Source organism: Caballeronia sp. KNU42 (assembly GCF_053760385.1).
Genome location: NZ_CM132388.1, coordinates 2,296,278 through 2,351,935 on the forward strand (window position 1 = coordinate 2,296,278; position 55,658 = coordinate 2,351,935).

Annotated in this window: 58 protein-coding genes and 1 tRNA gene (2 of these 59 cut by a window edge); 26 read left to right on the forward strand and 33 right to left on the reverse strand. The window is 60.4% G+C overall.

What is annotated here, in order from left to right; genetic code table 11:
* From ACSOSP_RS10205 to mpl, 12 genes are all read right to left on the reverse strand, one after another.
* Positions 1-104: the 5' end (the start) of an arabinose ABC transporter substrate-binding protein gene (locus tag ACSOSP_RS10205; protein WP_455306223.1), read on the reverse strand. It extends 904 nt beyond the left edge of the window; the window shows 104 of its 1,008 coding nt (coding positions 1-104); the start codon lies at positions 102-104; its stop codon lies beyond the left edge, outside the window.
* 113 nt (positions 105-217) lie between these two features.
* A complete protein-coding gene (locus ACSOSP_RS10210) occupies positions 218-988 on the reverse strand; it encodes an SDR family oxidoreductase (protein WP_455306225.1) in 771 nt (256 codons plus the stop codon).
* The gene (locus ACSOSP_RS10215; RefSeq protein ID WP_455306227.1) at positions 985-1,662 is read right to left on the reverse strand and encodes a 2-dehydro-3-deoxy-6-phosphogalactonate aldolase; all 678 of its coding nucleotides are present in this window, start codon (positions 1,660-1,662) and stop codon (positions 985-987) included. The genes ACSOSP_RS10210 and ACSOSP_RS10215 overlap by 4 nt, the downstream gene beginning before the upstream one ends.
* A 10-nt stretch (positions 1,663-1,672) precedes the next feature.
* Positions 1,673-2,707 carry a 2-dehydro-3-deoxygalactonokinase gene (locus ACSOSP_RS10220; protein ID WP_455306229.1) on the reverse strand — a complete coding sequence of 345 codons (1,035 nt, stop codon included), beginning with the start codon at positions 2,705-2,707 and terminating at the stop codon, positions 1,673-1,675.
* Positions 2,704-3,648: an IclR family transcriptional regulator gene (locus ACSOSP_RS10225; protein WP_455306231.1), complete on the reverse strand. Its 945-nt coding sequence runs from the start codon at positions 3,646-3,648 to the stop codon at positions 2,704-2,706. The genes ACSOSP_RS10220 and ACSOSP_RS10225 overlap by 4 nt, the downstream gene beginning before the upstream one ends.
* A 432-nt stretch (positions 3,649-4,080) precedes the next feature.
* Positions 4,081-4,638, reverse strand: a complete 558-nt coding sequence (locus ACSOSP_RS10230; RefSeq protein ID WP_455306233.1) for a hypothetical protein — start codon at positions 4,636-4,638, stop codon at positions 4,081-4,083.
* Positions 4,639-4,642: 4 nt separating this feature from the next.
* Complete coding sequence (locus ACSOSP_RS10235; protein ID WP_455306235.1) at positions 4,643-5,224, reverse strand: ComF family protein; 582 nt, start codon at positions 5,222-5,224, stop codon at positions 4,643-4,645.
* A gap of 150 nt (positions 5,225-5,374) precedes the next feature.
* On the reverse strand, positions 5,375-6,097 hold the full coding sequence (gene mtgA, locus ACSOSP_RS10240; RefSeq protein ID WP_455306237.1) for a monofunctional biosynthetic peptidoglycan transglycosylase: 723 nt from the start codon (positions 6,095-6,097) through the stop codon (positions 5,375-5,377).
* 49 nt (positions 6,098-6,146) lie between these two features.
* Complete coding sequence (gene aroE / locus ACSOSP_RS10245; RefSeq protein WP_455306239.1) at positions 6,147-7,007, reverse strand: shikimate dehydrogenase; 861 nt, start codon at positions 7,005-7,007, stop codon at positions 6,147-6,149.
* The gene (locus tag ACSOSP_RS10250; protein ID WP_455306241.1) at positions 7,004-9,103 is read right to left on the reverse strand and encodes a ribonuclease catalytic domain-containing protein; all 2,100 of its coding nucleotides are present in this window, start codon (positions 9,101-9,103) and stop codon (positions 7,004-7,006) included. The genes aroE and ACSOSP_RS10250 overlap by 4 nt, the downstream gene beginning before the upstream one ends.
* Before the next feature lie 99 nt (positions 9,104-9,202).
* The gene (locus ACSOSP_RS10255; protein WP_455306243.1) at positions 9,203-9,790 is read right to left on the reverse strand and encodes a YqiA/YcfP family alpha/beta fold hydrolase; all 588 of its coding nucleotides are present in this window, start codon (positions 9,788-9,790) and stop codon (positions 9,203-9,205) included.
* Positions 9,787-11,187: a UDP-N-acetylmuramate:L-alanyl-gamma-D-glutamyl-meso-diaminopimelate ligase gene (gene mpl, locus ACSOSP_RS10260; RefSeq protein ID WP_455306245.1), complete on the reverse strand. Its 1,401-nt coding sequence runs from the start codon at positions 11,185-11,187 to the stop codon at positions 9,787-9,789. Before mpl ends, ACSOSP_RS10255 begins: the two co-directional genes overlap by 4 nt.
* 191 nt (positions 11,188-11,378) lie before the next feature.
* On the opposite strand from mpl, the gene ACSOSP_RS10265 reads away from it, so the two are divergent.
* From ACSOSP_RS10265 to ACSOSP_RS10310, 10 genes are all read left to right on the forward strand, one after another.
* Positions 11,379-12,029 (forward strand): UDP-N-acetylmuramate--alanine ligase, encoded by a 651-nt coding sequence (locus tag ACSOSP_RS10265; RefSeq protein ID WP_455306247.1) that lies wholly within the window; start codon positions 11,379-11,381, stop codon positions 12,027-12,029.
* The gene (locus ACSOSP_RS10270; RefSeq protein ID WP_455306248.1) at positions 12,026-12,577 is read left to right on the forward strand and encodes a TlpA family protein disulfide reductase; all 552 of its coding nucleotides are present in this window, start codon (positions 12,026-12,028) and stop codon (positions 12,575-12,577) included. Before ACSOSP_RS10265 ends, ACSOSP_RS10270 begins: the two co-directional genes overlap by 4 nt.
* A 203-nt stretch (positions 12,578-12,780) precedes the next feature.
* Positions 12,781-13,269, forward strand: a complete 489-nt coding sequence (aroQ, locus tag ACSOSP_RS10275) for a type II 3-dehydroquinate dehydratase (RefSeq protein WP_455306250.1) — start codon at positions 12,781-12,783, stop codon at positions 13,267-13,269.
* Between the two features lie 155 nt (positions 13,270-13,424).
* Positions 13,425-13,910, forward strand: a complete 486-nt coding sequence (gene accB / locus ACSOSP_RS10280; protein WP_455306252.1) for an acetyl-CoA carboxylase biotin carboxyl carrier protein — start codon at positions 13,425-13,427, stop codon at positions 13,908-13,910.
* A 195-nt stretch (positions 13,911-14,105) separates the two neighbouring features.
* Positions 14,106-15,488: an acetyl-CoA carboxylase biotin carboxylase subunit gene (gene accC / locus ACSOSP_RS10285; protein ID WP_455306254.1), complete on the forward strand. Its 1,383-nt coding sequence runs from the start codon at positions 14,106-14,108 to the stop codon at positions 15,486-15,488.
* Positions 15,489-15,497: 9 nt separating this feature from the next.
* The gene (gene prmA / locus ACSOSP_RS10290) at positions 15,498-16,400 is read left to right on the forward strand and encodes a 50S ribosomal protein L11 methyltransferase (RefSeq protein WP_455306256.1); all 903 of its coding nucleotides are present in this window, start codon (positions 15,498-15,500) and stop codon (positions 16,398-16,400) included.
* A gap of 45 nt (positions 16,401-16,445) precedes the next feature.
* Positions 16,446-17,786 carry a DUF3426 domain-containing protein gene (locus ACSOSP_RS10295; RefSeq protein ID WP_455306258.1) on the forward strand — a complete coding sequence of 447 codons (1,341 nt, stop codon included), beginning with the start codon at positions 16,446-16,448 and terminating at the stop codon, positions 17,784-17,786.
* Between the two features lie 173 nt (positions 17,787-17,959).
* Positions 17,960-18,460 carry a thiol peroxidase gene (tpx, locus tag ACSOSP_RS10300; protein WP_031360755.1) on the forward strand — a complete coding sequence of 167 codons (501 nt, stop codon included), beginning with the start codon at positions 17,960-17,962 and terminating at the stop codon, positions 18,458-18,460.
* Between the two features lie 312 nt (positions 18,461-18,772).
* Positions 18,773-19,708 (forward strand): carbohydrate kinase family protein, encoded by a 936-nt coding sequence (locus ACSOSP_RS10305; protein ID WP_455306260.1) that lies wholly within the window; start codon positions 18,773-18,775, stop codon positions 19,706-19,708.
* A 135-nt stretch (positions 19,709-19,843) separates the two neighbouring features.
* Positions 19,844-20,320: a glycine zipper 2TM domain-containing protein gene (locus tag ACSOSP_RS10310; RefSeq protein WP_455306262.1), complete on the forward strand. Its 477-nt coding sequence runs from the start codon at positions 19,844-19,846 to the stop codon at positions 20,318-20,320.
* 266 nt (positions 20,321-20,586) lie between these two features.
* Here ACSOSP_RS10310 and ACSOSP_RS10315 read toward each other — a convergent pair whose 3' ends face one another.
* The 4 genes from ACSOSP_RS10315 to ACSOSP_RS10330 form a co-directional block, all read right to left on the reverse strand.
* Complete coding sequence (locus ACSOSP_RS10315; RefSeq protein WP_455310918.1) at positions 20,587-21,282, reverse strand: histone H1-like repetitive region-containing protein; 696 nt, start codon at positions 21,280-21,282, stop codon at positions 20,587-20,589.
* Between the two features lie 30 nt (positions 21,283-21,312).
* Positions 21,313-21,627, reverse strand: coding sequence for a hypothetical protein (locus tag ACSOSP_RS10320; protein ID WP_075643847.1), 315 nt, complete (start codon positions 21,625-21,627; stop codon positions 21,313-21,315).
* A gap of 210 nt (positions 21,628-21,837) precedes the next feature.
* Positions 21,838-23,133 carry a ribonucleotide-diphosphate reductase subunit beta gene (locus ACSOSP_RS10325; protein ID WP_455306265.1) on the reverse strand — a complete coding sequence of 432 codons (1,296 nt, stop codon included), beginning with the start codon at positions 23,131-23,133 and terminating at the stop codon, positions 21,838-21,840.
* 769 nt (positions 23,134-23,902) lie between these two features.
* The gene (locus ACSOSP_RS10330; RefSeq protein WP_062081548.1) at positions 23,903-24,121 is read right to left on the reverse strand and encodes a DUF3820 family protein; all 219 of its coding nucleotides are present in this window, start codon (positions 24,119-24,121) and stop codon (positions 23,903-23,905) included.
* Between the two features lie 136 nt (positions 24,122-24,257).
* Between ACSOSP_RS10330 and ACSOSP_RS10335 the strand changes: the two genes are divergently transcribed.
* On the forward strand, positions 24,258-25,655 hold the full coding sequence (locus ACSOSP_RS10335) for an MFS transporter (protein ID WP_455306267.1): 1,398 nt from the start codon (positions 24,258-24,260) through the stop codon (positions 25,653-25,655).
* A gap of 198 nt (positions 25,656-25,853) precedes the next feature.
* Here ACSOSP_RS10335 and ACSOSP_RS10340 read toward each other — a convergent pair whose 3' ends face one another.
* The 4 genes from ACSOSP_RS10340 to ACSOSP_RS10355 all read right to left on the reverse strand — a co-directional run bounded on the left by ACSOSP_RS10340 (position 25,854) and on the right by ACSOSP_RS10355 (position 31,437).
* Entirely contained in the window at positions 25,854-28,865 is a 3,012-nt protein-coding gene (locus tag ACSOSP_RS10340) for a ribonucleoside-diphosphate reductase subunit alpha (protein WP_455306269.1), read from the reverse strand.
* Positions 28,866-29,551: 686 nt separating this feature from the next.
* Positions 29,552-30,136 carry a 1,6-anhydro-N-acetylmuramyl-L-alanine amidase AmpD gene (gene ampD / locus ACSOSP_RS10345; protein ID WP_455306271.1) on the reverse strand — a complete coding sequence of 195 codons (585 nt, stop codon included), beginning with the start codon at positions 30,134-30,136 and terminating at the stop codon, positions 29,552-29,554.
* The gene (locus ACSOSP_RS10350; protein ID WP_455306273.1) at positions 30,133-30,438 is read right to left on the reverse strand and encodes a PP0621 family protein; all 306 of its coding nucleotides are present in this window, start codon (positions 30,436-30,438) and stop codon (positions 30,133-30,135) included. Before ACSOSP_RS10350 ends, ampD begins: the two co-directional genes overlap by 4 nt.
* A gap of 51 nt (positions 30,439-30,489) precedes the next feature.
* Positions 30,490-31,437, reverse strand: coding sequence for a cytochrome C assembly family protein (locus ACSOSP_RS10355; RefSeq protein WP_455306275.1), 948 nt, complete (start codon positions 31,435-31,437; stop codon positions 30,490-30,492).
* 100 nt (positions 31,438-31,537) lie between these two features.
* Between ACSOSP_RS10355 and ffh the strand changes: the two genes are divergently transcribed.
* A complete protein-coding gene (gene ffh / locus ACSOSP_RS10360; protein WP_455306277.1) occupies positions 31,538-32,905 on the forward strand; it encodes a signal recognition particle protein in 1,368 nt (455 codons plus the stop codon).
* A gap of 137 nt (positions 32,906-33,042) precedes the next feature.
* Positions 33,043-33,594, forward strand: a complete 552-nt coding sequence (locus ACSOSP_RS10365; protein WP_455306279.1) for a hypoxanthine-guanine phosphoribosyltransferase — start codon at positions 33,043-33,045, stop codon at positions 33,592-33,594.
* A gap of 265 nt (positions 33,595-33,859) precedes the next feature.
* Here ACSOSP_RS10365 and ACSOSP_RS10370 read toward each other — a convergent pair whose 3' ends face one another.
* Positions 33,860-34,471: a MarC family protein gene (locus tag ACSOSP_RS10370; protein ID WP_455306281.1), complete on the reverse strand. Its 612-nt coding sequence runs from the start codon at positions 34,469-34,471 to the stop codon at positions 33,860-33,862.
* A gap of 1 nt (position 34,472) precedes the next feature.
* Complete coding sequence (locus tag ACSOSP_RS10375; protein WP_455306283.1) at positions 34,473-36,221, reverse strand: proline--tRNA ligase; 1,749 nt, start codon at positions 36,219-36,221, stop codon at positions 34,473-34,475.
* A gap of 231 nt (positions 36,222-36,452) precedes the next feature.
* Between ACSOSP_RS10375 and ACSOSP_RS10380 the strand changes: the two genes are divergently transcribed.
* From ACSOSP_RS10380 to ACSOSP_RS10390, 3 genes are all read left to right on the forward strand, one after another.
* Entirely contained in the window at positions 36,453-37,103 is a 651-nt protein-coding gene (locus ACSOSP_RS10380) for an RNA pyrophosphohydrolase (protein ID WP_031360739.1), read from the forward strand.
* Positions 37,104-37,282: 179 nt separating this feature from the next.
* Positions 37,283-37,837, forward strand: a complete 555-nt coding sequence (locus ACSOSP_RS10385) for a CNP1-like family protein (protein ID WP_455306285.1) — start codon at positions 37,283-37,285, stop codon at positions 37,835-37,837.
* Positions 37,838-38,026: 189 nt separating this feature from the next.
* Complete coding sequence (locus tag ACSOSP_RS10390; RefSeq protein ID WP_455306287.1) at positions 38,027-38,233, forward strand: hypothetical protein; 207 nt, start codon at positions 38,027-38,029, stop codon at positions 38,231-38,233.
* A 91-nt stretch (positions 38,234-38,324) separates the two neighbouring features.
* Here ACSOSP_RS10390 and proB read toward each other — a convergent pair whose 3' ends face one another.
* The 4 genes from proB to rplU all read right to left on the reverse strand — a co-directional run bounded on the left by proB (position 38,325) and on the right by rplU (position 41,455).
* Positions 38,325-39,443 carry a glutamate 5-kinase gene (proB, locus tag ACSOSP_RS10395; protein ID WP_455306289.1) on the reverse strand — a complete coding sequence of 373 codons (1,119 nt, stop codon included), beginning with the start codon at positions 39,441-39,443 and terminating at the stop codon, positions 38,325-38,327.
* A gap of 48 nt (positions 39,444-39,491) precedes the next feature.
* On the reverse strand, positions 39,492-40,622 hold the full coding sequence (gene obgE / locus ACSOSP_RS10400) for a GTPase ObgE (protein WP_455306291.1): 1,131 nt from the start codon (positions 40,620-40,622) through the stop codon (positions 39,492-39,494).
* 218 nt (positions 40,623-40,840) lie between these two features.
* Entirely contained in the window at positions 40,841-41,101 is a 261-nt protein-coding gene (rpmA, locus tag ACSOSP_RS10405) for a 50S ribosomal protein L27 (RefSeq protein ID WP_031360734.1), read from the reverse strand.
* 39 nt (positions 41,102-41,140) lie between these two features.
* Positions 41,141-41,455, reverse strand: coding sequence for a 50S ribosomal protein L21 (gene rplU, locus ACSOSP_RS10410; RefSeq protein ID WP_031360733.1), 315 nt, complete (start codon positions 41,453-41,455; stop codon positions 41,141-41,143).
* A 289-nt stretch (positions 41,456-41,744) separates the two neighbouring features.
* On the opposite strand from rplU, the gene ACSOSP_RS10415 reads away from it, so the two are divergent.
* From ACSOSP_RS10415 to ACSOSP_RS10430, 4 genes are all read left to right on the forward strand, one after another.
* Entirely contained in the window at positions 41,745-42,737 is a 993-nt protein-coding gene (locus ACSOSP_RS10415) for a polyprenyl synthetase family protein (RefSeq protein WP_031360732.1), read from the forward strand.
* Between the two features lie 31 nt (positions 42,738-42,768).
* Positions 42,769-42,845, forward strand: a tRNA-Pro gene (locus ACSOSP_RS10420).
* A 199-nt stretch (positions 42,846-43,044) separates the two neighbouring features.
* The gene (locus ACSOSP_RS10425) at positions 43,045-43,416 is read left to right on the forward strand and encodes a DoxX family protein (protein WP_455310919.1); all 372 of its coding nucleotides are present in this window, start codon (positions 43,045-43,047) and stop codon (positions 43,414-43,416) included.
* Positions 43,417-43,422: 6 nt separating this feature from the next.
* Positions 43,423-43,932: a M48 metallopeptidase family protein gene (locus tag ACSOSP_RS10430; RefSeq protein WP_455306294.1), complete on the forward strand. Its 510-nt coding sequence runs from the start codon at positions 43,423-43,425 to the stop codon at positions 43,930-43,932.
* A 5-nt stretch (positions 43,933-43,937) separates the two neighbouring features.
* Here the strand turns inward: ACSOSP_RS10430 and ACSOSP_RS10435 are convergent, their stop codons facing one another.
* A complete protein-coding gene (locus ACSOSP_RS10435; protein WP_455306296.1) occupies positions 43,938-45,425 on the reverse strand; it encodes a DHA2 family efflux MFS transporter permease subunit in 1,488 nt (495 codons plus the stop codon).
* A 217-nt stretch (positions 45,426-45,642) separates the two neighbouring features.
* On the opposite strand from ACSOSP_RS10435, the gene ACSOSP_RS10440 reads away from it, so the two are divergent.
* Together ACSOSP_RS10440 and cls are read left to right on the forward strand one after the other, a co-directional pair.
* Complete coding sequence (locus ACSOSP_RS10440; protein WP_031360727.1) at positions 45,643-46,086, forward strand: MarR family winged helix-turn-helix transcriptional regulator; 444 nt, start codon at positions 45,643-45,645, stop codon at positions 46,084-46,086.
* A gap of 276 nt (positions 46,087-46,362) precedes the next feature.
* Positions 46,363-47,640, forward strand: a complete 1,278-nt coding sequence (gene cls / locus ACSOSP_RS10445) for a cardiolipin synthase (RefSeq protein WP_455310921.1) — start codon at positions 46,363-46,365, stop codon at positions 47,638-47,640.
* Positions 47,641-47,685: 45 nt separating this feature from the next.
* On the opposite strand, the gene ACSOSP_RS10450 is transcribed toward cls, so the two are convergent.
* The 3 genes from ACSOSP_RS10450 to ACSOSP_RS10460 form a co-directional block, all read right to left on the reverse strand.
* Positions 47,686-48,471 carry a DUF1828 domain-containing protein gene (locus ACSOSP_RS10450; RefSeq protein WP_455306298.1) on the reverse strand — a complete coding sequence of 262 codons (786 nt, stop codon included), beginning with the start codon at positions 48,469-48,471 and terminating at the stop codon, positions 47,686-47,688.
* Positions 48,468-48,926, reverse strand: a complete 459-nt coding sequence (locus ACSOSP_RS10455) for a hypothetical protein (protein ID WP_455306300.1) — start codon at positions 48,924-48,926, stop codon at positions 48,468-48,470. The genes ACSOSP_RS10450 and ACSOSP_RS10455 overlap by 4 nt, the downstream gene beginning before the upstream one ends.
* Before the next feature lie 103 nt (positions 48,927-49,029).
* Positions 49,030-50,271, reverse strand: coding sequence for a CaiB/BaiF CoA transferase family protein (locus ACSOSP_RS10460; RefSeq protein WP_455310922.1), 1,242 nt, complete (start codon positions 50,269-50,271; stop codon positions 49,030-49,032).
* Positions 50,272-50,637: 366 nt separating this feature from the next.
* On the opposite strand from ACSOSP_RS10460, the gene ACSOSP_RS10465 reads away from it, so the two are divergent.
* The 4 genes from ACSOSP_RS10465 (at position 50,638) to ACSOSP_RS10480 (ending at position 53,126) form a co-directional block, all read left to right on the forward strand.
* Positions 50,638-51,012 (forward strand): COG4315 family predicted lipoprotein, encoded by a 375-nt coding sequence (locus ACSOSP_RS10465; protein WP_455306302.1) that lies wholly within the window; start codon positions 50,638-50,640, stop codon positions 51,010-51,012.
* A 137-nt stretch (positions 51,013-51,149) separates the two neighbouring features.
* Positions 51,150-51,668 carry a sigma-70 family RNA polymerase sigma factor gene (locus tag ACSOSP_RS10470; protein WP_031360721.1) on the forward strand — a complete coding sequence of 173 codons (519 nt, stop codon included), beginning with the start codon at positions 51,150-51,152 and terminating at the stop codon, positions 51,666-51,668.
* Positions 51,665-52,459 carry an anti-sigma factor family protein gene (locus ACSOSP_RS10475; RefSeq protein ID WP_455306304.1) on the forward strand — a complete coding sequence of 265 codons (795 nt, stop codon included), beginning with the start codon at positions 51,665-51,667 and terminating at the stop codon, positions 52,457-52,459. The genes ACSOSP_RS10470 and ACSOSP_RS10475 overlap by 4 nt, the downstream gene beginning before the upstream one ends.
* An 88-nt stretch (positions 52,460-52,547) precedes the next feature.
* Complete coding sequence (locus ACSOSP_RS10480) at positions 52,548-53,126, forward strand: YbhB/YbcL family Raf kinase inhibitor-like protein (RefSeq protein ID WP_455306306.1); 579 nt, start codon at positions 52,548-52,550, stop codon at positions 53,124-53,126.
* A 45-nt stretch (positions 53,127-53,171) separates the two neighbouring features.
* Here ACSOSP_RS10480 and ACSOSP_RS10485 read toward each other — a convergent pair whose 3' ends face one another.
* The 3 genes from ACSOSP_RS10485 to ACSOSP_RS10495 form a co-directional block, all read right to left on the reverse strand.
* Entirely contained in the window at positions 53,172-54,623 is a 1,452-nt protein-coding gene (locus ACSOSP_RS10485) for a glycosyltransferase family 2 protein (RefSeq protein WP_455306308.1), read from the reverse strand.
* Between the two features lie 65 nt (positions 54,624-54,688).
* On the reverse strand, positions 54,689-55,291 hold the full coding sequence (locus ACSOSP_RS10490; protein ID WP_455306310.1) for a cytochrome b: 603 nt from the start codon (positions 55,289-55,291) through the stop codon (positions 54,689-54,691).
* Positions 55,292-55,468: 177 nt separating this feature from the next.
* A protein-coding gene (locus tag ACSOSP_RS10495) for a LysR family transcriptional regulator (protein ID WP_455306312.1) crosses the window boundary here: on the reverse strand, positions 55,469-55,658 show its final stretch. The gene runs 773 nt beyond the window's last position; only the last 190 of its 963 coding nucleotides appear in the window; its start codon lies beyond the right edge, outside the window; its stop codon occupies positions 55,469-55,471.

The window sequence follows — 55,658 nt, forward strand, 5'->3', positions numbered from 1 at the left end:
CCGATCTTGACGTCATCGGCGGCTTGCGCCACCGGCGCCGTGAACAAGGTCGCGCTGGCTGCCGTGGCCGTGGCAACGAGGGTGAGGAACATTCTGCGTTTCATGGTCTGTCTCCTGACTTGAGCTGTCTAGTTGGTACAAAGGTAGTGGCCGCGTCTTGTTGTAGTGACTTCGCACCACGGCCAGTGCGTCATCCTTTACTGCTTAGTCGTGATCTTCAGTCGTGATACAGCGCCGAGCGCCCGCCATCCACCGTGATGCAACTCGCGTTGATAAACGGCGCTTCGTCGGACGCAAGGAACACGGCGGTCATGGCCACTTCCTCCGGCTGGCCGATGCGTTTCATCGGTTGCAGATCGAGCGTTGCCTGTTTGGCTTTGGCTGGATCGGCCTGTTCGTTCCACCAGTCGTGCGTGAGTTGCGTCTCGATGTAACCCGGCGCAATCGCGTTCACGCGCACCTGCCGCCCTGCATATTCGATACCCAACGCCCGCGTCAATCCGATCACGCCGTGCTTCGCCACCGGGTACGGAAAACAGCCCGGGATGATCTTGAACGCGTGCGTGGAAGCAATATTCACGATGCTGCCGCGCCCGCGTTCGACCATGCCCGGCAACACCGCGCGGCAGCCGTTCCAGACGCCGTCGAGATCGACGGCAAAGCAGCGGCGCCAGTCGTCGTCGGTCATGGTCAGCGGATCGCAAAACACGTTGATGCCCGCGTTGTTCACCAGCACGTCGACCGGGCCGAACTTCGCTTCGGCTTCGCTGACCGCGTTCTGCACCGATGCGCTCTGCGTCACGTCCGTTTGCACCGCGAGCACGTTGTCCGCCGTTCCGATCCGCGCTGCCGTTTCGCGCGCCAAATCGATATCGAGTTCCGCCAACACCACGGCCGCACCTTCGCGAACGAACGCGCTGGCAATCGCCGCGCCGATGCCGCGGCCGGCGCCGGTGATGACCGCGACCTTGCCTGCGAGCCGGGTCATTTCTTCTGGCCTCGCGCAACAGCCAATCCATTGATGTACGCCTTCGCGTGCGAGGCCGTGGTGGCTGCGCTTTGACCCGGTTTGTACAGCGCCGATCCGAGACCGAAGCCATTCGCGCCCGCGGTCAGGAACGGTCCCATGTTGTCCGGCGAGATTCCGCCGACCGGCACGAGCGGTACTTGCGCCGAGATCACCGCGCGCCACGCCTTCACCACGTGCGCGCCAAGCTGCTCGGCGGGGAACATTTTCAGCACGTCCGCGCCGTTCTTCAGCGCGAGGAACGCTTCGTTCGGCGTGGCGACACCCGGTGCGCAGGCCAGCCCTTGCGCTTTCGCGGCGCGCACCACGTCGCCATCGCTATGCGGCATCACGATCAACTCGCCGCCGGCGTTCTTCACTTGCGTGACGTAATCCGGATGCAGAACCGTCCCCGCCCCGACGATGGCGTCAGCCGGCAGCACCTTCCGCATCGCCCCGATGCTGTCGAACGGCTGCGGCGAATTCAACGGCACTTCCATGATCCGAAAGCCCGCTTCATACAACGCGCGGCCGTGGTCGGCGGCGTCGGCCGGCGTCACGCCGCGCAGGATCGCGATCAGCGGACACAGTTCGAACGCTGCGGCTAGGCCGGCGTGTGGCGTGTAGGGCGCGGGGAGGTTGATATCGATTGCCATGGTCCTGCTCCTAATTAGTTGCGCTTGAGCTCGCCTGGATCAGGCCGGCCTGCAGCGCGATCCGATGCAAACCGCGCTCGGTCGCGTGCGCGACGGTCGGCGCATCGTGGCAACCGAAGCGCGCGAGCGCGTGGCGATATCGTTCGCACAGCGCATCGTTGCCGATCAGCCTTAACGCCTTGCCCGCGAGGTCCGCTTGCTCACGCGCGAGCACTTCATTGAGACCGCGTAATTCGTGGCCGATCAACAGGCCCGAGAGGTAATCCGCTTGTTGCTCCGGTTGCAGTTGCCCGGTCAATCCCAGCGTGCGGGTGCTGAAAATCGTGGCGAGCAAACCGGCGTCGCCATCGTTCCTTGCGGTATCGACGCCGCGAATGAACGCGTCCAGATCGTGCTTGTCGGTGGCGCGCATCGTGCGGCCGAGGATGGTGTGATCGCGCAACGCGGCGTAGGTCTCACCTGTCATGAAGGTGTAGAACCGTTCGATTCGTCCCTTCGACACAACCGCCCACTTCGCATGCGTTCCCGGCAAGCCGATCAGGCCGCCGTGCGGTTGCTGGTCAAGCGTAGCGTCGCTGGCGAGCGCACCGAAGATCTGCGTTTCTTCACCGCGCATCACGTTCGGCAACGTGCCATCTTCAAGCACGCCCGGAACGATGTGAACCGTGACGCCCTTGAGCGTCGTCACGCGCACGATGCCAGCGACCAGCGCGGCGGGATCCGCGGGGGTGGATACGTACGGCGCTTCCAACCAGCCTTGCGCGCTGCCGACCATGCCGGCTGCGAGCACCGGAAGCGATGCATCGTTGGCAAGCCATGCGCCGCAGGTTGCATCGAATACGGCGTCGAAACCGCCTTCCGCTGCGGGCTTCGGCAAATTCATGATGCCCGCCGACGATGCACGCGTATCCAGCACTGCGCCGCTTGCGTCGAGCAGATAGGCTCTTAGCGCCGTGGTGCCCCAGTCGAGCGCTATGAGAGCCGGAGCCGGCGCTCTGTCGGTGCGGGCAGGTTGCGTCTCGGCCGATGTGTCGATCCGCGTCATCGTTTGATCCTGCGCGTGGTGGGCTGCGGAACACGCCAGCCGAGTTCTTGCGAGATCGCGCGCGCTTCGCGCTGCACGACCGGAATCAGTTCTTCCATGCGCTCGGACGGCATGTAGGGAATCGTGCTCGCCACTGAAAGCGCCGCAACGATCGCCCCCGACGCGTCGCGCACCGGCGCCGCGACGCAACGGATCGACGCTTCGTTTTCCTCGAGATCGAAGGTGAAGCCGCCTTGCGAATAACGCGTCATGCGCTGGATGAAGGTATCGATATCCGGCTGGTGATCGGGCTTGAAACTCACCTTCGCGAGCACGCGATGCGACGCTTCCACCAGCTTCTTCCACGTCTCGGGCGGCAGGTCGAGCATCATTGCCTTGCCGATTCCCGTCGACGCCAGCGGCATCCGGTGACCGACCCGCGAGCGCATTTCGAGGCCACGTGTGCCGGGAATCTTGTCGATATAGAGGACGTCGTCGCCGTCGCGCACACCGAGGTGTATGGTGTCGTGCGTGTGCTCGGCCAGCACTTGCAGATGCGGACGCGCGACCGCGGTGAGCGGCATTTGTTCGAGTGCGATGGTGCCGAGTTCGATCAGCTTGGGGCCGAGCAGATAACCGCCGCCGACCTGGCGCAGATAGCGCGCCTGCACCAGCGAACTCACCAGGCGATGCGTCGTGCTGCGCGTCGTGCCGAGCGCCGCGCCGATGCTGCGCAGATCGCGCGCACCGGTGGCCGCGGCTTCGAGAATCGCGAGGCCGCGCAGCAGGGTTTGCGTGCCTGCTTGCTGCGGCGTGAGGTCGAGCAATGCTGCGGCTGAGGCTTGCGCTTCGCTCGGCTCACTGGTTTCGTTTGCTGCTTCTGCCTCGGGCGCAGCTGCGTTGCCGGCTGCGCGGTCCATCGACAATTCATGCTCGACGGTGGGGTTCAGGGTCTTGGTCATGGCACTCGATGTTCGCGGCTTGGAAGATGATTGAGCGTTCGTTTGCGACGCGAGTTATCGGGTCAATGGCGCGCTACTTACAACCCGGTGGATCATCGATAAGGAGTGCGAGACACGTGGAAGCGAGTGCAGATGCGAGCGCGCTGATTGCGCTGATGTCGCGGACGTTGGCATGACTTGTCTCCGAGTGCTTTTTTCGTTTCACACCGTCTACGGGGAAACCCTGAGGCGCGTGTAAAGCTGTTTTAGCTGTGATCGGATTTTAGAGCCGGGTGTCTGGATTATTCAATATGTGATTGATGTGTTCACATATTGGGAGGCTGAATGCATTTTTAGTAGACGCGGGCAAAACAAAAAACCCCGACGAATCGGGGTTTATGGGGTACAGCAGCGACGCAAGTGCAGGTTGAGTCAGATCTGACAGAGTCTCGCTCAGAAAGCGAAGGCAGACTGGTCGTGCTTTAGAGCTTCGAGTTTCTCCAACAAACCGATTTTTTGCTCCGCCTTCACCCTTGCAGTTTCTGACATGAAGGCGAGCAAATGCTCCAGCTGCGCCACCTCGCCGACAATGACAAAGACCTTCGCCTTATTCACGAACACCACGGATTTCTTCTTTTGCGCCAGTAACTCGATCACATTACTCAGCGTGCCCGTGCTTTTCGCATCCCATAGCATCAATCCGTAGTCCGCCGAGTGCGCCATTTCCACGTCTTTTTCCGTAAAAAACGCTCGCGATCCGGCCTTGTGTACGGATTCAACCCTCTTGACGCGCCATCTTCCAACATTATTACGCGGTGTCGTCCCGCTGCAAAAAACCGTGACAGATGCAGCCCCTCGTTGAACGAGATGAGCCTGAACTGAGGTATCCACGCCATCGGCATCCCCGACGACGATATCGAGTTTCGATCCGATCACATTGTCGAGTCGATCGATAAACGCATTGTCCAGGTGCTTTATGTTCATGGAGCCGGCAATGAAAACGGTAGCCATTGCTTTATTTCCAGGTAACGGTCGCAACATAAATCTTTGCGATCTTTGGATAGGTACGTAACACTTTACACGCCCCTTCGAGGGACGCGCCGGTATCGTAGAGATCGTCGACCAATAGTACGTTCCACGGCCCCTGACCATTGATCCCGTCATCCAGCGAGAAACTGCCGCCCAACGCCGCCACTTTTTCGGCCTTGGTTTGCAAATCCTTTAGCTGCGGTCCGTTGGCGGTCTTGCTCAGCAAGTTATCGAAGACGGGCAAGGTAGTCAATTTTCCGAGGACCTCGGTGAGAAAGGTCACGGGTTGACGAGGACGTGACCTGGACGCGGGCATCGGGATCAAAAGTCCCACGTGATCAAATTTGGGGAAAATGGCCGTGGCCAGTTCTTCTGCAAGCGATCCTGCCCGTGGCCATGCCTGCTTATTCTTGAGTTGATAAAGCGCTTCGCCCGCCGGTGTCCGCTCAGTATCGAACGTGGGATATCCGTAAGCGTTATGACCGGTCATCACGCTCGACACGACATGCTTATCCAAGGCGTAACCGAGATCCCAATTTCCTGCGAGCTGTTTTAGGTTGATTTCCACGCGGCCCTCTCATTTTTCTCAGATTTCCTGCGAAACACAGGAGGCAATTACGCTTTGCCATGCTGACTAAATGAGAAGAAACAAACTACGCGATTATTCCTATAAGACCGCGCCCGAGCAAACGCGCTGAGACCGCTTTTCCCAACCCCCTCAATGCGGCAATTCCGCCGCCCCCATCCGCCGCGTGATCACCCCCGCCCGCTGAGACAAATACGCGGACCCGCGATGTTCATCGAAGTATTTCGGCCGGGGCAACATCACCGCGAGCCGTGCTGATTGCCACGCGCTCAGCTTCGACGCCGACGTCTTGTAGTAGTAATGCGCCGCCGCTTCCGCTCCATAAACGCCATTGCCCCACTCCACCGAATTCAGGTAGATCTCGAAGATGCGTTCCTTGTCCATCCAGAGCTCGAGCATCGATGTGATGACCAGTTCCTGCGCCTTCCTCACATAACTCTTTTCCCGCGATAAAAACAGGTTGCGCGCCAGTTGCTGCGAGATGGTCGACCCACCCGCGACAATCTTGCCGCGCGCCTTGTTCTTCTCCCAGGCTTGCAGGATGGCGTCGGTTTCGTAGCCGTTGTTGTTGACGAAGTTTGCGTCCTCGGACGCAATGATCGCGCGCTTCAGGTTGCGCGAAATCTGGTCGTACGGAACCCAGGTGCGCTGGATGCCGAGATCGGGACGGTCTTGTGCAAGCCGCCAAGCGTCCGATCGCATGAACGCCGTCGATGAAGGATTAATGAACGTATAAATCCCGACCATCGCGAAGAAGTAGATCTGCGTGGCAACAACGGCAATCGCCATGACCGAGATGCCGTAGACAATCCATCGAGCCGGCCCGAGACGAACGGGCGATTTTGTTCTTGTCATCGTGCTTCTTCTGTTTGGATGGCAACGGCGCGCGGATCCACGCGCTTTTTTAAACCTTCGTCGATAACTCCAGCCGCAACGCGCGCAGCACCGCGCCGCTGTCCGGGCGCACCCCGCGCCACAGGAAAAACGATTCCGCCGCTTGTTCGACGAGCATCCCGAGGCCATCCGTCGAACGCGCGCCAAGGCTTTCTGCATGACGCATGAACACGGTCGGCTGGGCGCTGTACATCATGTCGTAGGCGAGCGTGCCGGGGCCGAACGAACCGTCATCGCAATCGGGCAGGGAGTCGTCGAGGCTGCCGGCCGTCGCGTTGACGATCACATCGTACGGGCCCGCTTCCACGCTATCCGCTCCGCCGCCGGAGAAACGCACGTGGGCGGCGCGAGCGGCATCGGAGAAATGATCAACAAGTTGCTGCGCCTTCGACGCCGTCCTGTTCACGATCGTCAACGCCGCCACGCCGCCATCGAGCATGGGCAGCACGACGCCGCGCGCCGCACCGCCAGCGCCCAGCAACAGCACGCGCGCGCCTTTCAACCCAACGCCCAGATTCCCTTCGATATCACGGACCAGACCCACTCCGTCCGTGTTGTCACCGAGCACGCCGTCAGCGTTGAACGCCAGCGTGTTGACCGCGCCCGCTGCGGCGGCGCGCGGCGTGAGGGTATCGGCGAAAGCGTGAGCGTCGAGCTTGAACGGTACCGTCACGTTCATTCCTCGACCGCCGGCTTCGATGAATGCGCGGACATCGCCAGCGAACGCGCCGATTGTCCCGAGCACGCGCCCATACTCGATCGCCTCGCCAGTCTGCTCAGCAAAACGCGCGTGAATCCACGGCGATTTGCTGTGCGCAACCGGATTGCCGATCACGGCATAGTGGTCCCGAGTGACAGCGTCCGAAGTCATCGCGTCGGCTCCGTCGTGTCCGGCGTGCTTTCGCCAGCCGGTTCATCCGTGGCAGCTTCGCCATCGGGCGCTGCATCATCCGGCGCGGCTTCCGCCTGCGCCTCAGCTTCGCTCTCGGCGCTCAAATCCTCCGCTTCGATCAACTCTTCTTCCACCTCGTCCTGCTGCGCTTCAGCGTCCTGCGGCGACGCGGCCGAAGGCGCATCGATCACATGCAGCAAGCGGCACGACGCCTCGACGGTGAGTTCATCGAGACTCATCACGTCGAGCATCACCTTCGTCCCGCGCGCGTGCACGCCAAGGCCGGGCACATGCAGCATCAACGGAATTTCATCCAGGCGCACGAGATCGTCCTTCACCACCGACGCCGCCACGTGCTTCTTATCCTCCTGCTTCAACCATCGCAGGCACCAGAAATATTCCATGCGCCGTTGATAATCGGCGTACGCGGAATACTGGTCATCGAAGCCCTGAACAACGGCGAACAGATCGGCGTCTTTAGGTTTGAACGGCGCAACCAGCGCAGCCGTCACGCCATGCCGCACGCACGCTAGCAACTGCCATTGATTGACCAGGTCGACGTATCGACGCAACGGCGACGTGCTCCACGCATATTGCGCAACGCCCAACCCTTCGTGCGGCGCGGGCGTGGTTTGCATGCGCGTGCGCTTCGGACCCGGCGCGCCAAACCCGCGCTGCGAACGATAAATCCCCGGCACGCTGTGATCGTTGAGAAACGCGCCCCACGATGAATTCGCCAGAATCGCCAACTCGGCAACAATCAGATCGAGCGGCGACCCGCGTCGACGTGGCGTAATCGTGATGTGCTCGCCTTCCACATAGAAATTGAAGTCGTTGTTGCGCTGCACTTCGCGCCGCAGACCATACCCTGCCCGCGCTTCCTGGCGCTTTTCGAACAGCGCCTGCGCGAGCGGCCACAGCACCGCGATGTCGTCCTTGTGCGCATACTCGCCGCTGCCCGCCGCGAGCGATTCCTCGGTGACGTGCTCGTCGAGATGGTTGTGTCGAAGATTGCTCTTCACGAACACGCGCTCGGCACGCGTTTCGGTCGCGACAATCTCCTGCGTTTCCCGATTCACGATGATGTAAAGCGACAACGCCGGCCGCAATCCGCCTTCAGCCAGCGTGAACGCTTCCACCACGCTGTCCGGCAGCATCGTGATCTTGTCGCCGGGCATGTACACGGTGGACAAGCGGGTGCGCGCGATTGCATCGATCATGTCGCCGCGCGAGATCCCCAGCGCCGGCGCCGCGATGTGAATACCGACGCGCACGCGGCCATCGGCGAGATGCTCGACGGAGAATGCATCGTCGATTTCGGTGGTGGTGACGTCATCGATAGAAAACGCCTGCACGTCCGCTTCCGGCAGATCGTCGGGAAGCGGCGGCACCGTGACGGGCGCGAAGCCCGTCCCGTGCGGGAAAAACTCCGAGAGGAAACGCGCTTCGTGCAGCGCTCGCGCCGACGGAATGCCACCCACTTCCAGCATCAGCCGCGCTTGCGAAATCCCGCGAGTAGCGGCGGCCGCTTCGAGCGCCTTATATTCGATAGAGTTCTTGTCCGGCTTCGTCAGCAAGCCGATCGCCTTGCCCACCAACGCATCGGGCAGTTTTCCCGCGACCAGTTCCGCTTCGTAACCGGCTTGCACCAGCGCCAGTTGCCGTTTCTTTTCCAGCCCGGCCAGCGCCATTTGCAGCTGTTCCTGCGGCGCGCGTTGATATTGCCCACGCCCCTTGCGGCGGAAATACACCGGCGAACCGTGCATGCGCAGCACGAGCGCGGCGCGCTCGGTAGCGCCGAATTTATCGCCGAAATAATCAGCGCCCAGTTCAGCGAACGGAAATTCTTCTTCCGGCGCGCACTCCCACAGGAAGTCGAGATCGATGTCCTGTGCGATGGCATCGGCCTGTTGCATCAGATCGGCTGCGTTGGGTTTCTCGAATTCGATCAATACGTCCTTGGCGCGCACTTTCGCGCGCCGCCCGCCCGGCAACTCGACCTGAAACGCATCGTTCTGCTTGGACAGGACGGCGCCGGCCTTGAAACTACCTGATTCCTCGAAAAAAACGTTCACTCAATACTCTCGAAAGACTGTTGGTCGGCGTGGCGTCCGGTCGGGTTCACGTCCCGCACAAAGCGCCAGGCCCACAATAAAAGGAAACGCTCAGGGTCTTCAGGCCGCGACAGCCGGCGGTCGGGCCTCGCAGAACGCGAGCACCTGGTCCAGATAACTGGGAAAGTCGCTGATCGCGTGATCGCTGCCCTGGATCAGGGTGGTCCGCACGTCCGGGTAATGGGCGAGCATGGTGCGGTAGTCGAGCACTTCATCGCCGGTTGCCGCGATCAGATAGTAGCGCTCAGGCCGGGTGATCGATGTAACGGTAAGCGCACGCAATTCGTCAATATGGCGCGGTTCGACCACAATACTGCCGCCGCCATGCCACAGCGGCTGCTCGCCAATATAAGCACTCAGGTCCTCTTGCGGCACGACCGCCGGATTCAGCAGGACGGCCCGCCAGCCGTGTTTTTCAGCGAGCCACGTTGCGTAAAACCCGCCGAGCGAGCTGCCGATCAACGTGATCTCGTCGTCATCGGCGTGCGCGGCGAGCGTTTCTGCCAGCGCAATGGCTTCTTTAGGCGAGACCGGCAACGTCGGACATTGCCATTGATCGATCATTCCCAGCTCTTCCAGCCGCGTCCGCATCAGGCGAGCCTTGAACGATTGTGGCGATGACCGAAAGCCGTGCAGATAAAGAATCACGCCCGCTCCTTGATGGCCGGCCGCGCGGAGAGTGCATCGAGCAGCTTCTGGTGCACGCCGCCGAAACCGCCGTTGCTCATCACGAGCACGTGGTCGCCGGGACGCGTCGCCGCGACGATAGCCTTGACGAGCATCGCGAGGTCGTTGAACGCCTGGGCTTTGTTGCCGAGCGGCGCGAGTGCCGCTTGCAGATCCCAGCCGAGCTTGTCGCGGCCTTCGTGCGCGCCGTAGCCGAAGACGAGGTCGGCATCGGCGAGACTGGACGGCAATTGGGCTTTCATCGTGCCGAGTTTCATCGTGTTCGAACGCGGTTCGAGGACGGCGAGAATCCGGCTGTTTGCACCAATACGCGTGCGCAAACCCGCCACCGTCGTTTCGATCGCGGTGGGGTGATGCGCGAAGTCGTCGTAGACGGTCACGCCATCCACGCTGCCCTTCACTTCCATCCGGCGTTTCACGTTCCGGAACGTGCTCAGCGATTGCGTCGCCTGCGCGGGCGGAACGCCTACTGAACGCGCCGCCGCGATCGCCGCCAGCGCATTCATTCGATTGTGCTCCCCCTGCACTTGCCAATCGACCACGCCCTGGCGCTCGCCTTCCCAGTACACGGCGAATTGCTCGTCGGCGGCAACACCGTCGCTCGCGGGCAGCGCTTCCCAGCCGCCTTGCACGCCGAAGCGCTCGACGCCCGACCAGCAGCCGCGCGTCAGCACGCGCTCGAGCGCAGCTTCGCGGCCGTTCGTCACGATCCGGCCGACGCCCGGCACGGTCCGCACCAGATGATGAAATTGGGTCTCGATAGCACCAAGATCCGGGAAGATATCGGCGTGATCGAATTCGAGGTTGTTCAGCACCGCCGTGCGCGGGCGATAGTGAACGAACTTGGAGCGTTTATCGAAGAAGGCGGTGTCGTACTCATCGGCTTCGATCACGAAAAAGCTCGAATCCGTCAGCCGTGCCGAGATGCCAAAATTCAGGGGCACGCCGCCGATCAGGAAGCCCGGATTCATGCCGGCGTCTTCGAGCAGCCAGGTCAGCATGGAACTGGTGGTGGTCTTGCCGTGCGTACCGGCGACCGCGAGCACCCATTTGCCGTTTAGCACGTGCTCGCCGAGCCACTGTGGGCCGGACGTGTAGGGCAAGCCTCGATCGAGGATGATTTCCATCAGCGGATTGCCGCGCGTAACGACATTGCCCACTACATACAGATCTGGCTCAAGCGCGATCTGCTCCACGCCGTAACCTTCGATCAACTCGATGCCCTGCGCTTCGAGCTGGGTGCTCATCGGCGGATAGACACCGGCGTCGCAGCCGGTGACGCGATGACCCGCTTCGCGGGCGAGGACCGCGAGACCACCCATGAATGTGCCGCAGATACCGAGGATGTGAATGTGCATAAAGCGTGTGTTCGTGGCGGGAGGGCCGTAACGCGGGGAAATGAGCGAGGTTTTCCGACATATTGCGACGCCCTCTGCCCGCGCCCGTAGCGGTACATTGTAACCGACGGATAGACACAGATTTTTGCTGACCGTCGGCCCGCCCCGCCCCCCGCACGCGATCGAAAACCTATCTCCGGTATCATTCCGCCATGATTCGCAAATCACATTTCGATCCGCAACGCGTGCGCGAAGAAATCGCCATTGCGGCGGCGCGGCTGATCGCCGAAGACGGCCTCGACTATTCCACCGCAAAGCGCAAAGCCGCCCGCCAGGTCGTCGGCGAAACGCGCATTGGCGGCGAATGGCTTCCGGATAACGGTCAGATAGAAGATGAAATCCGCGAATACCAGGCGATCTTCCAGAGCGAAAGCCAGCCCGCCGTCCTGCGCCGCATGCGCGAAGTCGCGCTCGAATGGATGCAACGGCTCCAGCCGTTCAATCCTTACCTGACCGGCGCCGTGCTGAACGGCACAGCAGGCGAGCACTCGGACATCCATCTGCAATGCTTCTGCGATAACCCCAAGGAAGTCGCGATCTACCTGCTGAACACGAACGTTCAATACGACGTATCCGAGACGCGGCATTTTGCCGGCCGCGGTTATGTCGAAACCCTGAGCTTCCTGATGCGCCCCTCGCGCGACGAAGAACCCATGGGTATTCATGTCGCGCTCTACGACACCAACGACCTGCGCGGCGCCGTGCGCGCGGACGGCCGGGGCAAGCTTGCACGCGCAAACGCCTCCGCCGTGCGCGCGTTGCTCGACGAGCCTCCCGCCTCCACACCGGCCACCTCTTTATGAACTCAACGCGCATCGCTGCCGCCCTCGCTATCGCCATTTTGGCAACCGGCGGCGGTTTCTACGCCAGCCATCTGATGATGGGCGGTGAAACCAGCCAGGCTGCCGAAGGCACCACGAAAGCAAGCGGCAACGCCGTCGATGATCTCTGGAAAGCGCAATTGCAAACCGCGGCCGGAACGCAGCAGGCGCTCGCCTCGTTCAAAGGCAAGCCGGTAGTGGTGAACTTCTGGGCGTCGTGGTGTGGCCCTTGTGTGAAGGAAATGCCGACGCTCGCGGCGCTGCATCGGGAATATGAGAAGAAAGGCATCACGTTTATTGGTCTTGGCGTCGATTCCGAGAAAAACGTCAACGCGTTTCTTCAGAAGGTCCCCGTCGATTACCCAATCTATATCGCGGGCTTCGGGGGCGCCGATCTTGCCCGCAGTTTCGGCAATAACGCGGGCGCGCTGCCGTTCACTGTTGTCATCGATGCGAAAGGTGTGATTCGTTCGACAAAACTCGGCGAAGTCGATCCAAAAGAGCTGAAAGCGACGCTCGACGCCTTATAAGACGGCCGTTTGATCCTCCGCAAATCGATCTCGATCGCGGGGAGATGCCGTCATTTCCAGAAACTTTCGACGAAAATACGTGCAAAATGCGGGTATCCGGCCTGCCCCGCCTCCTGAACCGGGGTACGGGCGAACCGTAAAACTAGACAAAATTCTCTAAAGGGCGCTAAAGTGCGCCCAACTCCGCACAAACCAAAGCCACTATGTCACGACTGCTGGTCCTGCACGGCCCAAATCTTAATCTGCTCGGCACCCGCGAACCGGATGTCTACGGTCGGGTGACCCTCGCAGAAATCGATAAGGCGCTCGCAGACAAGGCACAGGCGGCCGGCGCGGAATTGTCTTCGTTTCAAAGCAATCATGAAGGCGCGATCGTGGACCGCATTCAGCAAGCGCGGACCGAACAGGTGGACTTCGTGCTGATCAATCCCGCCGCCTATACGCATACGAGCGTCGCGATTCGCGATGCCCTCGCGGGCGTGGCGCTGCCGTTCGTCGAGATTCATCTGTCGAACGTGCACACGCGGGAAGCTTTCCGGCACCACTCCTATTTCTCCGATCTGGCCGTTGCCGTGATTTGCGGCCTGGGCTGGAAAGGCTATCTGTATGCGCTCGATTTCGCTCTCGAGCGTCTTGCTGCGAATGCTGTTGAAGAATCGGCCGAAAAAGCGGCTGTGAAGCCACGCACTTGAGTCGCGATCCGCTCAAAACAAATGAACTGCTCGCACAACGTGATGCGGAGCCTGTGTCTGCAGCATCGGACAATGCTCCCGTCGGCGGCGCCCAACTACCAAGTCAAGCACCGGAAAAAGCTTCCGGTCACCAAGCATTGAAAGGGGAATTTTCGATGGACCTTCGTAAACTTAAAACGCTTATCGACCTAGTCTCGGAATCCGGCATCTCGGAGCTGGAAGTAACCGAAGGCGAAGGCAAGGTTCGCATCGTCAAGAACGCCGCGCCGGTCTACATGCAGGCTCCGCAGTACATGCAGCAACCGATGCAGCAGCAAGCGCCGCAATACGGCCAGCCGGGTGACGCAGGCAATGCGGGCGCCACCGCCGGCGCGCCGGCTACGCCGGCTGCCGTCGTGCCGCAAGGTCACGTCGTGACGTCGCCGATGGTCGGCTCGTTCTACCGCGCGCCGTCGCCGGGCGCAGACGCGTTCGTGCAGGTCGGCGACACCGTCAAGGAAGGCCAGACGCTTTGCATCATTGAAGCCATGAAGCTGCTCAATGAAATCGAGTCGGACAAGTCGGGCGTCGTGAAGGAAATCCTGGTCGAGAACGGCCAAGCCGTCGAGTACGGTCAGCCGCTGTTCCTGATCGGCGATTGATCGGCGACTGACTTCCCGCGATGCCGCCGGACGATAAGCGCTTCAGTTGTCATGCGCCCAGCCGGTGGCCGCAGCACTCGGGCGCTCGCTTGATTAGTTTGATGTGTGAGACTAACGAGCGAGACGCGCCGCCGATCTCCCAGGACCGCCGCGGGCAACCGTCCCGGCGTTCCATCGATGAGTCGAAACCTTGCTATGTTTGAAAAAATCCTCATTGCGAACCGTGGTGAAATCGCGCTCCGTATCCAGCGCGCGTGCCGCGAACTAGGCGTCAAGACGGTTATCGTCTATTCGGAAGCCGATAAAGAAGCCAAGTACGTGAAGTTGGCCGATGAAGCCGTGTGTATCGGACCGGCTCCGTCCAACCTCAGCTACCTCAACATGCCGGCGCTGATCAGCGCGGCCGAAGTCACCGACGCCGAAGCGATCCACCCCGGCTACGGTTTCTTGTCGGAGAACGCGGATTTTGCGGAACGTGTGGAGCAATCCGGCTTCACGTTCATCGGACCGCGTCCGGAAACCATCCGCCTGATGGGCGACAAAGTCTCCGCCAAGCAAACGATGATCAAGACGGGCGTGCCGTGCGTCCCGGGTTCTGAAGGCGCATTGCCCGAGGATCCGAAGGAAATCGTGAAGATTGCACGCGCCGTTGGGTATCCGGTAATCATCAAGGCAGCAGGCGGTGGCGGCGGGCGCGGAATGCGCGTGGTGCACACGGAAGCGGCGCTGGTGAACGCGGTGAACATGACCCGCGAAGAAGCCGGCCGTGCATTCGGCAATCCGCAGGTCTACATGGAGAAATTCCTGGAGAACCCGCGGCACATTGAAATCCAGATTCTGGCGGACTCGTTCCGTAACGCAATCTGGCTCGGTGAACGCGATTGCTCCACGCAGCGCCGTCACCAGAAGGTGATTGAAGAAGCCCCGGCGCCGGGTATAGCGCGACGCCTGATCGAGCGGATTGGCGATCGTTGCGCCGACGCCTGCAAGAAGATGGGCTATCTCGGCGCGGGTACGTTCGAATTCCTGTATGAGAACAACGAGTTCTATTTCATCGAAATGAACACGCGCGTTCAGGTCGAGCATCCGGTGACGGAGCTGATTACCGGCGTGGATATCGTGCAGGAACAGATCCGTATTGCTGCCGGCGAAAAGCTCGCGTTCCGCCAGAAGGACATCGTGTTTCGCGGTCACGCGATCGAATGCCGGATCAACGCCGAAGATCCGTTCAAGTTCACGCCGTCGCCGGGACGTCTTACGTCGTGGCATATGCCGGGCGGTCCGGGCATTCGTGTCGATTCGCACGCGTACAACGGCTATTTCGTGCCGCCGAACTACGATTCGATGATCGGCAAGCTGATCTCGTACGGCGCGACTCGCGAGCAGGCGATCAACCGCATGCGCATTGCGTTGTCGGAGATGGTCGTGGAAGGCATCTCGACCAACATCCCGCTGCATCGCGAGATGATGATCGATGCGAAGTTCGTCGAAGGCGGTACGAGCATTCACTACCTCGAAAACAAGCTCGCTGCGCGCAAGGCGGCAGCTGCCGTTGCTGCAGAAGATGCGGCGCAATAAGGTTTGAAGATGAGCTACCGGGAATTGATCGCCGAGCTGGACCGGGAACACGCGGAAGCGTTGTCGGACGCGCTGCTGGAGTTGGGCGCGCTGTCGGTGTCTGTTGAAGACGCCGACGCCGATACCCCCGACGAGCAGCCGCTGTTCGGCGAACCCGGCCTCACGCCGGACCAGAAGGCGTGGAACCGCTCGCGCGTGGTCGCCCTTCTGGCGGATGCCGCCGATCCCGCCGTGTTGCTTGCGGCAGCGGCCAATGAGATCGGCTTGAAGGACACGCCGGTCTTTACGCTGCGCGATGTCGAAGATCAGGACTGGGTACGCCTCACGCAATCCCAGTTCGATCCGATTCCTATCGGCAAGCGGATCTGGGTCGTGCCGTCGTGGCATGCCGCACCCGATCCCGACGCGCTCGTGCTCGAACTTGATCCAGGTCTCGCGTTCGGTACCGGCAGCCATCCGACTACACGGCTGTGCATGGAATGGCTCGAGCAATCGGTTGGGCAAAACCAGTCCGTGCTCGATTACGGTTGCGGTTCCGGCATCCTCGCGATCCTGGCGAAGAAATGCGGCGCGCATCCGGTGATCGGTATCGATATCGATCCGCAAGCCGTGGAATCCGCGCGTCAAAATAGCGAGCGCAATCGCGCCGAAGTCACCTACGGCTTGCCCGCCGATCTCCCCGAAGGCCAATTCGATATCGTGGTGGCGAACATTCTGTCGAACCCGCTGAAGCTGATGGCGTCGATGCTTTCAGCACGCGTAAAACCGGGTGGGCGCATCGCTTTGTCGGGCATTCTCGCGCGCCAGGCTGATGAAGTGGCCGCCGTCTATGCACACTGGATCGACATCAGCGTATGGCAGGAACACGAAGGCTGGGTGTGTCTTGCCGGTACCCGCCGCGAAAGCCTTTAGAATAGCGCCATCGTCCATCTACCGGCCTCTGGCCTTCGGCTAAATATGGCGCTGGCAACCCGCTGTCCCCACTGCGAAACGGTCTTCCGTCTTGACCCGCATCTACTCGCGCCGCACGACGGCCGCGTGCGTTGCGGCCATTGCCAGGAAATCTTCGACGCAGCTCACTACCAGTTCGACCGCGACGAAACCGTCATGGCCGCGCTGGCTGCAACCGCGCCTAACTACGGCGCAGATCCGGCAAGCCCGTGGTCAGAGAAATCGAGCGCCGAAGTTGCAAGCGACAAGCGTGACGCGCTCGGCATCCCTTTGCACCCGTTCATCCCCACCACCGCCCTCGCACCTCAGGCCGAAGCGCAACGCGCTCCGGTTGAGCGCGCTGAACCGCTCGCGGGGATCGCTGCCGCTGAAGCGGTATCGCCCCCGCGTGCGGACAGCGATTTTCCCGGGGAAGGGCGCACCGAATTCCCGTGGCAAGCGGTTAATCGCGCTGAATCGGACGCGCGAGCCGAAGCATCCGCCGATACCCCCGCCCGCACCGAACCGCGTGCCGATCCTTTCGTGAGTCGTAACGAAGACGATCCGATGAAGGAATCGCGCACTGATCCCTTCATTGGCCGCACTGAAAACGAAGCGCTGAATGAGGCGCGTGCAGAGTCGCGTACAGAGCCGTTCGTCGGCCGGAGCACACCGCGTGCGGAGCCGGAAACGCCCCCGCCTCACCGCCCAGTCGATACCACCACCCGTTCCGAACCCGCCCCGCTCGGCGCACCACCCGCTGCGCCGTGGGCAACAGGCCCCGCCGAGCCGAGCTTCGGCAGCGCGGCTGTGTCGTCTGAACTCGGGTCCGAACCTACGTCCGAGCCGTTCCCCGTTATCCGGGAAACACGCGCACCGGTTCGCTCGGGAACCGTGTGGAAGATCATCGGCTCGCTGATCGCGCTCGTGCTGCTTGTCACGCTGCTCGCGCAGGTCGCGTGGTGGGAACGTGAAACCGTGATGGTCAACTGGCCCGCGTCGCAGCCGCTCTTCGTGCAAGCGTGCGAGCAGATTGGCTGCGTGGTCGCGCCGCCGCGGGATATCGACGGCTTGCAGATCGAGAACTCCGGTCTGCGCCAGGTGGACGGATCGCACAAGCTTGAGCTGAAACTCTCGCTGCGCAATCGCATTGACGTGGCGATCGAATATCCGGCGCTGGAGCTCACCCTCCTCGACGACAAGAACAACGTCGCGATCCGTCGTGTCCTGTGGCCGCAAGACTACGCGCGTCCGGGCACGGTTATCGGCGCAGGCCTCGCGGCGCGCAGTACGCAGCCCGTGATCGTGCGGCTCGATACCGGCGATGCGGTCGCGGCGAATTATCGCGTGCAGATTTTTTATCCGTGACGGCGAGTTTGCTTACGCGCATCCGCTTTCATGTTTTTACGCTTGACCGTTTCCTACGCGTTTTCCGCACGTTTCTATAATTAGCCAGTCGTCTTTTTCCCGCGCGTAGCTCGTCCGTCCCCGGTCGGGCGACGCGCATATTCCCTGAACATCAGACACTTTCTGGAGTAGACATGAGCCAAGTTACCCTCGGCGGCAATCCGATCGACGTGGCAGGCACGTTCCCGGCAGCCGGTGCAAAAGCAGCTGATTTCACCCTGGTCGGCAAGGATCTGGGCAACCTGACACTGGCAAGCTTCGCCGGCAAGCGCCGCGTCCTGAACATCGTGCCGAGCCTCGACACGCCCACGTGCGCCACCTCCACGCGCAAGTTCAACGTTGCCGCGGCCGGACTCGACAACACCGTGGTCGTGGTGGTGTCGGGCGACCTGCCCTTCGCAGCAACGCGCTTTTGCACGACGGAAGGCATCGAGAACGTGGTGACAGCATCGACGTTCCGCGGCCATGACTTCGCGCAGGCCTACGGCGTCGATGTCACGAGCGGACCGTTGACGGGCCTGACGGCGCGCGCAGTGGTGGTGATCGATGAAAACGACAAGGTGCTGTACTCGGAACTCGTGCCGGAAATCAAGGACGAACCGAACTATGACGCAGCGCTGGCCGCGTTGAAGTAAGCATGGAAGAGCGCGGGCCGGTTGCGGCCTGCCTCTCTCCGAGCGGCGGCGAACCGCATCCTGAACCACTCCTCGCCGCGCCGGATACACACCCGAAGCAAGACCGTTATTCAGTCAGCCGTGGCGGGTTCACCTCGCCACGGCCGCAAGCCGCCATGCGCATCCGTGACGGGGTGGAACACCCGCCGCGCGACGAATGCGCAGCGCTTCATGCAGCCATGCACGGTGCACAGGAACTCAAGCCTGCGCGCACTTTCATCGACGTACTTTCATCGACGCCCTCTCGTCGATTTACTTTCAGGGAATTCGCCAGTGTCTACGCTCATCTGCGGCTCGCTCGCCTACGACAACATCATGACGTTCCAGGGCCGCTTCGGCGACCACATCCTGCCGGACCAGGTGCATCAGCTGAACATCAGCTTCCTCGTCCCCACGATGCGGCGCAACTTCGGCGGCTGCGCGGGCAACATTGCCTACGCGCTGAAGCTGCTCGGCGGCGACGCGAAGATCATGGCGACCCTCGGCGAAGCCGACGCCCAGCTCTACCTCGATCGTTTCGATGCGCTGGGTCTGTCGAAGGACTATGTGCGCGTGCTGCCCGACCAGCATTCGGCGCAATGCTTCATCACGACAGATCTCGGCAACAACCAGATCACCGCCTTCCACCCGGGCGCGATGATGGATTCGCACCTGAACCACGCCGGCGAAACCAAGGGCATCACGCTGGGCATCGTTGCACCGGACGGCGCTGACGGCATGCGCCAGCACGTCGAGGAGCTGGCGGCAGCAGGTGTGCCCTTCGTCTTCGATCCGGGCCAGGGCCTGCCGATCCTCGAAGGTGTGGAACTTCGTCGCATGATTGAACTCGCCACTTACGTGGCAGTCAACGATTACGAGGCGAAATTGTTGAGCAACAAGACCGGCTGGTCGATCGACGAAATGCTGAGCCGGGTGCAAGCGCTCGTGATCACGCGCGGCGAACACGGCGCGCAGATTCTGCACGCTGAAGGCATCGAGGAAATTCCGGCCGTCAAGGCTCGGAAAGTTGTCGATCCCACAGGTTGCGGCGACGCGTTCCGCGGTGGCTTGCTATATGGCATCGAGAACAAGCTGGGCTGGGCAAAAACGGGCCGTCTCGCCAGCCTGATGGGCGCGCTGAAAATCGAACATCAGGGACCGCAGACGTATGCGCCCACCCGTGCCGAGATTGGCGAGCGCTTCGAAGAGGCATTTGGTTCGGCGCTCTAAGCGGTTGAAGCCCTGTAGTGAAGAAGGCTGAAATGCGTCATTGAAGCGAATTGGGGCGACGCTTAGGCAATGACATGTAGCGGCAGGCTGTTGGCTTTTGCGAGCAACAGCCTGCCGTAATTTTGTGGAGTGAGAATGAGCATGACAAGTCGTATGGCGCTGGCAGCAGCGCTTCTTAGCTCCGTCGTCATGACGGGGTGTGCCTATAACAGCAGTTCGCCCGATGTGTACACCGCGTCGCAGGCCCAGCGCGAAGAAACGGTCCGCATGGCTACCGTCGACAGCGTGCGCGGCGTGAAGATCAGCACGAACAACGGCCAGCCTAGCGGGCTTGGCGCTATCGGCGGTGGTGCACTGGGTGCGGTGGCAGGCAGCGCGCTCGGCGGTGGTCGTGGCTCGATCGTGACGGGGATCATCGGCGGGATTGCGGGTGCGGTAGCGGGCAATGCAGTCGAGAACGGCGTCGCCACGCAGAACGGACTGGAAATCACCGTGCGCCTGGATAACGGCGACATGCGCGCCATTACGCAAACCGCAACCGGCGAAGTATTTCAGGCCGGCGAGCGGGTCAGGTTGTTGTCGAGCGGCGGTGTGACGCGAGTGACGCACTAGCGGATGAAGAAAGCAGCGGCGTGATCGAATCGATCTTGCCGGGGTGGAAAAAAAGCGCATGCACCTTCGGGCACATGCGCTTTTCTTCGTCTGGGAATCTGGTGTGCGTTGGTGTTGGCATGCTTAGAGCACCGACTCTGCTCCGCCACATGTGACAGCCGATAAAAAACCCGCTGCCGGCAACCACCGGGAGCGGGTTTGGACTGCGTAGCACTACACAGTCACGAGACACATCGCGTGTGTCAAAGTACTGCTACAGCCTGCGCTTACGGACGGCTGCCCGTCGGGAACGGCCATGCAGCGGCCGGATTCAACGCCGTCTTGACCGTTGCAGCCGGGGCCGGCGCTGCAGGTGTCGTTACCGTCGTTGCCGGTGCCACAGCAGTCGTCTTCTTCGCAGCGGCAGCCTTCTTGGCCGGAGCCTTTTTAGCAACCGGAGCGGGCGCTGCAGCAGGAGCAGGAGCAGGCGCCGCTGCCGGAGCAGCAGCTACGGCAGCCTTCTTCGCAGCAGGGGCAGCCTTCTTGGCGGGCGCAGCCTTCTTGGCGGCCGCCTTTTTGGCAGGTGCCTTCTTAGCAGGCGCCTTTTTAGCAGCGGCCTTTTTAGCGGCAGCCTTCTTGGCAGGGGCCTTCTTGGCCGCAGCCTTCTTGGCAGGCGCCTTTTTAGCAGCAGCCTTCTTCGCAGGCGCCTTCTTGGCGGCAACCTTCTTGGCCGCTGCCTTCTTCGCAGGAGCCTTCTTGGCTGCAACCTTCTTCACTGCAACCTTCTTGGCGGCAACTTTCTTCGCCGGCGCCTTCTTGGCTGCAACCTTCTTCGCCGCGACCTTCTTCACTGCGACTTTCTTGGCTGCAACCTTCTTCACTGCAACTTTCTTAGCTGCCGGTGCCTTCTTCGCTGCCGGTGCCTTCTTCACAGCCGGTTTCGCTGCAGCTTTCTTTGCGACGGATTTCTTGGCTAATGCCATCATTTTCTCCTTCAGGTTTCAAGATGAGAGTCAGTTCAAACAACACCCTTCGTCAAAACCCGCTTCCCGCGTGGGCTTCTCAGGACGCACGCTGCGAAGCGGATTATTCATCGGCGTACGCTGATGGAGCTTGCTTACGCTAATGAATACGGCAAGGCGCGCGGTGCCACAAGGCACCGCGCGCCAAATTAAGTCAGCACCAGAAGAAGGTGCCGGCAATCGCTTGATCGGGCCGTCGGCACTGCCGACGGCATATTTCGGGGGGAAGTTTGCCCGTCCCACTGAAGGGTCCGCAAAACGCCTGTCATCTTTTTGGGCCGTTAAGCCACAAGGCGCACTTTGCATCAGGCGACCGTTCTCCTAAACCTGTTGGCCGGCGCGCGCGCAATTGTGATCGCACGCAATGGCGCCGGTTTGCCATTCATCCCGTCTGCTCGGCGTCCTCTGTGGACGCCCGTTCTTGATCTGATCTGGTCTGCTTCCCTGCATCTGATTCGTCGCGGCAATGCGTCCATTGCCGCTGACCGACGTTCACTCGTCGATTCGCTTACTCGCTTACTCCCAAGTCAGCGCGCCGCCGGTCTGATACTCGATCACTCGCGTCTCGAAGAAGTTGCGTTCCTTCTTCAAGTCGATCATCTCGCTCATCCATGGGAACGGATTTTCTTCGTTCGGGAACAGCTGGTCGAGGCCGATCTGCTGGCATCGACGGTTACAGATGAACCGCAAATAGCTCTTGAACATGGAGGCATTCAGACCGAGCACGCCGCGCGGCATCGTGTCTTCTGCGTACCGGTATTCCAGTTCGACGGCTTGCTGGAAAATCTCGCGAATCTCCGCGCGAAATTCCGGCGTCCACAGTTGCGGCTCTTCCAGCTTGATCTGGTTGATCAGGTCGATGCCGAAGTTGCAGTGCATCGACTCGTCGCGCAGGATGTACTGATACTGCTCAGCCGCACCCGTCATCTTGTTCTGGCGACCCAGCGCCAGGATCTGCGTAAAGCCGACGTAGAAGAAGAGCCCTTCCATCACGCAAGCAAACACGATCAACGACTTCAGCAATTTCTGGTCCGCTTCGAGCGTCCCGGTGGTGAAGGCCGGATCGGTCAGCGTGTTGATGAACGGAATCAGGAACTCGTCTTTCGCGCGGATCGAGTCGACCTCGTGATACGCGTTGAAGATTTCGCTCTCGTCCAGACCCAGCGATTCGACGATGTACTGATACGCGTGCGTGTGGATCGCCTCCTCGAACGCCTGGCGCAGCAGGAACTGCCGACACTCGGGCGCCGTGATGTGGCGATACGTCCCGAGCACGATGTTGTTGGCTGCGAGCGAGTCGGCCGTAACGAAGAAACCGAGGTTGCGCTTCACAATCCGGCGTTCGTCGTCGGAGAGGCCGTTCGGGTCCTTCCACAGCGCGATGTCGCGCGACATGTTCACTTCCTGCGGCATCCAGTGGTTCGCACAACCCGCCAGATACTTTTCCCACGCCCACTTGTACTTGAACGGCACCAACTGGTTCACGTCGGTCTTGCCGTTGATGATGCGCTTGTCCGCCACATTCACCCGCTTCGCACTGGCCGCCGCGATGTCGCTGGCGCTGGGTGCTGCGGGAGCAACGAAGTCGCTCGCAAAAATATTCGGTGCCGCTGACGTTTGATGAGCCGTTTGAAGAACGCCATGACCAGCAACTTGCGTGGCTGCATGCGAAGTGACTGGAGCTGCAGCACGCGATGCCTGGCTGACTGCTTGGCTGAAACCCGCAACCTGACCCGCCGGGTTACGCAACGTGTTGTGTTGCGAACCGTTCGAGGGAGTTACGGCAGTGGTCTCGTCATCCCAGTTGAGCATAAATTCTCACCATCAATTTAGATCGGTTTGTACCATCTTTCCATGAGCGATAAAAGAGCTTGCTCATAAAAATCCTGTTTTAGTGTTGACGCTGCTACTTGCATACAACACTTTGCGTTGAGCTCACTGCTTGAAGCTTCATGCGAAGTCTCTTTGAACGTGTTCGATGCAGTGCTTGGCGTCGTGCTTCTTCAAGCTCTTTCAGCGTTGCTTTTGCCTTGAGCAACTGCATCGTCCGGCTCTGCTGTGAATCGTTTTGCGTGCGTAATTTGCGTAGTAGTTCAAGCGTGAGATCGAACAGCTTGCACTGCATGATTGCTTCGATGAAAACCTGGAGCGTGCCTCACGCATCTTTCATCTTCACGCTGAGTGTGACCGTGTGCGAGTGGCCGACAAAGTGATGTTCGCAGGCCGTTCAAAATTGCTTGAGTCGCGCTTCGGATCATCCACTTCGACAACCCCGCTTCAACCCACTTTTCAAGTGCTTCCCGACGCTGGAAAACCCGTTGCGCTGAGCTCGCGATCACACGTGTCTTGCTGCGGAAAACGACACGCTGGCGCGTCTCGTTTCCATGTCGAAAGTGTAGCACTCGACGCTGTCATCGCAAAGGCAAAACCACAAAATATTGGGTGTTTTGAGGGTGTGACGACTACCTATAGTACAAACGAATCCGTCATGCAAGAGCAGATTTCAAGCGTGAAAACGCGGCTGAGAGGCCACCGGACACGCGCACGAATCACCCGGCAGCGTCCCCTTGCGCGCGGCTTTTCAACCTCGCTTGTCACGCAGCGGCGTGAGCAATTCGCGCAGGTTGTTGTGATCGATTTCGTGCATCAGCGCGAGCAGCCGGCCGAGTTGTCCTGCAGGAAAACCCTCACGTGCGAACCATGCGAGATAGTGGCCCGGCAGGTCCGCGATCAAGCGGTCCTTGTACTTTCCGTAGGGCATCTTCTGCGTGACGAGACGCTGCAAATCTTCCGGGTCCATCGTCGCTCTCCTCAGGTTTTATCGTCGCTCAATGTCGCTCGCGCGGCGCTCATTGCGGCAACTCGCGATGTCGCTGTCATGATATCGATGCCATAATCCCAGCTTCCCGCCGCGAAGAGATCTCCTTCCGTTCTCCATGTCGCTAGCCATCAAAGCTTTCGTTGCCCCTCTCATCGTCGCCTGCGCGATGTTCATGGAAAGCGTCGATGCCAACGTCATCGTCACCGCGATCCCCGAAATGGCCAAAGCTTTTGGTCGTGATCCCGTCACGCTGAAGATCGCCGTCACCAGTTACGTGCTCGGCCTCGGGGTCTTCATCCCGATCTGCGGCTGGGTCGCCGACCGCTTCGGCGCACGCACGATCTTCCGTCTCGCCATCGGCATCTTCGTCGCCGGCTCTCTCTTGTGCGCCGCGTCCACCTCGCTGATCCCGTTCACGCTCGCGCGCTTCGTCCAGGGCGTAGGCGGCGCGATGATGGTGCCGGTCGGCCGGATCATCATCTTCCGCTCGGTGCGCCGCTCCGAATTCATCCGGGCGATGAACTATCTCTCGCTGCCCGCCATGTTCGGCCCCGCGGTCGGGCCGCTGCTCGGCGGCTTCATCACGACCTATCTGCACTGGCGCCTGATCTTCTTCATCAACATCCCGATCGGCATCCTAGGCATCTACCTGACGAACCGTTACATCGGCAACGCCCGCGAACCGCATCCCGGACCGCTCGACTGGTTCGGTTTCTTTTTATCGGCGAGCGGCGGCACATTGTTTCTGCTCGGGCTCTCGCTGATCGGCGGCGAACTGGTCACCGATCGCGTAGCCGCGGGCATGACGCTCGCCGGCGTGGCCTTCTTCATCGTGTATTTGCTGCACTCGCGACGCGTAAAAATTCCGCTCCTCGATCTGCGCTTCCTGCGCGTGCCGACTTTCCAGGCGAGCGTCATGGGCGGTTCGCTGTTTCGCATCGGCTTGGGTGCGGTGCCCTTCCTGCTTCCGCTTGCGATGCAAGAGGGACTCGGCATGAGCGCATTCAAGTCCGGCTCGATCACTTGCGCGTCCGCGTTCGGCGGCATGTTCATGCGCTCGCTCGCGTCGCGCGTGCTGCACCGGTTCGGCTTCCGGCAGACGCTGATGGTCAACGCGGCGCTGTCGGGCATCGCGATCGCCGCTTGCGGCATGTTCTATCCGGGCACGCCGACATGGGTCATCTGGGCTGTCGTGCTGCTCGGCGGTTTTTTCCCGGCGTTGCAATTTACGAGTCTCAACTCGCTGACGTATGCCGAGATCGAAAGCCGCGATGTAGGCCGCGCGACGAGTCTCGGGAGTTTTATCCAGCAGGTGTCGCTGGGGTTGGGCGTGACAATCGGCGGGATCGCGCTGCAGATTTCGCATGAGCTGCAGGGGCATCCGCATATTGTCTGGTCGGATTTCTGGCCGGCGTTCGTGGTCGTTGGATTGTTTTCGTTTCTTTCGATTCCGATTACCGCGAAGCTGGGTCGGGACGCGGGGCATGAGATATCGAGAGGCACGCGGGGGTAAAGCGCGTGCGCGGGGTTTCGGAAAGGCGGTGCAGCCACCCGGACTCAGGGAGCACAAATACAAAAGGATAAAAAAGGCCGGTTCCGAATCCGCCGCCCCTTTCACGCGGAAAGAACCAACGTTTCGTACCGGCCTTCAATCCCACCGACTATCTGACCAGCGAGGGGCCGATTGCATCGGCCCCTCGCCTTCTACCGCTTACTGGCAAGCCTCGCACTCGTCGAAGCCGGCATCGCCCGGACGCATCATGCAAACCGGACCATCGGCCTCTGCTTCAGCCGCAGCGGCCATTGCCGGCGCCGCGACGGCAGCGGCATTGAAACCACCCGTCGACGATCCGTGCGAACCCTGCGAGCCAAAACCGTTGCCGTTCGCACCCGACGCTCCACCTTCGCCGTTCCCCGAGTTACCCGAAGGCACCGAGTTCAGCTGACCGTGAGCGACCGTCGACTTCTCGACGTGCGTAGCAGCCATCGTGCGGAGGTAGTACGTGGTCTTCAGACCGCGCAGCCACGCCAGCTTGTACACCTCGTCCAGCTTCTTGCCCGACGCGCCACCCATATAGATGTTCAGCGATTGCGCCTGGTCAATCCACTTCTGGCGACGCGATGCGGCTTCCACCACCCAGGTCGCGTCCAGTTCGAACGCGGTGGCGTAGATGGCCCGCAGATCGGCCGGAACCCGGTCGATGCGCGACAACGTGCCGTCGAAGTACTTCAGGTCCGAGACCATCACTTCGTCCCACAGACCGCGTTCCTTCAGGTCACGCACCAGGTAATCGTTCACGACCGTGAATTCACCCGACAGATTCGACTTCACGTACAGATTCTGGAACGTCGGCTCGATACACGCCGACACGCCGATGATGTTCGAAATGGTCGCGGTCGGAGCGATCGCCACGCAGTTCGAGTTGCGCATGCCGTAAGTGGCGATGCGCGAACGCAGCTCGGTCCAGTCCATCGACGCGCTGTCGTCCACTTCCACGTAGCCGCCGCGCGCTTCGGCCAGCAGCTTCAGCGAATCCTGCGGGAGAATGCCGCGGTCCCACAGCGAGCCGCGATAGCTCGAGTAACGGCCGCGCTCTTGCGCCAGTTCCGTCGATGCGTAGTAAGCGTAATAGCAGACCGCTTCCATGGAGGTATCGGCGAATTCGACCGCTTCCTTCGACGCATACGGCGTGCGCAGCAGGTGCAGGCAGTCCTGAAAGCCCATGATGCCCATGCCGACCGGACGATGCTTCAGGTTCGAATTACGCGCCTTGGCAACGGCGTAGTAATTGATGTCGATGACGTTGTCGAGCATGCGCATCGCGACGCTGATCGTGCGCTTGAGCTTGTCGTGATCGAGCGCGAGCGTGCCGTCGGCCTGCTTCGTCATGTGCGCGACCAGGTTCACCGAGCCTAAGTTACAGACGGCGATTTCGGTGTCGCTGGTGTTCAGCGTGATTTCCGTGCACAGGTTCGACGAGTGGACGACGCCCACGTGCTGCTGCGGCGAACGGATGTTGCACGGATCCTTGAACGTGATCCACGGGTGACCCGTTTCGAACAGCATGCCCAGCATCTTGCGCCACAGTTGCGCGGCCGGAACCTTCTTGAACAGCTTGATCTCGCCGCGTGCGGCTTTCTCTTCATACGCAACGTACGCTTTTTCGAACGGCGCGCCGAACAGGTCGTGCAGGTCCGGGCAGGTTGCCGGCGAGAACAGGGTCCAGTCGCCGCCTTCGTGAACGCGCTTCATGAACAGGTCGGGAATCCAGTTCGCCGTGTTCATGTCGTGCGTGCGGCGACGGTCATCGCCCGTGTTCTTGCGCAGCTCCAGGAATTCTTCGATATCCAGATGCCACGTCTCCAGGTACGCGCACACCGCGCCCTTGCGCTTGCCGCCCTGGTTCACCGCGACGGCCGTGTCGTTCACGACTTTCAGGAACGGCACCACGCCTTGCGACTTGCCGTTCGTGCCCTTGATGTGCGAACCGAGCGCACGCACGCGCGTCCAGTCGTTGCCCAAACCGCCCGCGAACTTCGACAGCAGCGCGTTTTCCTTCAGCGCTTCATAGATGCCGTCGAGGTCATCGGCAACCGTCGTCAGGTAGCACGACGACAATTGCGAACGGCGCGTGCCGGAGTTGAACAGCGTGGGGGTGGACGACATGAAGTCGAAGCTCGACAGCACGTTGTAGAACTCGATCGCCCGCGCTTCGCGGTCGATTTCGTTCAGCGCCAGGCCCATTGCGACGCGCATGAAGAATGCCTGCGGCAGTTCGATGCGCTTGTTTTCGTTGTGCAGGAAGTAGCGGTCATACAGCGTCTGCAGGCCGAGGTAGCCAAATTGCAGGTCGCGGTCGGCATCGAGCGCGGCGCCCAGGCGCTTCAAGTCGTACTGCTGGAGCTTTTCGTCGAGCAGTTCCGCTTCCACGCCCTGCTTGATGAACAGCGGGAAATATTCAGCGTAGCGCGTGGCCATCTCGCCTTGCGAGACGTCTTCTTCCAGGATTTCGCGACGGATGGTGTGCAGCAGGATGCGCGCGGTGACCTGGCTGTACGCCGGGTCTTTTTCGATCATGGTGCGCGCGGCGAGAATGGCGGAGTCATAGACTTGCGCCATCGGCACGCCGTCGTACAGGTTCTTCACCGTTTCCGCGACGATGGGGTCCGCGTTCACTTCGCTGCCGAGATTCACGCACGCTTCGTTGATGCGCGCCTTCAATGCGTCCAGATCCAGCGGATGCGACACGCCGTTATCGATCACATTGATGCCGAGCGCGTTCGCCCGGGTTTCCGGCGCATGAGCGCGTTCCTGCGTGCGCTTCTCGCGATACAGCACGTATGCGCGCGCCACGTTGTGCTCGCCGCCGCGCATCAGCGCGAGTTCGACTTGATCCTGGATGTCTTCGATATGGAACGTACCGCCGTTCGGGCGGCTGCGAACCAGTGACCGGATAACGCTTTGCGTCAGTTGTTCGACGAGCTCGCGCACGCGCGCCGAGCCTGCGCCCTGGCCGCCGTTCACGGCCAGGAACGCCTTCGTCACAGCGATGGAGATCTTCGACGGCTCGAACGACACCACGGTCCCGTTGCGGCGGATGACTTTGTAGTCGGCCAGTGTGGCGTCCGGCGCGAGCGCGCTGGCGCCCTGCTGGCTCTGTGCGCCGATGGGCCGCACGGAGGCGCCCTCGTAGGAAGTCGTGGCGTTGTCGGTGGTTTGCATGTGCAAATCTCCAGGTGTTCGATGGTGCGGAACGTCCGCGGATTGAGATGCGTGCCGCGCGTGGTGGCTGCCTGCTGCTTTGCTGCTGTTCACTATTTTTGCCAACCGCGCACGACGATGAAGTTGAAAATGGCCTGGTCGGGAAAATTGCCGGTGCCGTTCTTGCGCTCAGTCCCATGTTCTTCCGTGGACCGATACGCTTCAAACCGACGAAGACAACCTCCCTCGCTACGCCCGTTTGCCTCGGTCTTTCAAACTGGATGCCGACGTCTTTTACGCGACAAATCAGTTGCTTACCCGGTGTTTTCTTCTATGGCCGGACAAGCCTGCGGCGCCGGCTCTACGAAGCGGGGCGCCGCCTGGACAACACAACATATAGTGCGAATTACGTCTCTGAGCACCAAGTATAGTGACTTTCCGCACAGTCTCAAAAACTTTTATTTGCTGAAGAATGGCCTAGAGAGGGTTGACTTTTGAAATGCCAAAGTCGGATAAGGGAAAGCGCGGCAAGCTGCGACGAACACGCGCAAATGCGCTGCAATGCAAAATGAAAGCCCCTCGGATTCAATGGATGCGGTGAGGCAAGGCAGGTGGCAGGCTAACGAACAATGGCGAGACCTGGCGCGTCGCCGCGAGTCAGTGACTCGCGCGGCAACACACTCGATCAAGCGGGAAGAAGCAACGAATCAAACGTCGCCGAGATAGGGAAAGTACTGAAGCGGGAGTTTGGTATCGCGTTGCAGCCGCGACCATTCGAAGTACGGGCCCGGATCGGTTTTACGACCCGGCGCGATGTCCGAATGACCCGCGAGCGCTTCGATCGGATAGCGCCGGGTGAGCGCCTGGACCACCTCGTTGAGCGACGCGTATTGCGCGTCCTCGAACGCGCATCGATCGCTGCCTTCCAGTTCGATGCCCACCGAGAAGTCGTTGCAGCGCTCGCGTCCGAACAAGCTGGACACGCCCGCGTGCCATGCGCGTTCGTTGCACGACACGTATTGCTCGACGCGGCCATCGCGATGAATCACGAAATGCGATGACACCCGCATGCCGCGCAAATGGTCATAGTACGGATGAGCGTCGTGATCGAGACGATTCTGGAAGAACTCGGCAATCGCGCTGCCGCCGAACTCATCGGGCGGCAAGCTCATGTTATGAACGACAACGAGCGTGGGCTCGATACCGCCGGGACGCGCTTCGAAGTTCGGCGACGGCAGCTTGTGCGCCGCCGTGTACCAGCCGTCGGCGTCGATCAAACCGGCAACGCTCATCGAGCGTCGCGGCCGGTGGGATGACCCGCATAGCGCCGTGCGTGATCGCTGCAACAAAAGCGCTGCCCGGCCGCGACAATCGCTTCGCTGCTCGGCGTATGCACACCGCACTCGGCACAACGCACGAGAGCATCGGGAAGTTGCGGCGCGGAGGTGGAAGCCGATGGGCCATGAGAGGCGCGCGTGGCGCCTGCACCTTGCGGACCCGTTTGCGCACCGGCGGCAGTCTCGGCGCGCTTGAGCTTCTTGAACAGCCACTGGCTCGCAAAGAACACAAATATCAGCAGGAGAAGTTGGCGCATGATCTTACTAATAGTAGAGACAACAAAAGCCCGGGGATTGCGCTGACCGCGTCAAACGACCGCTCGATGCAGCAGCACTTCGAACACGAAGCGGCTGCCCACGTAAGCAAGCAGCAACGCGACGAACGAAGCAAGCACCCAGCGCAACGCGGCTCGCCCGCGCCAGCCCGACACGCGGCGAGCGGTCAGCAGCGCACCGAACATCAGCCACGACAAAATGGCGAACACGGTCTTGTGATCGAGTTTGAACGCTTTATCGACAAGCTGCTCGTTGAACGCGACACCCGATATAAGCGTAAGCGTCAGCAACACGAAACCCGCCGCGATCAGGCGGAACAATAATTTTTCCAGCGTGAGCAACGGCGGCAGGGTATCGAGCCAACTCGTTACCCAGCTATTCGATGTATGCCGCGTACTGGTTCCGCGCATGTTCTGCAGACGCTTTTCCACCATCAGCATCAGGATGGCGTGAAGCGCGGCAATCGCGAACAGCCCGTACGCAATATTCGCGATCAGGAAATGCAGCTTGAACATGGGTGCGGCGGCATACGAGAGCACACGCACGCCGCCAAAAATCAGCGGCATCACCGAAGCCATGCACGCAAGCGGCAGCACGAGCAGGCGCAAGCCGTCGAGCGGGAAGAAGAAGCTTTCTATCCAGTAGATGCCCGCGCCCAGCCAGAACATGGCGGAGAGCGCGAACGCGAAGCCGAACACCATCGCGTTCTGCGGAAAGATGGTGGTGTGCAACAAGACGCCATGCACGAGCAACGCTACGCCAAGTAACACGCGCCCCATCGTACTCATGCCCGACGCCTTCGATGCCCGGCCGCTCTGCATGGAGTCAGACATGCCGGTGCTCATGCCGCCGGCCAGGCGACCGCCCGCCGGCATACCCGCCAGCGCCGGCTCGACAGCCGTGTTGCGATGCGCGCGCCAGCCAGCCACGGCAAGTCCGCCGTAGAGAAGCGCAGTGAGGGCATACAGTACAATATCCATGTTCGAAGTTTACACCAGGCCCTGAAGCCGCGACGTCTTCCCCCTCTTGCCAGGTCGTCTGGAGCAAGAGCTGCCCGGACGCCGTTACCCACACGCTCCCATGCTCGACACACTCACTACACGGATGGCGCGCGTCGTCAAGACGCTGCGCGGCGAAGCCCGGCTCACCGAGGCCAACACGCAGGAAATGCTGCGCGAAGTACGCCTGGCGTTGCTCGAGGCCGACGTCGCGTTGCCGGTCGTGCGCGAATTTATCGCGAAGGTAAAGGAAAAAGCGCTCGGCGAAGAGGTGCTTTCCAGCCTGTCGCCGGGTCAGGCGCTCGTCGGCGTGGTGCAGCGCGAGCTGACGGCGATCATCGGCGGGGATTACGAGGGTAAGGCCGTCGAGCTGAATCTCGCAGTCACGCCGCCGGCAATCATCCTGATGGCCGGCCTGCAAGGCGCGGGTAAAACCACCACGTCGGGCAAGCTCGCCAAGCTGCTGCGCGAGAAGCACAAGAAAAAAGTACTGACGGTGTCTGTCGACGTGTATCGTCCGGCCGCTATTCAGCAGTTGAAAACGGTGACGGAACAAGTCGGCGCGGACTTTTTCCCATCGGAGCCGGATCAGAAGCCGGCGGATATCGCCCGTGCGGCCGTGGATTGGGCGAAACGCCATTTCCATGACGTGCTGATCGTCGATACGGCCGGCCGGCTCGGTATCGACGAAGCGATGATGAAGGAAATCAGCGAGCTTCACGGCATCCTGAAGCCGGCGGAAACGCTCTTCGTGGTCGACGCCATGCTCGGCCAGGACGCCGTGAACACCGCGAAGGCGTTCAGCGACGCCCTGCCGCTGACCGGCGTGGTGCTGACCAAGCTGGACGGTGACTCACGCGGCGGCGCGGCGCTTTCCGTACGTCACGTGACGGGCAAGCCGATCAAGTTCGTGGGTGTCGCCGAAAAACTGGACGGGCTGGAAGTCTTCCACCCCGACCGGATGGCGAACCGGATTCTCGGCATGGGCGACATTCTCGCTTTGGTCGAGGAAGCGCAGAAAAACGTGGATGGCGCAGCAGCGCAAAAACTCGCCGATAAAGTCAAAAAGGGCGGCGATTTCGACCTGAACGACTTCCGCGCGCAACTTGCGCAGATGAAGAACATGGGCGGTTTGTCGTCACTCATGGACAAGCTGCCGGCGCAGTTCCAGCAAGCTGCGGCAGGCGCGAACATGGGCGTGGCGGAAAAACAGATGCGCCGGATGGAAGGCATCATCAATTCCATGACGCTGCTGGAGCGCGCGAAACCCGATCTCATCAAGGCGCAGCGCAAGCGCCGTATTGCAGCGGGCGCGGGCGTGCAGGTCCAGGAAGTCAACCGCATGCTTGCTCAATACGACCAGATGCGCGGCATGATGAAAAAGCTGAAGGGCGGCAATCTGCAGAAAATGATGCGCGGCATGAAAGGCATGATGCCCGGCATGCGTTGAAGTTTTCGTTTTGGGTTGGTTGATTTCCACGGCCCGCGTTTTGCTGAAGAGCGCGGGTTTATCATGTGGTGGCGCGCGCTCAGCGCTTAGCGCCTCGTTTCCCTTTTTTTAGCTCTACACCCTCGCCGCCTGCCCTTATGAATCGCGAAGAAGCACTCCATATTTTCAGCCACTCCGAAGAGATCGTTTCGGCTCAGGACGTGAGCGCGTCGATCGAAAGCATGGCGAAGGCCATCGGCGCGAGCACGGGCGAAGAGTTCCCGCTCGTGCTGTCCGTCATGGGCGGCGCGGCGGTGTTCACTGGGATGCTGCTGCCGCACCTCGACTTTCCGCTCGAGTTCGACTACATCCACTTGACGCGGTATCGGAACACGACCAAAGGCGGCGACAAGATGGAATGGCGCGTGGCGCCGGCAGAGTCCGTAAAGGATCGCGTGGTGCTGGTGCTCGACGACATCCTGGATGAAGGCGAAACCATGGCCGCCATCCGCGACCGCATCATGGCAATGGGCGCGAAGAAATTCCTCTCGGCGGTGCTGTGCGAGAAGCTCATCAATAAATCGAAACCCTTGCGGCCGGACTTTTGCGGCTTCGAAGTGCCGGACCGGTATGTGTTCGGATGCGGTATGGACGCGAAGGGATACTGGCGCAATTTGCCAACGATCCGGGCGCTGACGGAAGGCGCTTGATTCATCGTTGAACGTGAGTCGAGCGCTACGACCACGTTCGGTCGATGGGCATAGCTGCGACAACACGGACGATTAGAGGTCGGCGTAACGCTCGGCGCATAAACAAAAGGCGGTTTCAACGTGAGTTGAAACCGCCTTTTTACGTGGGCTTTTTTTAAGCCCGCTTACCAACTATATCGTTCAACCGGAAACCCGTTGCGAGCGCTTCGGAAACTGAAACCTCAAGCGCGTCTGGATCGGCACCCTGCATGCAAGCCACGGCGCATCAGCCGCTTGTGGCCAGTTGATGCACGAAGGTCCGTATTCCGGTCAGGATCATTTCCACCGATATCGCAACGAGCACCAACCCCATCAGCCGTTCGAACGCCGTAACCGCGCGCTCGCCGAGCCAATGCTGGATCTTCTCGGCCAGCACCAGCACGACCGCGCAGACCATCATGGTGATTGTCAGCGCACCGACCCATTCCCACATCTGTCCCGGCGCCTGCGATGTCAGCAGCATCACCGTCGCCAGCGCCGATGGACCGGCCAGCGCGGGAATGGCCAGCGGCACGATCAGCGGTTCGCCACCGCGTGAATCACCGCCCATCGGACCATCGGGATGCGGAAAGATCATGCGCAACGCGATCAGGAACAACACGATCCCGCCGCCCAGCCGCAACGATAGATCCGTCAGGCTCATCGCGCGGAGAAAGCGGTCGCCCACCAGCATGAACAACAACAGGATCCCGAAGGCGATAGCGACTTCCCGCAAGATCACGACCCGCCGCCGCTCCTTCGCCACACCACGCAACGCGTTGATGAAGATCGGGATGTTGCCGAGCGGATCGGTGATCAGGATGAGCAGCACCGTCGCCGAGAGAAAGTTGTACTGCACGTTACGCGGCCACTCCACGTGCCAGTGCAGCGCGCACCTTCTCGATCACGATGTTCGCAGCGTCATCCACCGGCAGCAAGGTGGCTTCGGCGTCGCGTCGCGCCTGGTACTCGAGCTTGCCTTCCTTCAGCCCACGGTCGCCAATCACAAGCCGATGCGGCACACCGATCAGTTCCCAATCGGCGAACATGACGCCCGGGCGCTCGCCACGATCGTCGAGAACCACGTCGATACCCGCAGCCTGCAGCGCCGCATAAAGCTTGTCGGCTTGCTCGCGAACGGCGTCGCTGCGGTCGTAGCCCATCGGGCACAACACGACTTCGAACGGGGCAATCGATTCCGGCCAGATGATGCCCTTGGCGTCGAAGTTCTGTTCAATCGCTGCGCCCAGGATCCGCGTGATGCCAATGCCGTAACAGCCCATTTGCATGGGCGCGGGCTTGCCGTTTTCGTCGAGGAACGACGCGCCCATGGCATCCGAGTACTTGGTGCCGAGCTGGAACACGTGGCCCACTTCAATGCCGCGGCAGATTTCCAGCGTGCCCTTGCCGTCCGGCGACGGGTCGCCCGCCAGCACGTTGCGAATGTCCGCCACGACCGGTTCAGGCAGATCGCGGCCCCAGTTCACGCCGGTGGTGTGATAGTCGACCTCATTCGAGCCGACCACGAAGTCGCTCATGTTCGCGACCGTGCGGTCCGCGATCACCTTGATCGGCTTCTTCGTGCCAATCGGGCCGAGATAACCCGGCGGCGTGCCGAACGTATCGATAATTTCGGCTTCCGTAGCAAAGCGATAACCCGCCAGGCCCGGTTGCTTGTTCGCCTTGATGTCGTTCAGCGAATGGTCGCCGCGCAACATCAATAGCCAGATGGTCGGTTCAGCGCCTTCGTTTTCGGTCGCGAGGATGATCGACTTGATCGTGCGTTCCAGCGGAATGTTCAGCAATTCCGCGACCGCCTCGCACTTCGCCTTGCCCGGCGTAGCGGTCTTCTTCATCGCTTCCGTGGGCGCGGGACGCGTGGCGTTCAGCGGCAGCGCGTCGGCGGCTTCCACGTTCGCGGCGTAATCCGAAGTCGGGCAATACGCGATTGCGTCTTCGCCGGTGTCGGCGATCACGTGGAATTCATGCGAGCCGCTGCCACCGATCGAGCCGTTATCGGCCGCGACCGCGCGGAACTCCAGGCCGATCCGCGTGAACACCCGCACGTAGGCATCGAACATCTTCTTGTACGACTCGGCAAGTCCTGCCTGATCGCGATCGAAGGAATACGCGTCCTTCATGATGAATTCGCGCCCGCGCATCACGCCGAAACGCGGCCGGATTTCATCGCGGAACTTGGTCTGGATCTGGTAGAAATTGACCGGCAATTGCCTGTAACTCTTGATCTCGCGCCGCGCGATGTCCGTCACCACTTCTTCATGCGTCGGTCCGAGCACGAAATCGCGCTCATGACGATCCTTGATACGCAGCAGTTCGGGACCGTACTGCTCCAGGCGTCCCGATTCCTGCCAGAGCTCGGCCGGTTGCACGCCGGGCATCAACAATTCGAGCGCGCCGGCCCGATTCATTTCTTCACGCACGATGGCCTCCACCTTGCGGATGGAGCGCAGGCCGATAGGCAGATAACTATAGATACCGCCCGCCACGCGGCGAATCATGCCTGCACGCATCATGAGTTGATGGCTGACGATTTCTGCGTCGGTGGGAGCTTCCTTCAGGGTGCCGATAAAGAAACGGGATGCTTTCATTCAAAAATTTTCCAATGCGGGAGCGCGTCGATTGAATGGGTTTCTGACCCAAGCCTGCGGAACATGCAGAACGTGCGGAACGAGTGAACGACGGGACAGCGATGCAGCAAGGCCTTGGCCAAGCGCACCGGCACTCAGGCGAAACGAATCCCAATTCGGGTTCGTGCCGGTGCGCCAGGCCCGTTATCTGTTTATAATCAAAGCAATTTTAAAGGATTCGAAGGTGGTTGTATGCTGGATCGTGAAGGCTTTCGCCCGAACGTCGGCATCATCCTCTTGAACGCGCACAATGAAGTGTTTTGGGGCAAGCGGCTACGTGAACATTCCTGGCAGTTTCCGCAAGGGGGCATCAAGTATGGTGAGACCCCTGTGCAAGCGATGTATCGGGAGTTACACGAAGAAACCGGCTTGCTTCCGGAACATGTGAAGGTCGTGGGTCGAACCCGCGACTGGCTGCGTTATGAGGTGCCGGACAAGTTCATCAAGCGCGAGGTGCGCGGTCACTATCGCGGACAGAAACAGATCTGGTTTTTGTTACGCATGGTAGGCCGCGACTGTGACATTTGTTTGCGTGCGACTGATCATCCGGAATTCGATGCCTGGCGGTGGAATGAGTATTGGGTCCCGCTCGACGCGGTGATCGAGTTCAAGCGGGATGTATATCAGCTTGCGCTCACTGAACTTTCACGCTTTCTGAGGCGCGCAGTCGTGCGTGCTGAGCGCGCGGAACGGATGGCGCATCATGCCAACCGGTATCCACGCGTGATTCAGGGCATGACCATGGAGGACGCGACCGTTTCTGCAAACGGCAGTGTCATTCAGGCAGAATGTTCGGTGACCGAAGAGCTGCACATCTACGCACAACGTCCTTTGCGGGATTAGGACGTGTGTCATTCGAAGCGGCGGTGCGGCAACGCCCGCCGCTTTTTTTCGTGCAGCGTCAAAGGCTGGGCTTGCGTGTTTGACATGCCGGCGGGCTCCCTTAGCGGGACTATCGCGGCGCAATCACGCAGCACGATCGATTTGCAGTCGCTTCTGCATCAACCTCAGGAAATAAAGAATTGAAAGCCATTGCTTTGTTCGCGGCATCCGCGGCAGCCCTTGCCATGCTTGCCGGTTGCGGCAGCTCCAAGCCGACCAACAAGGACGACAGCGCGTTCGTCTACCTCATGGACCGCAAGCCGAACTGGGTCGAAAACAAGGTCGACACCCTGCCTCCGCTGCCAAAGGACGCGAACCTCCTGGAATTCACGGTATCGAACAATACGCCGCTGAGCTTTTTCATCGATAAGAACTCGCTCAGCGTGGGTGACGACGGCGTGATCCGCTACACCGTTGTCGTGAAAAGTCCGGCGGGCGCGCGCAACGTCAACTACGAAGGCATTCGCTGCGACAACTATAACTGGCGCCTGTATGCGAGCATTAACGAGGACCAGACCGACTGGGACCGCACGGTCGAAAACGATTTTCGACGGATAGAAAACGGCGAGCTGAACGCATACCACGCTTCGCTGTATCAGGATTACTTCTGCGCGAACAAGCTGCCGACAGGGTCAGCCAAGCAGATTGTGTCGAACATCCAGATGAAACGGACTGCCGTTTCGAACTATCACTAGGCCGAACGACTGGTGAAAAAAGCCCGCTGCACCTGACGGTCAGCGGGCTTTTTTGTGGGGCAAGACATCGTGGTGCAAGAAACCTTCTCCTAACAGAGATAATTTGTCGCAACTATCGCCGATTGATTAATCACTCACATACAATTTAAGGGAAAGATTTGGTAACACGTGATAAGTGGAGAAATAACCGTGACCCTGCTCGACTCGAGGCTGTTATCCGAATACGCGTTCCAGCGTATGGCAGGTGCCGTCACGGGCCTAACGTCGCGCGATCTCGAGCATAAGGACGCATCGCGCATCGACAAAATATCGACTGGTCAGGAAGGAAATTCGGTAGGGAAAACGGCAGAAACAACCGCGTTTAGCCGAAAGATCGGCGCTTGCGGAGCAAAATAGCTGGCGCCGCAACCTTGCACACTGTCCATTGAGCTTGCTGCGGTGCCACTGAGATCGGCGGCTTTCGTACGGTGGGCAGGCGCCTTCCTGCTTACGCCAGCACCAGATTGTCCCGATGAATCAGCTCAGGTTCGAGCATATACCCCAGCACCGTTTCAATTTCACCGCTCGGCCGACGCTGGATCAAGCGCGCCTCAGAGCTGCTGTAGTTCGTGATGCCGCGCGCCACTTCCTGTCCGCCCGGATTCATGCACGCGATCACTTCCCCGCGCGCGAACGCGCCGTAAACATCGATCACGCCAATTGGCAGCAAGCTTTTACCTCCCGCAGTAAGCTTCTCGACCGCACCGTCGTCAATAACCACGTGGCCACGCACCTGCAAATGATCGGCCATCCATTGCTTGCGGGCCGCCATACGGGCTGTGCGCGCCATTAATTGCGTACCGATCATCTCGCCCGATGCCAGCCGGGTCAGGACATCCGACTCCCGTCCGCTCGCAATTACCGTATTCGCGCCGCTGTGCGCCGCGCGTTTCGCTGCGAGGATCTTCGTCAGCATGCCGCCACGTCCCAGGCTTGAACCCGCGCCGCCCGCCATGGCCTCGAGTTCGGGCGTGCCGGCATCGGCCTGTTCGACCAGCGTGGCGGTTGGATCGTGCCGGGGATCAGCGGTAAACAGGCCGCGTTGATCGGTGAGGATAATCAGCGCATCACCTTCTATGAGGTTCGCTACCAGCGCACCGAGCGTATCATTGTCGCCGAACTTGATTTCGTCGGTGATGACGGTGTCGTTTTCATTGATGATCGGCACGCAACCCAGGCGCAGCAAGGTGAGCAGCGTTGAGCGTGCGTTCAGATAGCGTTCGCGGTCGGCGAGATCGGCGTGCGTAAGGAGAATCTGCGCCGTGCGCATGCCGTGCTTGCCGAAACTGCTTTCGTAGACTTGCGCCAAGCCCATCTGTCCAACAGCGGCAGCCGCCTGCAATTCATCAATTTCACGCGGCCGCTTCGTCCAGCCCAGGCGATGAATACCTTCGGCGATCGCGCCGGAACTGACCAGCACGACCTCCTTACCTTGTCCGCGCAGCGCGGCAATCTGCGCCGCCCAGCGCGCGATGGCTGCGTGGTCGAGCCCGCGCCCGTCGTTGGTCACCAGGCTCGATCCCACTTTCACTACGAGTCGCTTCGAAGCGGCTATGACGGAACGCATCTGACGCATTTCTCCTCGGATTTGCTTCGATAACCACGGGCCAAACTTTTACGCTTCGTCTTCGTCTTCGTCGATCTCCGGTGCCGGCTGCGGCGCCACGACGGCGGGTTCGTCGCGGAAACGGACGTCCGCGGCGAGATCTTCGGCTTCCGCGGCCCGCGAAGCATCCGAATTCTTCGAGATGTAATCAAAGATGGCGTAGGTCAGACTTTCGCAACCCTGCCCCGTCAGCGCCGAGATTTCGAACACCGGGCCGTCCCACTCATAACGCTTGATAAAGTCCGCCACGCGCGATTTGCGCTCGTCGTCCGGCACCATGTCGAGTTTGTTCAGCACAAGCCAGCGCGGTTTTTCGTACAGCGATTCGTCATATTTGCGCAGTTCGTTGACGATCGCGCGCGCTTCCACAACGGGATCGACAGCGTCGTCGAACGGGGCCAGATCGACAAGATGCAGCAGGACGCCGGTGCGCTGCAAGTGACGCAGGAATCGGTGACCGAGACCCGCGCCTTCCGCCGCGCCCTCAATCAAGCCAGGAATGTCCGCGATCACGAAGCTCTTTTCCGGACCGACACGCACCACGCCGAGGTTCGGCGCGAGCGTGGTGAACGGATAGTCGGCAATCTTCGGCCGCGCATTCGACACCGCCGTGATGAACGTGGACTTGCCCGCGTTCGGCATGCCGAGCAAACCGACGTCGGCGAGCACTTTCAGCTCGAGGCGCAGCATGCGCCGGTCGCCGGGCTTGCCTTCCGTCTTCTGGCGCGGCGCGCGGTTCGTGCTCGACTTGAAGTGCAGGTTGCCGAGACCGCCCGCGCCGCCGTTTGCGATCAGCACGCTCTGGTTGTGCTCGGTCAGATCGGCGATCAACTCGCCCGTTTCCGTGTCCGCGATGATCGTACCCACCGGCATGCGCAAGATGATGTCGTCGCCACCCTTGCCGTAACAGTCCGCACCGCGGCCGTTTTCGCCGTTGCGCGCCTGGTGTTTCTTCGCGTACCGGTAGTCGATCAGCGTGTTGATGTTGCGGTCCGCAACCGCATACACGCTGCCGCCCCGGCCGCCGTCGCCGCCGTCCGGTCCGCCGAACGGGACGAACTTCTCGCGCCGCATCGACGCGCTGCCATCCCCTCCGTCGCCGGCGATGACTTCAATTCTCGCTTCGTCAATGAACTTCATGAGTTGCTCCGTCCCGTTTTACTTTGCGGGGGACTGGAGCAAGCTCTAAAAAGCCAACTCCAGCCGACACCCTATTCTGCCGCGACCGGCCGATGCCAGCCACTAGACCATTCGATATATGTCACTGCGTGGCCGCGTCGAAAAGACCGGCCAATAAAAAAAGCCCCGCGAACTTCGCGGGGCCTTTTCCGGTCCTGAAGCCCGTGCCTGGATAATTCTTAGGCAGCCGGGACTACGTTGACCAGATGCTTCTTTGCTGCGCCCTTCGTCGAAAACGTGACGTGGCCGTCGGTCAGCGCGAACAAGGTGTGATCCTTGCCCATACCGACGTTATCGCCCGGGTGCATGCGCGTACCGCGCTGGCGCACGATGATGCCGCCTGCGTTGATTGCCTGGCCGCCGTAAACCTTCACGCCGAGGCGCTTTGATTCAGAGTCGCGACCATTGCGGGATGACCCGCCTGCTTTTTTGTGTGCCATTTAATAGCTCCTTGACCGTTTAGCTTATCGACTCAACGCTTATGCAGCGTTGATAGCGTCGATACGCAGTTCGGTGTAGTTCTGGCGATGGCCAGCGTGCTTTTGGTAGTGCTTCCGGCGACGCATCTTGAAGATCGTAACCTTCTTATGACGACCCTGGGACACGACGGTAGCTATGACGGAAGCCCCACTGACCAGCGGTGCACCGAACTGAATCGATTCACCTTCGCCTACTGCGAGAACCTGGTCGAGCGTGATTTCAGCGTCAATGTCTGCCGGTATCTGTTCTACTTTCAATTTTTCGCCGACAGCAACCTTATACTGCTTGCCACCGGTTTTTATGACCGCGTACATTGAGAACCTCACTCTGAATTCATTTTTCCGCACACCGTGCGCGAAAACGCGTGATTATACAGAGAGTTAGGCCCTCCGTCAAAACCCTTGTGCATCGCGAAAACGTGGCGGCTGTGGCCCGGACAGTACGATTACCCGGACCATGCGGACCCCATTATTGCGATTTTCGCTGCCCGACACCGCGTATCAGGCCTGTCACGGCGCGGCGCGCAGTTCGTGCGAGGCGTCTTTAGAGGCGGCTATCGGCCGATTCGCCTTATAATTCGCGGCACTATCCTAATTGCCGATCATGTCGTCCACTGCCACTTCCTCCCCAAACGCCGCCAACGTGCTCGAGCCTATCGCCGAGGACATGCAGCAGGTCAATCGCGTCATCCGGCAGCGCCTGGCATCCGAAGTGATGCTCATCAACCAGATCTCCGAGTACATCATCGGGGCCGGCGGCAAACGGCTCCGGCCAGCGTTGCTGTTGCTGGTCGCAGGCGCGCTCGGCGACACCACCGGCCACCGGCACGAGCTGGCCGCGGTCGTCGAGTTCATTCATACGGCCACGCTGCTGCACGATGACGTTGTCGACGAATCCGATCTCCGGCGCGGCCGCAAAACCGCGAATGCGCTGTTCGGCAACGCGGCGAGCGTGCTTGTCGGCGACTTCCTGTACTCGCGTTCCTTCGAAATGATGGTCGGCGTGGGCAAGATGCGCGTGATGGAGATCCTGTCCGTTGCGACGAACGTGATCTCGGAAGGCGAAGTGCTGCAATTGCTCAACATGCACGACCCGGACGTGGACGAAGCGCGCTACATGCAGGTGATCCGCTACAAGACGGCGAAGCTTTTCGAAGCGGCGGCTCAACTCGGCGCGGTTTTGTCGGGGTCGGATGCCCGGACGGAAGCGGCGGCGGCAGAGTTTGGCCGGCGCATCGGCACGGCCTTCCAGATCATGGACGACTGGCTCGATTACACCGGCACGGCGGAATCGATGGGTAAAAACGCGGGCGACGACCTGCGCGAAGGCAAACCTACGCTGCCCCTCATCTATCTGATGGAGCACGGTTCGGCCGAACAGGCAGCGCTTGCGCGTGAGGCAATCGAACAAGGTGGCACCGATAAATTCGACACCATCTTCGAAGCCATCACGAAGTCAGGCGCGCTGGATCACACGCTGAAATGCGCGCGCCAGGAAGCCCAGGCGGCAGCGAAAGCGATTTCTTCGTTTCCGGATTCCATTTTTAAAGAGAGCCTGCTAGAATTATGTTCTTACTCGACGGCAAGACAGTCCTGAAAAGGAAACGAACCGTCTCTGAGTGAACATTCGGGGTGTAGCTTAGCCTGGTAGAGCGCTACGTTCGGGACGTAGAGGCCGGAGGTTCGAATCCTCTCACCCCGACCAGAATTGATGAAAAACCGCCCAGCTTGCTGGGCGGTTTTTTGTTTTGGGCCGTCGATTTAGGTCATCGTGTCGCGTCGGCGGGGATTCATATCCCGCGATCGACAAGCCTGGCGCAAAGTCCGCGCTGTCATCGAATCAGCTTCAATAACACGGTGCTTGCTCACGCATGTCCTCACTCAGATTTTCATCGGCTAGAAGAATGTCCGTGGGCCAGCGCATCGGACTGTGGTTCGTGTTCCTGTATTTCCTGATTGGCGGCGCGTGCCACTTCTTGTACATGCCGCTCTTCGTGCAAATCGTGCCGTCCTATATTCCCTTCCCGCTTCTGGCCGTCATTGTGAGCGGCGTTTTCGAGTTGCTTGGTGCGATCGGCGTGATGATCAAACGCACGCGAAGCGCAGCAGGCATTGGGTTGACGCTACTGACGATCGCCGTTACGCCCGCCAACGTATTCATGTATCAGCACGCGGAGCAGTTCTCGCAAGTTCCATCGTGGTTATTGCTCGTGCGGTTGCCTTTGCAGCTTGCGCTGATTGCCTGCATTTTATGGAGCACGCGACGGCGCGCCTGATCCCTCATGCTTCCTCTGAAATATCTCAGCGCTTATCCGCAAACGCTTCAGGATAAAGTCCGCAAACTGATCGCAGATGACCAGCTTGGCGTGTATCTCGCCGACCGTTATCCGCAACGCCACGCGGTGCAATCGGACCGCGCGCTGTATCAATACACCACGGATCTGAAGCAGGAGTTTCTGCGCGTGGCGCCCGCTATCGATAAGGTGGTGTACGACGCCAAGCTCGACGTGCTGCGTCATGCGCTCGGCCTGCACACGGCCATTTCGCGCGTGCAGGGCGGCAAGCTCAAGGCAAAGAAGGAGATTCGCGTGGCGTCGCTATTCAAGGAAGCAGCGCCCGAATTCCTGCGCATGATCGTCGTGCACGAGCTCGCACATTTGAAGGAAAGCGACCACAACAAGGCGTTTTATCGGCTATGCGAATTCATGCAGCCGGGGTATCACCAGATCGAATTCGATCTGCGCATGTATCTGACTCATCGCGAACTTTCGCGCGATTCATCCATCAAGTAATCTCGTCAATCCGCTGCCGCGTGAGCGAGGGTTTCGCTGGCGGCACTTCGCATCGGCCGGATCAGCAACAACAGCGGCACCACCAGCAAAGTCGCCACGAACATCAGCTTGAAGTCATTCAGGTACGCGATCATCTGCGCCTGCTGATTGATCGACTGATCCATCAGCGCGAGGTTTATCTGCGGTCCACTCTCGAGCATGGGCCGCATCGACGGATTGAACACGTTCACATTCGCCGCGAGATCGGCGTGCGCGACCTGCGTGCCACGCGTCATCATGGTCTGCACAATCGAGATGCCGATACTGCTGCCAATGTTACGCATCAGGCTGTAGGTCGCGGTGCCGTCTGCGCGCAGTTCGGGTGTCAGGGTGGAAAACGTCAGCGCACTGAGCGGCACGAAGACGAAACCCAGGCCGAAACCCTGGATCACGCCGGGCCACACGATGTCCGAGACCGACAGCACGAGCGTGTAATGCATCATCTGCCAGAGCGCGAACGCCGAAACGAGAAAGCCGGCGAGCAACAACAGACGCGCGTCGAAACGTCGTAGCAGCCGCCCGGCGACCAGCATGGCGACCATCGTTCCCGCGCCGCTAGGCGCCGTGACCAGACCGGTCGTGGCAACCGGATAGTTCATCAGGTTCTGCAGCATCGGCGGCAACAACGCACGGGTCGCGTACATCACCGCGCCAATCATGAAGATAAACAACACGCCGGTCGCGAAATTGCGGTCCTTCAACAGCTCGTACTTGAAGAATGAACGCTTGCCGGCGGTCGCGGTGTGCGCGAGGAAAAAGATGAAGCTCAGCACCGCAAGAATGGCTTCGATGCGGATTTCGAGTGACCCGAACCAGTCGAGCTGCTCGCCGCGGTCAAGCATGGCCTGCAACGCGCCGATCGCCAGACCCAGCGTGGCGAAGCCGAACGCGTCGAATTTCACGCCGTGCTTCGCGGCTCGCGCAGGCAGGAAGGTCAGCACGCCAAAGAGCGCAAACGCGCCAATCGGCACGTTGATGAAAAATACCCAGCGCCAGTTGTAGCTATCGGTTAGCCAGCCGCCGAGCGTCGGCCCGAGAATCGGCCCGACCATCACGCCCATGCCCCAGACGGCCATCGCCTGGCCCTGCTTTTCGCGCGGGTTGATGTCGAGCAGGATGGATTGAGAGAGCGGCACGAGCGAGGCTCCGAAAATCCCCTGCAGCAATCGCGACGCGACAATCTGCGCAAGACTCTCCGATAACCCGCACAGCGCCGAAGCGACAGTGAAACCTGCAATCGAGATAACCAGCAGGCGCTTCGTGCTCAGCCGGTCGGATAACCAGCCGGTAAGCGGCGTGGCGATCGCTGCCGCAACAATGTAGGACGTCAGCACCCACGTGATCTCGTCCTGCGATGCCGACAACGTGCCCTGCATATGCGGCAGCGCGACATTGGCGATCGTGCTGTCGAGCGTCTGGATCAGCGTTGCAAGCATGATCGAGATCGTGAGCATGGGCCGATTGAGCGGCGCGGCCGGCGCCGCGCTTGCCGGCATTGATTCAGGGGACATTCAGGCGCCGATTTGGTTAGCGGATCGCTTACTCTCTTATTTAATTAATAAGCATGCTTATTATAAACAGGCTGATAATTGGAACAAGGTGTCAAAAATCCGGGGAAACCCGTGCTTCCCGAATGCATGTGGGCAAGGGCTTCTTTCGTATAATCCGGGCATGGAAACGCACCTCGACAAGCGCTTTGGTTTTCTGATCTCGGACGTTGGGCGCTTGTGCAGCAAGCGCTTCGACGAACTCGCGAAATCGTCCCTCGATCTCACACGGGCGCAATGCCGCGCGCTCGCTTACCTGTCCCATTTCGGCGATGTGAACCAGGCGCGGCTGGCCGATCTGCTGGAAGTCGCTCCGATATCGGCCGGTCGCCTGCTCGATCGGATGGAAGAAGGCGGCTGGATCGAACGTTTTTCGAATCCCGATGACCGTCGAGAACGAACGGTGAGGATGACGGCAAAGGCTGAAGGCGCGCTCGGCAAGGCACGCCGGGTGGGCGATGCAGTGGCCGCTGAAGCGTTGGCGGGGCTCGATGCGGACGAGCGCGCGCAACTGATCTCCCTGCTGCGGCGCGTGCGCGTGAACCTGAGCACGATTGTGGACGAGTGAGCGATTTGCTGCGGCTCGGCTCGGGGAGCCGCGAACTTGTGTCTGTATCGAAACTGCAAAACGCCGGCGCCCTGAAGCGCTCGGTCGCGCAACTGCTCTGGAAACGGCCGGATTTGGAACCCGTGCCGCAGCGCAATAAGAACGAGGTCCGGCACTTGCTGGCACTTGCAATAAGGCGTGTCGACACTCCGGCACGCATAGCCGAGCTTCCGGGCTCCTGCACCGCGTACGCCTCGCCCCACTTGCAGCTCGTCTCCTCCGGAATCCGACATGCTCTTGCTCGCCATACCGCTTACGGTAATCGTCACGCTTGTCGTGGTCCTGATCCTTGCGAACTTTGTAAGCGGCGAAAAGAAGGTCGAGCACAACATCGAACGGCTGTATTCCAGCGACGACCCGCAATTCATTCGTTCAATGAGCCTCTTGTTGGGTCCTCCGGTGACGTCCGGCAACCGGTATGCCGTGCTGCTGAACGGCGACGAAATCTTCCCTTCCATGCTTGATGGCATTCAATCCGCCAAGGAGACCATTACCTTCGAAACGTTTATCTATTGGTCCGGCGAAATTGGCGCGCGATTTGCGGCGGCGTTGTCCGAAAAAGCGCGCTCGGGCGTAGCGGTGCATATCCTGCTCGACTGGGTGGGCTGCAAGAAAATGGATCACCGTTATCTCGACGAACTGCGGCAAGCCGGTGCCGACGTTGTGCAATATCACAAGCCACACTGGACCGGACTCGGGCGAATGAATAACCGGACGCACCGGAAGCTGCTGATCATCGACGGCCGCGTGGGTTTCACCGGTGGTGTTGGGATTGCGGAGGAATGGACCGGACACGCGCAAGACGAAAAGCATTGGCGCGATACGCATTTCCGGGTCGAGGGTCCAGTGGTCGGTCACATGCAGGCCGTGTTCATGGACAACTGGATCAAGGCAACCGGGAATGTGCTGCATGGTCCCAAGTACTTTCCTGAGATACCCCCATTGCCGGAAGGCGATGCCAGCAATGGCGTGGCGCACATGTTCAGCAGTTCCCCCACCCACGGCGCCGACGACATGGAACTGATGTATCTGATGGCGATCACAGCAGCTACGCGCAGCATTCATCTGGCAAGCGCGTATTTCGTCCCCGATGGCCTCGCGATCAACGCCCTGGTGGAAGCCGCACGACGCGGCGTGAGAGTGCGTATTGTGACGCCGGGAAAACGCATTGATACGCATACCGTGCGTGAAGCCTCCCGCGCCTGCTGGGGAGATCTGCTGGCCGCTGGTATCGAAATCCATGAATATCAGCCGACCATGTTCCATTGCAAATTGCTCATAGTCGACGAATACCTGGTTTCGGTCGGATCGACGAATTTCGACAGCCGCTCGTTCAAGCTCAACGACGAAGCGAACCTCAACATCTACGATCAAGAATTCGCCCGTCAGCAAAGCGCGATCTTCGACGCCGATATAGAAAAGTCGCAGCTCGTTACCTACGAAGACTGGCTGCGTCGACCGAGGTTAGAGAAGCTGATAGAGAAAGCGATGCCGTTGCTCGATTGGCAGCTTTAGGCCTCTGCACGGATTTCTCCCCCGTTTCGACTAACGCCAAAGACCTCAATGCCGCGTCAAACCGCCACCCGCTGCGGCCTCGATCAGCTTTCTCATTGGCCACGCCTCGGCGTACTGGCCGATCACAGCCACCTCACGATCCGCCTGCTCGGGTAACAAACGGTCGTCCACCACCACGATGATCGGCGTGTGCGCAGTCAGCGCATTGCCACGCAGGTCCACAAGCTTGTAGAGCTCCGACGACGAAGCGTTGCGATGACATGAGATCACGTCGATCTGCGTGTCACCTTGCGACAAGTCGAAGCCATACCGACGGCCTGACACACCCATGGTCTTGAACGTGCTCTTGATTGCCGGGACATCCGGCTTCATTGCGTTGAGATATAGCCTTGTGTCACCGATCAGGTTGGGTTCGCGGACGGCGAAGTCAGTGCCTGCATTATCGAACTCCCATCTGGCCAGACTCAGCAACGCGTCTACATAACTCGCGAAACCTGACGCCATGTTGGCAATGTCAAACGTGGCTTCAATTTCACCCTCATGCGTCACGTTGATGCCGGGCTGCTTGATCGCTGCTTTCACGACTTGATAGTCCCGCAGATGAAATGAACTGATCTGGCGGGCGAAGCAGTGGAACAGCGTCCCTCCTGAATCAAAGAACCGTATCTGCTCGCGGTCTCCCAGATATTCCGCGTAGATCTCGAATGGGTCGCCACCGTAAAAGCCGAACGGTGTTTGGAGCGCCATCATGGGCGGATATTCATCTTCAAGTTCCACGCAGCCAAAGCCGAGGTTTGCGCACATGTCCTGGCAGGACGACTGGATATTCATTTCGACTCCGGAACCGATGGATCAGGTAAGACGCTCGTCAGCGTCAAGTTGGTCTTCTTGCAGAAAAGCAGCAGCGCGCCCGCGAAACTGATCGCGGACCATTCAGCGTGGCCCGCTAAACGATCACGACCCACGTGTTCGTGAGGATGCCGATGCGCATCTGCTGGTCGTCGACCACTTTGAAAGACGTCAAGCTGATACGCACGGCGATTCCCCCGATGCTGGGTGTAATACATGCTGAAGAGGAACTGCTTAAGATGCGGTCGTCGGCTGTATCGAACAGATAGATCAGCCGTGATGCCCTGAATGCGCTTGCCGTCGGCATCTGTGACACCGAATTCGCATTTCGCCCAACTTATGGTTTGCTGGCGCCTTCTCCATCCCGTCGATGGGTCACCAAATTTAGTGAGGCTTAGTAGGCGTTCCGCCTCGTCCCGTGGAAGATCGTCGATCATATGAGGTCATCGTTTGCATCCTGCGTGTTTGCGTGGATTTCACATGACCGACGATACCTTGCTGCGCTTTAGGCGAGTCAAGATGAAAATTGTCATAAATGATCTACCTGCCGATCACCCCCGTTTGCACTAATGCCTCGATCTGCACGTCGGTCATTCCAAGTACGTCGCGCAACATCGCGCTCGTGTGTTGTCCAAGCATCGGGGGCGCCTGATCGTAGGCAACCGGCGTAGCCGATAAACGCAGCGGACTCGCAACCGTCGGCGCAACGCCCGCGACGGGATGCGGTATCTCCCGCGCCGCGCCGCGAAATTGCGCCTGTCCGGAGTTAAAAGCTTGCGCGATATCGTTGATCGGCCCGCATGGCACACCGCACGCCTCGAGCGCGGCGACCCATGCGTCGCGAGGACGCGTCATGAAGACCGCAGCCAGTTGGGGCAATAATTCCGCCCGGTTCACGCTACGCCCGCTATTGGTCGCGAAACGTACATCGAGCGCAAGTTCCGGCACGTTCATCGCGGTGCACAGCGAACGGAACTGGCTGTCGTTGCCGCATGCGACGATCACATGGCCATCGCTCGTGGCGAAGGTCTGGTACGGCACGATGTTCGGATGCGCGTTGCCCATGCGCTGTGGCGCGATACCGGTGGTGAGGTAATTCATGGACTGGTTAGCGAGCATGGCCAGTTGGCAATCGAGCAACGCGATGTCCAGATGTTGCCCGAGCCCGCTTTTCTGGCGCTCCATCAGCGCGGCGAGCACGCCGGTGGTGGCGTACATGCCGGCCATCAGGTCCGTTACCGCCACGCCGACTTTTTCCGGGCCGCCGCCCGCTACGCTGTCGGGCTCGCCTGTAATGCTCATCAGCCCGCCCATGCCCTGGATCAGGAAGTCATAACCTGCGCGCTGCGATAGCGGCCCGCTTTGCCCAAACCCCGTTATCGAGCAGTACACAAGCCGCGGATTGAGCGCCGAAAGACTCTCGTAGTCCAGCCCATACTTCTTGAGCCCACCGACCTTGAAGTTTTCGACGACCACGTCGCATGACTTCGCGAACTCGCGAATCAACGCGGCGCCTTCAGGTGAACTCATGTCGATGGCAACCGACTGCTTGTTGCGGTTCGCGCACAGGAAATATGCGCTCTCCGATGTATCGCGGCCCTCGGCGTCGCGCAGGAACGGCGGGCCCCATGTGCGGGTGTCGTCGCCGGCGCCGGGACGCTCGATCTTGATCACTTGCGCGCCAAGGTCCGCGAGGTTCTGCGTGCACCACGGTCCCGCCAGCACCCTCGATAAATCCAGTACACGAATGCCATCCAACGGGCGTTTTCTAGGTATGTTCATGTTCGCGCCCGGGTTCTGCGGCGTCGGTTGGTTCTTGCTGTCCTGCACCATTTCACCTCGTTCGTTTCAAGCCGGGTTTTGGCTGATCGGCCAGTTCGTGGCCGAAAGATGCGAATCGGCAAGCCTGGTCCGGCGGCTGGCGGAGAACCGCATCGTCTGTTGCCGTCGATTGTAGCCAAGTCGCCAGATTCGGCCTCCCCGGTCAGGCGTTTGTCAGTTCGTCAGCCTCATGTATTCCAACGCTCACCCGCTGATCGACAGGATCAAAATTACGGAACACAGTCGAAATATTTGTCAGGTACCGGAATATTCCGCGAGCACCAGCCGTTTATCCCGTATCTGCACACTTGGAACGAGACGAACAACATGAAAAAGCGAACCCCGATGCTCGCTGCAGCCCTGACCCTTGTTGCGGTCTTCAGCCTGAATGCCCATGCCGCCCCGCCAATGGCAGGAGCCGGTATGTACACCGACGCAAAAGGCATGACGCTCTACACGTTTGACAAAGATCCGGCGTCGGGTCCGAGCGCATGCAGCGGCGGATGCGCTCAGGCATGGCCGGCGGTGAAGGCCGATTCATCGGACAAACCACAGGGTGACTGGACCATCATGCCCGCAGCCGATGGCGGCAGCCAATGGGCGTACAAAGGCAAGCGCGTGTACACGTTTGCGAAAGACATGAAACCGGGCGATGCCAACGGCGACAATTTCAAGGACATGTGGCACACGGTGAAGCAGTAAGCGTGAAGCAAAAAACTATTAGAGCGGTGGAGACCAGCATCAAGCGATCGATGGCCACTGTGCGCGTGCGGCAATATCGTCGTCACGCGAACAGTGGCCTCGCCCGCTGAAAGTGAACCAGAAATGAGCATAGGCCGTTGAGCTTCGATACCGACCTCGTTGGGGTTCTTCCGCAGTTGCGGCGTTATGCGCGCGCGCTGACGGGAGACCGTGCGTGGGCCGATGACCTCGTGCAGGATGTGACCGAACGCGCGCTCGGCCGGTCGAAGGGATTTCGTGTCGGCAGCAATCTGCGCGCATGGCTGTTCACGATCATGCGCAACCTCTATATCGATCAGTTGCGGGGGCGGCGCGATATTGCCGTCGACGATGAAACCGCGCCGTGGCGGCAGATGGCCGCGCCCGTGGGTGAAGTCGACGGGCTCGTGCTGCGCGACGTGCAACGCGCGCTGTATTGCTTGCCGGTCGAGCAACGCGAAGTCATGCTGCTCGTCTGCGTCGAGGACATGAGTTATCAGGAGGCATCCGTGGTGCTGAACGTGCCGGCCGGAACGGTGATGTCGCGACTATCGCGGGCACGTGAACACATGCGTGTGCTGCTCGGTGAGGAACCGGGCCGCAAATCGGCATCGTTGAAAATCGTGAGTGGCACATGACGAATCACGAACGTCCTGAACAGGCGGAATCCAGCTCGGCAGCCGATGAGTTGCGCGCGCTGTCTGCGTTCATCGACGATGAAGCGCCGGAGGCTGAGCGCGCTGAAACCGCTGCGCGCATCGCCCGCGATCCGGCGAGCGCGGCGACAGTCGCCGCGTATCGCGCGCAAGACAATGCGCTGCGGGCGCTGTTTTCGGCCACTGCAGATAAAGAACCCCAGGTCGTGGTCGTGCGTCCTCGCAAGCGTTATCTGATGGCGGCGAGCTGGCTGGTCGTGGGGATCGCATGCGGCTTCCTGATGCACATGCTGTTGCCGGCCTTCAATCAGGATCGGCCTGCGCCGACGTTCGCGCAACGTGCGGATATCGCTTACGCCGTGTATGCGCCGGAGCAGCGGCACGCGGTGGAAGTCGCGGCGTCGCAGGAGGATCATCTTGTCACGTGGTTGTCCAAGCGACTCAACCGGACCCTGACCATTCCCTCGCTGCACGAATATGGATTCGAGCTGGTCGGTGGCCGCTTGTTGCCCGGCGAGGACGGACCCGCGGCGCAGTTCATGTATCAGAACGCCAGCGGCGAACGGCTCACGCTGTACATGACCGGCGGTTCGGGCAAGCATAATGACGAGTACGCCATCCGGATGTTGCGCGACGGCTCGCGACGAACTTTCTACTGGACGACGGATCACGCGGGTTACGCGCTCTCCGGACAGATCGGCGAGGCGAAGCTCCGTGCCATCAGCTTCGATACCTGCGCAGCATTAGGCGGTGATCCGAAGAAATGGCAGTAGGCGGTTGTCAGGATCGCTTGGAGGAGGTTGCAGATCAGGCGCACCGTATCGCAGGCGAAGTTACCGAAACCCCAAGGTCAGAAGAACAATGAAGAATGATTCAAGCTTGTGCCGCGCGACGCGGCTTTTGCGCGTTGCCGCGGTTAGTGTGGGATGTTTCCTGAGCGTCACTGCAATCACTGCCATCGCCGATGAGCGCTTCACGCTGAGCTCACCCGATTTCACCGATAACGCCACCCTCGACTCGCGGCACGCGGCCAGCGCTCAGGATTGCGGCGGCAAGAACGTCTCGTTGCCGTTGGCGTGGAGCAATGCGCCTTCAGCGACAAAAAGCTTTGCGGTCACCATCTACGATCCCGATGGCGCGCGCGGCCTGGGTATCGTGCATTGGGTCCTCTACGGAATTCCTGCTGCGACGACCGCGCTCGGAGAAGACGGGCCGCCGCCGGCGGGGAGTATCGGCGGAATCAACCGGACGGGGAAGGACGGTTATTACGGACCTTGCCCGCCGCATGGCGATGCGCCGCATCACTATGTCGTGCAAGCGTACGCGCTGGATCTCGCCGCGGACGCCCTGCCCGCCGCACTCGACCGCGACGGTTTGATCGCCGCGATGAAGGGCCACGTGCTGGCGTCGTCGAGCATGGTGGTCCGGTACGCGCGCTGATTATCGACTTGGAGCGACGCCTGATTGAGTCGCTCTCCCCCGCTTTCAGGCCTCATCTGCGGCCGCGAGTCCCGCCCTCGTCTGCACGCGCCACGCACGTGAGCCGCCGAGGAAGTCGACCCAGCCGAGCGCCGCACCCGTATGGCGCAGCAACTGGAAGGTGAACGGCTCGACAATCGCGGTCACGACCGCCATCCACAGGCTCGACCCAGCGGTGTCTCCGGTCCAGCGTCGATACAGATGCACGGTCCACAAATGGAACGCGAAATCGATAAGGATCTTCGCGCCGATCACACTGAAAATCGGCAGGACAATCGCCCCGCGCCGATCCACGATAAACCCCAGCAGCAGCGCAAACGCCGTCAAACCGTAGATGGGCTGCACGGTATCGAAGGCCTTCACGGGCAGCATCAGCAAACCGAGCGTGCCGTAACGCCGGTTGCCGGTCATATCGCGATTCCAGTATTGCGTCTGCAAAAAGCCCGCGAACCAGCGCCGCCGCTGGCGCATGAAACCGCTGAACGAACTTGGCGCGTCCGTGATGGCGTGTGCGTTGCCCACTACCCGAACGTCCCAACACAGGCCGTGATCGACGGAGTGACGGCGCAGACGGTGAATCAGCTCGTAATCCTCCACCAGGCATTGCGGATCGAAACCACCGACGGCCAGCAGCGCATCGCGGCGAAACGAAGCAAACGCGCCGGAGATCAGCAAGAGGCTATCGGCGCGCATCCACGCGAACCGCGCGATGAAATTACGGATGTATTCGTAGGTCTGGAACCACTGGAAAAAGCGTCCGCTCATCGTTTTGCTGCACACCGGAACCAGGATGCCCGCTGCAGCGACCAGGTTCGGCCGCGAGGCGAATGCACTGCGCATGGCGAGGACGGCGTCGTCGGCGAGACGCGTGTCGGCATCGACGGTCATCACGATCGGCGTACTGATCTTTTCGATCGCCGCGTTCAGCGCGCGCGCCTTGCCGCCGTGCGCCACGCGCAGCCAGAAGAGAGTCGGATGCAATGTGGACGCTGCGCTCAACTCACCCTCCACCGCTGCGACAAGACCAAAACGCTGCGTGAGAAGTTCGGCGGTGCCGTCGGATGAACCATCGTCGGCAATCACGATTTGCGCCGCGCCGTGCGTTTGTCCGAGCAACTTGGCGAGCGTGTTGGGCAGCACAGCGGCTTCGTTATGCGACGCCACGATCACGCCAAGCTGTGGCAAACCGCGTTCGCGCTGCTTGCGATCAAGCGGCTTGTGCGGCCTCACGAGCGTCCACGATTTCGCTGCGACGAACATCAGCAGCAAGGTGTCGTAGACGACGTAGGCAATGCCTGTGGACCATGCCACCACGCCGTGCAGGAAGAACGCTCGGGCGAACAGCACAAGCCACAGCACGACCACGCCGCCGTGGATCAGCACGCTCGCGAGCGTCACGGGGCGGGGCGCCAAGCGCGGCGAAGCCTGCGCGAGCGCGTCTTCCAAAGAGCGCTTCAACAGCGGGTCCGATGGGGTTGGAGTCTTTTTTGTTCGCATGGGAACGGCGTGAAGTTTTACGTCCATCACGGCACCATCCGCGAGATCACCGACTTCTTGTCGATCCATTGATGCTTGAGCGCGCCGGCCACGTGCATCGCCAAAAGCGCATAGAGCGCGTACCCAAGCCACGCATGCAACGCGCCGAAACGATCGTGCAACGACTCCTTCAGCGCCGGATCGAGATTCATCACGAAACCTATCCGCGGCCATGGAATCAGGCCGAACAGATGCATCGGATGCGTGGCGGCGCCTTTCCACGCCGAGTCGTGCAGCCAGCCGGACAAAGGCAGGCCGATCATCAGCAGGTACAGGACAAAGTGGGCGATGTGAGCGGCCATGTGTTCCCACTTCGGAAACGCCTTCGGCAACGGTGGCGGCCGATGCGAAACGCGCCACAAGATACGCAGCAGCACGAGCCCGAGAACGGTGATACCGATGGACTTATGGGTATCGACGACAGTACGCACCCATGAATCGGGAAACGATTCCGCCGTCAGTCCCAGCACGACGTTGCAGATGATCAACAACGCGATGAGCCAGTGCAGGACCATCGCGGTGCGCGTGTAGCGCAAAGTCGTCTCGGTCTGGGGCGGTTGTGACACCACGTTGGCAGCTTGCGTGGACATTGAAACTCCGTGCGAAAAAATGGGGATCGGCGGGATTGTTCCTTCTGCTCGCTGTCGCACTGGATGAGTCTGATCAAGCGCGAGTGTTTGCAGACGACACGATCCAAACGCGCCGTGGCGCCCGTTTATTCCATCGATTCTGCGGGAAAACGCGAACTTGCGTTTGTAGTGGAATTGTCAGGCAGGGTATTGAAAGGTATCGGCCGCTTCAGCGCCCTTCGCGCTTGGCGAAACGAAAGCCAGCACCGCTTGTGCGAATCGGATTGCCGCCGGATTCGCGGCATCGCGGCGCGTCACGAGATGAAGCGGCGCGGAGAACGCTTCGTCGCCGGCAACAGCGCAATAGACCACGGTTTCCTGCTGGTAT

Excerpts from the sequence above, each read along its gene's own strand:
- ACSOSP_RS10210 (WP_455306225.1), bottom strand. The coding sequence starts at position 988 with ATGACCCGGCTCGCAGGCAAGGTCGCGGTCATCACCGGCGCCGGCCGC.
- ACSOSP_RS10215 (WP_455306227.1), bottom strand. The coding sequence starts at position 1,662 with ATGGCAATCGATATCAACCTCCCCGCGCCCTACACGCCACACGCCGGC.
- ACSOSP_RS10220 (WP_455306229.1), bottom strand. The coding sequence starts at position 2,707 with ATGACGCGGATCGACACATCGGCCGAGACGCAACCTGCCCGCACCGAC.
- ACSOSP_RS10225 (WP_455306231.1), bottom strand. The coding sequence starts at position 3,648 with ATGACCAAGACCCTGAACCCCACCGTCGAGCATGAATTGTCGATGGAC.
- ACSOSP_RS10230 (WP_455306233.1), bottom strand. The coding sequence starts at position 4,638 with ATGGCTACCGTTTTCATTGCCGGCTCCATGAACATAAAGCACCTGGAC.
- mtgA (WP_455306237.1), bottom strand. The coding sequence starts at position 6,097 with ATGACAAGAACAAAATCGCCCGTTCGTCTCGGGCCGGCTCGATGGATT.
- aroE (WP_455306239.1), bottom strand. The coding sequence starts at position 7,007 with ATGACTTCGGACGCTGTCACTCGGGACCACTATGCCGTGATCGGCAAT.
- mpl (WP_455306245.1), bottom strand. The coding sequence starts at position 11,187 with ATGCACATTCACATCCTCGGTATCTGCGGCACATTCATGGGTGGTCTC.
- ACSOSP_RS10265 (WP_455306247.1), top strand. The coding sequence starts at position 11,379 with ATGATTCGCAAATCACATTTCGATCCGCAACGCGTGCGCGAAGAAATC.
- ACSOSP_RS10270 (WP_455306248.1), top strand. The coding sequence starts at position 12,026 with ATGAACTCAACGCGCATCGCTGCCGCCCTCGCTATCGCCATTTTGGCA.
- aroQ (WP_455306250.1), top strand. The coding sequence starts at position 12,781 with ATGTCACGACTGCTGGTCCTGCACGGCCCAAATCTTAATCTGCTCGGC.
- accB (WP_455306252.1), top strand. The coding sequence starts at position 13,425 with ATGGACCTTCGTAAACTTAAAACGCTTATCGACCTAGTCTCGGAATCC.
- accC (WP_455306254.1), top strand. The coding sequence starts at position 14,106 with ATGTTTGAAAAAATCCTCATTGCGAACCGTGGTGAAATCGCGCTCCGT.
- prmA (WP_455306256.1), top strand. The coding sequence starts at position 15,498 with ATGAGCTACCGGGAATTGATCGCCGAGCTGGACCGGGAACACGCGGAA.
- ACSOSP_RS10295 (WP_455306258.1), top strand. The coding sequence starts at position 16,446 with ATGGCGCTGGCAACCCGCTGTCCCCACTGCGAAACGGTCTTCCGTCTT.
- tpx (WP_031360755.1), top strand. The coding sequence starts at position 17,960 with ATGAGCCAAGTTACCCTCGGCGGCAATCCGATCGACGTGGCAGGCACG.
- ACSOSP_RS10310 (WP_455306262.1), top strand. The coding sequence starts at position 19,844 with ATGAGCATGACAAGTCGTATGGCGCTGGCAGCAGCGCTTCTTAGCTCC.
- ACSOSP_RS10315 (WP_455310918.1), bottom strand. The coding sequence starts at position 21,282 with ATGGCATTAGCCAAGAAATCCGTCGCAAAGAAAGCTGCAGCGAAACCG.
- ACSOSP_RS10320 (WP_075643847.1), bottom strand. The coding sequence starts at position 21,627 with ATGCAAAGTGCGCCTTGTGGCTTAACGGCCCAAAAAGATGACAGGCGT.
- ACSOSP_RS10325 (WP_455306265.1), bottom strand. The coding sequence starts at position 23,133 with ATGCTCAACTGGGATGACGAGACCACTGCCGTAACTCCCTCGAACGGT.
- ACSOSP_RS10330 (WP_062081548.1), bottom strand. The coding sequence starts at position 24,121 with ATGGACCCGGAAGATTTGCAGCGTCTCGTCACGCAGAAGATGCCCTAC.
- ACSOSP_RS10335 (WP_455306267.1), top strand. The coding sequence starts at position 24,258 with ATGTCGCTAGCCATCAAAGCTTTCGTTGCCCCTCTCATCGTCGCCTGC.
- ACSOSP_RS10340 (WP_455306269.1), bottom strand. The coding sequence starts at position 28,865 with ATGCAAACCACCGACAACGCCACGACTTCCTACGAGGGCGCCTCCGTG.
- ampD (WP_455306271.1), bottom strand. The coding sequence starts at position 30,136 with ATGAGCGTTGCCGGTTTGATCGACGCCGACGGCTGGTACACGGCGGCG.
- ACSOSP_RS10350 (WP_455306273.1), bottom strand. The coding sequence starts at position 30,438 with ATGCGCCAACTTCTCCTGCTGATATTTGTGTTCTTTGCGAGCCAGTGG.
- ACSOSP_RS10355 (WP_455306275.1), bottom strand. The coding sequence starts at position 31,437 with ATGGATATTGTACTGTATGCCCTCACTGCGCTTCTCTACGGCGGACTT.
- ffh (WP_455306277.1), top strand. The coding sequence starts at position 31,538 with ATGCTCGACACACTCACTACACGGATGGCGCGCGTCGTCAAGACGCTG.
- ACSOSP_RS10365 (WP_455306279.1), top strand. The coding sequence starts at position 33,043 with ATGAATCGCGAAGAAGCACTCCATATTTTCAGCCACTCCGAAGAGATC.
- ACSOSP_RS10375 (WP_455306283.1), bottom strand. The coding sequence starts at position 36,221 with ATGAAAGCATCCCGTTTCTTTATCGGCACCCTGAAGGAAGCTCCCACC.
- ACSOSP_RS10380 (WP_031360739.1), top strand. The coding sequence starts at position 36,453 with ATGCTGGATCGTGAAGGCTTTCGCCCGAACGTCGGCATCATCCTCTTG.
- proB (WP_455306289.1), bottom strand. The coding sequence starts at position 39,443 with ATGCGTTCCGTCATAGCCGCTTCGAAGCGACTCGTAGTGAAAGTGGGA.
- obgE (WP_455306291.1), bottom strand. The coding sequence starts at position 40,622 with ATGAAGTTCATTGACGAAGCGAGAATTGAAGTCATCGCCGGCGACGGA.
- rpmA (WP_031360734.1), bottom strand. The coding sequence starts at position 41,101 with ATGGCACACAAAAAAGCAGGCGGGTCATCCCGCAATGGTCGCGACTCT.
- rplU (WP_031360733.1), bottom strand. The coding sequence starts at position 41,455 with ATGTACGCGGTCATAAAAACCGGTGGCAAGCAGTATAAGGTTGCTGTC.
- ACSOSP_RS10415 (WP_031360732.1), top strand. The coding sequence starts at position 41,745 with ATGTCGTCCACTGCCACTTCCTCCCCAAACGCCGCCAACGTGCTCGAG.
- ACSOSP_RS10425 (WP_455310919.1), top strand. The coding sequence starts at position 43,045 with ATGTCCGTGGGCCAGCGCATCGGACTGTGGTTCGTGTTCCTGTATTTC.
- ACSOSP_RS10430 (WP_455306294.1), top strand. The coding sequence starts at position 43,423 with ATGCTTCCTCTGAAATATCTCAGCGCTTATCCGCAAACGCTTCAGGAT.
- ACSOSP_RS10435 (WP_455306296.1), bottom strand. The coding sequence starts at position 45,425 with ATGCTCACGATCTCGATCATGCTTGCAACGCTGATCCAGACGCTCGAC.
- ACSOSP_RS10440 (WP_031360727.1), top strand. The coding sequence starts at position 45,643 with ATGGAAACGCACCTCGACAAGCGCTTTGGTTTTCTGATCTCGGACGTT.
- ACSOSP_RS10450 (WP_455306298.1), bottom strand. The coding sequence starts at position 48,471 with ATGAATATCCAGTCGTCCTGCCAGGACATGTGCGCAAACCTCGGCTTT.
- ACSOSP_RS10455 (WP_455306300.1), bottom strand. The coding sequence starts at position 48,926 with ATGATCGACGATCTTCCACGGGACGAGGCGGAACGCCTACTAAGCCTC.
- ACSOSP_RS10460 (WP_455310922.1), bottom strand. The coding sequence starts at position 50,271 with ATGAACATACCTAGAAAACGCCCGTTGGATGGCATTCGTGTACTGGAT.
- ACSOSP_RS10465 (WP_455306302.1), top strand. The coding sequence starts at position 50,638 with ATGAAAAAGCGAACCCCGATGCTCGCTGCAGCCCTGACCCTTGTTGCG.
- ACSOSP_RS10475 (WP_455306304.1), top strand. The coding sequence starts at position 51,665 with ATGACGAATCACGAACGTCCTGAACAGGCGGAATCCAGCTCGGCAGCC.
- ACSOSP_RS10480 (WP_455306306.1), top strand. The coding sequence starts at position 52,548 with ATGAAGAATGATTCAAGCTTGTGCCGCGCGACGCGGCTTTTGCGCGTT.
- ACSOSP_RS10490 (WP_455306310.1), bottom strand. The coding sequence starts at position 55,291 with ATGTCCACGCAAGCTGCCAACGTGGTGTCACAACCGCCCCAGACCGAG.